Consider the following 57,671-nt stretch of genomic DNA (forward strand, 5'->3'; position numbering starts at 1 on the left):
GGCCGACGAGGCGGAAATCAGCGAGCGATAAAGTCCGTGCTGTTCGGTCGCCTGGATGATCCGGTCCATCATCGCGACCGCCTCCACCGGATAGCGGCCCGTCGCGGACTCGGCCGAGAGCATCACCGCATCGGCGCCGTCATAGATGGCGGTCGCGACGTCCGAGGCCTCGGCCCGGGTGGGCGTCGGGGCATTGATCATCGAATCCAGCATCTGCGTAGCCACGATGACCGGCTTGGCGGCAGCACGGCAGGCGCGCACCAGTTCCTTCTGGCGTCCGGGCACCTGTTCGTGGGGTATCTCGACGCCGAGGTCGCCACGCGCCACCATCACGGCGTCGGACAGGCGGACAATGTCGTCCATATGCTCGAGCGCCGACGGCTTCTCGATCTTCGACATGATGCCGGCCCGGTCGCCGATCAGGGCGCGCGCCTCGATCAGATCGCCGGGGCGCTGCACGAAGGAGAGCGCGACCCAGTCGACGCCGAGCTCGAGACCGAAGGCGAGGTCGGCGCGGTCCTTCGCGGTGAGGGGCGACAGGTTGAGCACCGTGCCCGGGAGATTGACGCCCTTGCGGTTGGAGATGACGCCGCCGATCAGCACCTCGGCTTCGATGAAATCCGACCCGACCCCGCTGACGCGCACGCGCCCGTCGTCGATCGGCAGTTCCTTGCGGGGAGCGATGGCGTCGAAGATCTCGGGATGCGGCAGCGGAATGGCATCGGGACCGCCGTCGGCACCCTGCAGCACGAAGCGCACCTTGTCGCCGGTCGCGATCTCGATCCGGCCGTCGCGTATCGTACCCACGCGGATCTTCGGCCCCTGCAGGTCCTGCAATATGCCGATCGGCCGTCTGACTTCCACCTCCAGAGCGCGGATCGCGGTGTGAACGCGCGCGTGATCCTCCTGTCGGCCGTGGCTGAAGTTCATGCGGAACGTGTCCACGCCCGCGAGGAACAGCGCCTTGAGCATGTCGGGGGCGGCGCTGGCCGGCCCGATGGTTGCGACGATCTTGGCGCGGCGGTTGCGATGCATCGGTGTTCCGGCTCGGCGGAGCCGCCCCTTAGGCCACGAGAATGGCGCGGATGTCGTTGACGTTGGTGAGGGTCGGTCCGGTGCGAACCAGATCGCCGAGCACCTCGAAGTAGCTGTAGCTGTCATGCGAACTTAGATACTGGCGGGCATCGAGGCCCGCCTTGCGCCCGCGTTCGAGCGTGTCGGGAGCGACGACGGCGCCGGCGGCATCTTCCGAGCCGTCAATGCCGTCGCTGTCGCCGGCGAGCGCCCAGATGCCCGGCCGCCCCTGGGCGGCGACCGCGAGGCCCAGCAGGAACTCGGTATTGCGTCCGCCCTTGCCGTGCGTCCCGTTGCCGATGGTGACGGTCGTCTCGCCGCCCGACAGCAGGACGGCGGGAGCGCACACCGGATGACCGTGATCGCCGATCGACCGGGCGATGCCGGCCATGGCAATGCCGAGTTGGTGCGCCTCGCCCTCCAGGGCGTCGCCGAGGATGACGGGCGAGAGCCCATATTCACGGGCCACCCCGGCTGCTGCGTCGAGGGAGAGGGACGGAGCCGCGATCATCCTGATGTCAGCGGCAAGCTCGCTTGGCTTCGGGGTCTCCTCGCCGGCTTCCAGAACCGCGCGGGCGGCCTCCGGCAGGTCGAGGCGCAGGCGGGCGACGATCTCGCGGACCTCGGCATGCGTGCTGGCGTCCGGCACGGTGGGGCCGGAGGCGATCACGGCGGGATTGTCGCCGGGGACGTCGCTGATCACCAGCGTGACCACGCGGGCGGGCCGGGCCGCGAGGGCGAGCCGGCCGCCCTTGACCGCCGAGAGATGCTTGCGCACGGCATTCATCTCCGCGATGGTCGCGCCGCTGAGCAGCAACGCCCTGTTGACCTGCTGCTTGTCGGCGAGCGTCATCTCGCCGGCCGGCAGCGTCATCAGTGCCGACCCGCCGCCCGAGATCAGCGCCAGCACCAGGTCGTCCGCCCCGAGGCCACGCACCGCCGCAAGGCTTTGCTGCGTCGCCTCGACGCTGGCGGTATCCGGAACCGGATGCGCTGCTTCCAAGACAGTGATCCGTCCTGCTGGCACCGCGTGGCCATAGCGCGTCACGATCACTCCAGAGAGCTCCACATCGGGCCAGGCAGCGTCGAGCGCCGCCGCCATGGCCGCGGACGCCTTGCCCGCTCCCACCACCACGCAGCGGCCCTTGGGGCGCTGCGGCAGGTGCCGCGCCAGCACGGAGGCCGGCGCAGCACTGGCGACGGCCGCGTCGAAGATCGCGCGCAGCGCTGTCCGCGCGCGGGTGTCTGTCCAGGGAGCGGATGCCGGAGCGGACATGAGGGCCGCCTCAGGCGTTGGCGCCATGGATGGCGTCGATGACGCCGGCGGTGACGTCCGCGGTGCGCGCAGTGCCGCCGAGATCCGGCGTATGGAATCGCCGGTCGCCGGTCACCCGCTCGATGGCGGTCATCAGCCGGTTCGCGGCCGGCTTCTCGCCGAGATGGTCCAGCATCATCACCGACGACCAGAAGGTGCCGACCGGGTTGGCGATGCCCTTGCCGATAATGTCGAAGGCCGAGCCGTGGATCGGCTCGAACATCGAGGGATAGGTGCCTTCGGGATTGAGGTTGGCGGTCGGCGCGATGCCGAGCGAGCCGGCGAGCGCCGCGGCGAGATCCGACAGGATGTCGGCATGCAGATTGGTGGCGACGATGGTGTCAAGGCTCTCCGGCTTCATCACCATACGGACCGTCATGGCGTCCACCAGGTTCTTGTCCCAGGTCACGTCGGGGAAATCGGCTGCGACCTGGGTGGCCACCTCGTCCCACATCACCATGGCGTGGCGCTGGGCGTTGGACTTGGTCACCACCGTGAGATGCTTGCGCGGACGGGATTGAGCGAGCTTGAAGGCGAAGCGAATGATGCGATCGACGCCCGCGCGGGTGAACATCGCGACATCCGTCGCCACTTCGATCGGGTGGCCCTGGTGCGCCCGCCCGCCGACACCGGCATATTCGCCTTCCGAGTTCTCGCGAACGATGACCCAGTCGAGTTCCTTCCCGTTCACATGGCGCAGCGGCGAGGTGATGCCGGGCAGGATGCGGGTGGGACGGACGTTGGCATATTGATCGAAGGGCTGGCAGATGGCGAGGCGCAGGCCCCACAGGGTGATGTGGTCCGGGATTTCGGGATGGCCGGCCGAGCCGAACAGGATGGCGTCGTGATGGCGGATGAGATCGCGGCCGTTCTCGGGCATCATCCGGCCGTGCTTCTTGTAGTATTCGCCGCCCCAGTCGAATTCGTCGACGGCGAATGAGAAGTTGCCATCGCGGCTCGCCAGGGCGTTGAGCACCTCGACGCCGGCGGAGACGACTTCGCCGCCGATGCCGTCACCGGGAATGGCGGCAATCTTGTAGGTCTTCATGATAGGTCTCCAGATTTCGGTATGAGGTGGCTCAGGGGCGAAGCGCGCCGGCGCTGGCGGGACGCGCGATCGAACGAGACAGGATGAAGGTGAGCGATGCCGACAGGACCAGCAGCGCGCCGACGAAGTAGAGGCCCCCGGCGTAGCTGCCGGTCTCGGTTTTGATCCAGCCGATCATGGTGGGGCCGACGAAGCCCCCGAGATTGCCGATCGAATTGATGGTGGCGATGCCGGCGGCGGCGGCAGGGCCGGAGAGGAACAGTGTGGGCATGCTCCACAGCGGCGGCTTGGCCGAGCTGATGCCGATATTGACGAAGGTCAGCGCGAGCACGACGCTGAAAACCGTCGCGGCGCTGCCGGCGAAGGCAAGGCCGATGGCAGCCACGAGGCAGGCGATGATGACGTGCCAGGTCCGCTCGCGGGTACGGTCGGAGTTCCAGGCCCAGAAGTACATGGCGATGATCGCGAGGGTCGGTGGCACCGCGTTGATGAGGCCGACCTGAAGATTGCCCAGCCCGAAGCTCTTGATAATCTGCGGCGCCCAGATGCCGAGTGTGTAGAGCCCAGCCGACGTCCCGAAATAGATCATGGCGAGCGCCAACACGCGGATATCGGCGAGGCCGCGCCAAATGCTGTGGTGGGCGCTCGCCGCCTTGCTGGCCTGTTCGGCCTGCATGGTCTGAACCAACCAGGCACGCTCGTCATCGGCGAGCCACTTCGCCTTCTCCGGGCGATCCGTCATGTAGAAGAACACGACAAAGCCCAGCAGCACCGCTGGGACGGCTTCGAGGATGAACATCCACTGCCAGCCCGCCAGGCCGGCGAAGCCGTGCATTTCCAGAAGCGCGCTCGAGACCGGCGAACCCAGCACCACCGAGACGGGCGCCGCCGCCATGAACAGCGACGTCACCGCCGCGCGACGGTGCGCTGGAAACCAGTAGCTCAGATAGAGGATGATACCGGGAAAGAAGCCGGCCTCCGCCGCGCCAAGCAGGAACCGCAGCACGTAGAAGCTGGTGGGGCTCCACACGAAGGCCATGGTGCCGGAGACGAGCCCCCAGCTGATCATCACCCGCGCGATCCAGAGGCGCGCGCCGACCTTGCCGAGGACGATGTTGGAGGGCACTTCGAACAGGAAGTAGCCCCAGAAGAAAATCCCGGCGCCGAAGCCGAACACGGCGGGCGAGAAACCAAGATCCGCGTTCATCTCCAGCGCCGCGAAACCGATGTTCACGCGGTCGAGATAGGCGATGAAGTAGAGCAGCATGATAAAGGGAATAATGCGCCACGACACTTTGCGCATGACGCGGCGTTCGAGCTCGCTCGCCATCGGTCGCCTCCTTGGTCCTCGGTAGATTGTTCTTCGCGCTTGTGGCTGCACGATTGGGCAGGACCCTAGGAGGAAGTGCCGGCGACTCCAATCCACACAGGATTGTACAAATATTTGGAATAATGGCAGTGTGGCGGATACCGGATGTTTCGAACCGAAGGCGATGGGAGTGGATCTCCACCAGCTGCGATGTTTTCTCGCCGTCGCCGAGGAGCTGCATTTCGGCCGTGCGGCCCGACGGCTCGAACTGATGCCGTCAGCGCTCGGTCGACATGTGCAACTGCTTGAGGAATCGCTGGGCGGTCACCTGTTCGCCCGGACCACGCGGAGCGTCGCCTTGACGGAGGAAGGCGCAGCACTGGTGCCTGAGGCGCGTGCGCTGCTGGCCTCTTCCGATGAACTGGCTCAGCGCTTCCGCGAGCGGACCCGGACCAAGGCGGCGACGTTGCGGCTCGGTGCGGTTGACACCGCGGCCGCGGGACTGGTCCCGCTCCTGCTACATGATTTCCGCGTCCAGCATCCCGAGGTCACCGTCGAGCTGGTCGAAGACAAGACCATCCGCTTGCTGCCCCGCCTGCTGTCCGGTCGCCTGGATCTTGTCTTCATCCGCCCTCCTGCCCAGCTCGGCCGGCAGATCGAGGTGCAGCCGCTTTTCCATGAAAGCGTGGTGGTCGCGGTGCGAACCGACCATCGCCTTGCACGGCGCAGGGCCGTCACTGTTGAGGATCTGGCGGACGAGCCGCTCATCGTCCCGGACCGGCGATCCCGTCCCCATAGCCACGATCTCACGATCAAGCTGTTCGCACAGGCGGGCCTACGGCCGGCCATCGCGCAGGTGGCCGGCGAGAAGCAGACTATCGTCGGGCTCGTGGCCGCCGGGCTCGGAGTGGCGCTGGTGCCGCGATGGACGTCGCGCATGAACGTTTCAGGAGTGCGCTATATCCCCGTTTCCTTCACCGGCGCCGAAGAGCTGAACATTCTCCCTCTGGCGGCCGCTTGGGTGCGGGGCTCGCGCGACCCTGCTCGAGACGAGATCTTGGGTCTTTTGGAAGAACGGCTACCCGGCTACCGTATGGAGGCGTGACTCACCTAAACTGGCAGCGCCGCGTATCCTTTCGAGAACCCGATGCTCCGTGGCAACTTGCGCGTTGGCGAAAGTCCTTTAGTGGCGCAAAGCCCCTTAATGAACACGCCTTGTCCTGGCCACCGAGGCGCAGGGGATCATCGAGGCTTGGAGGATCGGCTACAACACCGGCAGGCCACACAGGAGCGTCGGTTGCCTGTTGGCGTCGATGTTCGCTGGCTAGTCGCGAAGGCTTAGATCCCGTCATATCTAATTTACGCGCGGCACAAATGCGGCGAGCACGTCAAGCAAGTAGAAAGTATTTCTACGCTCCAAGCACCGCTGACCGAACATGCTCTCGCATGCATTTACTAGCTATTGTCAATGATTCCATTTCTTTGGTGCGGGGCGTGCCCGACAAGAGCTTCGCCCATCTCCAGCCGGCGCAGCTCGGGGCCGGACGCAAGGGCCGGCTGCCAACCCCTTCAGGGTCGGCGCATTCATGACAGACGGGCAGATAAAACGGAAACTTAAGGTATCCCGACCTGCGGCTTTCAATGCGAAAGCGACAGTGTCACTTGGCCCTCGCCGTGTTCAGGGACGTTCCATATCGACAGGGGCGGACGTCGGTCCGCCGGTCACAAAAAACGGCTCCCCCATCCGGCATCAACACCGAGCAACGGGAACTTTTCAGTATCAGCTGATCATGCGCTTATCGGCCGGGCTGACCGTCCGGCCCGCGCGCGGGATGGCCGCGTTCCGGTCTTCCTGCTCGCGGCTGTACTCCTTGAGCCGGGACTTGCGCGCGCACCAGACATTACCGATCTTGAAGAGCGGCAGCCGCGAAGTCCCCATCAGGTGGTAAACCCTGCGGCGTTTCGAGGCGCTGCCCCACATGAAGGCGGCGATCAGGTCGGCGTCTTCAAGAATGTCGTCGGCGAGGGTTTCCTCTTCCTCCGGCGGGGGCAGGAACTGACCGTCCATCACATGGTCTCCTTTTCTCCGGAAAGAAGCGCACCGATGCCGAGGACCGAGCACTCCGAGATGCGGCGATATTGCTCAAGGTCGCGTTTGGGCGACGAACTGCTTCACGGCGCGGATGCGGCCATTGCGCCAGATGCGAAGCTGGTCGGGTGAGAAGTCGCGGACTTCGTCGCGGGTCGCCGCCTCATATTCCTCGAACAGGCGGGACAGCTGGAAGCTCGGCTTCCTCTCGGTGCCGAGTACGGCCGTTCGCGCGCCCGCATCCGCGGCCAGCCCCCGCTGATCAGCGTCTCCAGTCGTTCCGATCTTGGTGATCGGCTGGAGAGCCAGCTCGTCGTTCGGGACGGAGCAAAACCGAGGGCGCGGGCACGGCGGCGGGTATCCGCGTAATTCTGCGGATTGGATGGGGACATGGCGGCAGCCAGCGCCGCCCAATGCCGTTCGAGCTCGTCATGGAGCTTTTTGGCGACGCGCGCGGCCCTGCGGCCGAATCGGTCGTCAGCGACGTGGATTCGTGTCAAATGCCGGATGATTCCCCCGGCGATCGATGGTGCGGAATTCGATGGGAACGCGCTGGACGAAGTGCCAGACGGAGCCGCGTTGGGTCAGGAAATCAGCCATGGGCGGGAGCAGGTGTTGGACGATCTGTTGGACAGTATCGCTACACCCGCGCTCCGATCCCACCGGGAAGTGCGCTAACCCCATGTAATCCCTGGTAAAATCTGGGAAAACAGTGGAGCGGGCGAAGGGAATCGAACCCTCGTATGCAGCTTGGGAAGCTGCCGTTCTACCATTGAACTACGCCCGCCTTGACGCGGCCGCACATTAGGGGCGCCACGCGGCGGGTTCAAGAGCCTTCCCGCAGATCGGCGCGGCCTTTCCCGCGCTTTCTCAACCCCCGTCGCCACCGCCACGCGCCGGCCGGACTTGACCTCGAGCCCGACGTCGGATGCGATCGACCGCATCGGCTTCCACAGCCCGCTTTCGCCATCGAGCCGTGGAAGGCGCGCGCGGCCTCGACAAATAAGACGACACGGATAAGTATATACAAATGAGGCAGGGGCGCCCGGGAAGTGAGCGGCATGAAACGCGCGGACAAGCTGAAGCTCGGCACTTTCGTCTACACGTTCGGCTACAACCCGGCCGGGTGGCTGCATCCGGCGAGCGACGTCAACGGCGCCAATGATTTTCGCCACCTGCTCAAGGTGGCGCAGATCTCCGAAGGCGCGAAGTTCGACTTCATGTTCATGGCGGATTCGCCCGCCGCCGCCATCGGCGACCCCGAGGCGCTCTGCCGCCTGCCGACCAAGATGAACCGCTTCGAGCCCTTGTCGCTGCTGTCGGCGCTGGCGGTCTCCACCTCGCATCTCGGCCTGGTGGCCACCGCCTCGACCTCCTATTACGAGCCGTTCAACCTCGCCCGCATCTTCGCCTCCATCGACCATCTCTCGGGCGGACGGGCCTGCTGGAACGTCGTCACCTCCGACCATGACGAGACCGGCTACAATTTCAACCGCGAGGGGCTGGACCCGCATGCCCTGCGCTACGAGCGCGGCAAGGAATTCGTCGACGTCGCGTTCGGGCTGTGGGATTCCTTCGAGGCCGACGCGCTCAAGCTCGACCGCGCGAGCGGCGTCTATTACGACAAGGACAAGCTCCACACGCTGAACCACAAGGGCAAGCATTTCCAGGTGCGCGGCCCGCTCAACATCGCCGCCAGCCCGCAGGGCCGGCCGGTGATCGCCCAGGCCGGCGGATCCGAAGCCGGCATCGAACTGGCGGCGGAAACGGCGGAAGTGGTGTTCTCGCTCGCCTCCAACCTCAAGCGCAGCCAGGATTTCTACGCGACGCTGAAGCAGCGGATGGCGAAGTTCGGCCGCGCGCCGGACGAATTGAAGGTGATGCCCGGCGTCGTCATCAATGTCGGGCGCACCGAGGCGGAGGCACGTGAGAAGGTCGAGTATCTCGCCGGCCAGCTGCACCCCGATGTCGGCCGGCAGATGCTGGCCGAGTTCCTGGAAGCCGACCTCTCCGGCGTGCCGCTCGACGAGCCCTTCCCCAGGGATCGGCTGCCGGCGGCGCCGAAGGGTTCCAAGGCGCTGTTCGACGAGCTGACCGATTTCGTGATGAAGGGCCACACGGTGGGCGAGCTGATCCGGCTGTTCAGCGAGAAGCACACCGGCAACGGCATCACCGGCACGCCGGCGGTGGTCGCCGACTTCATGGAGGAGTGGTTCGAGGGCCACGCCGCCGACGGCTTCATCGTCATGTGCCCGACGCTGCCCGCCGCGCTGGAGGATTTCACCGAGCTGGTGGTGCCGGAACTGCGCCGGCGCGGGCTGTTCCGCGATGAATATGAAGGCACCACGCTGCGCGCCAATCTCGGGCTTCCGGTGCCGGAAAACCGCTATGCGCGGGCGCGGCGCCAGCGCGGCGCGGCCGCGAACGCATGATGCCGCCGGCGGAGCCTTAGTTGGCGGGCATCTTGCTACGTAGCGTCAGGGACGGCGGTGACGGGTCGGGTAGTCCTCATCGCCCGCGCGTCCCGGCCGTCGCCCGCCTTTGTCCGAGAAACTGAATGTTCGATGTCAACCTGATCGTCAAATCGCTGCCGATGCTGCTGCAGGCGTCGGTCTGGACGGTGATCTATTCGCTGGCCTCGGTGGCGATCGGCTTCTGTATCGGCACGCTTATGTGCGCGGTCGGCCTGTCGACCTCGCGCCTCGGGCGGAGCATCTCGGCCTTCTATGTGAGTTTCTTCCGCGGCGTGCCGCTGCTGGTGCAACTGCTGATCTCCTATTACTGCCTGCCGCTGATCGGCGTGAACGTGCCTTCCTCGGTGGCGGCGGTGGGGACGCTCGCGCTGTGCACCGGCGCCTATATCGCCGAGATCCTGCGCGGCGGCTTCCTCGGCATACCGCCGGGGCTGATCGAGGCGGCGCGCATGGTCGGCCTCAGCCGGGCGCAGATCCTCACCCGCATCGAGGTGCCTCTGGCGGTGCGCTTCACTCTGCCCTCGCTGGTCAATGAGACGACGATGATGGTGAAGGCCTCCTCGCTGATCTCGGTGGTCGGCGTGCTGGAGCTGACGCGGCTAGCCCAGAACATCGCCACCTCGACTTTCCAGCCGCTGGAGATCTACCTGACCGCCGGGGCGATCTATTTCGTCATCAACGGCGTCATCACGCTGGCCGGCGAATTCGCCGAGAGCCGCTTCCGACTGGAGAAGGCGCGATGACCTTCAACCCCGCCATCCTCACCGACAACTGGCGCGAGATCCTCGACGGGATGGTGCTGACCATCCTGATCTGGATCGCCGGCACGGCGATCGGGCTGGTCATCGGGCTCGCGGTGGCGGTGATGCAGCTGTTCACCAATCGCTGGCTGGCGGCGCCGCTGACCTTCTACGTCGCGGTGATGCGCGGCACGCCGTTCCTGATCCAGCTGTTCGTGATCTATTACGGCGGCCCGTTCTTCGGCCTCGACCTGACGCCGCTGGTCGCCGGCATTGCCGGCCTGGCGCTCTATGGCGGAGCCTATTTCTCGGAAATCTTCCGCGCCGGCTTCCTCTCGGTGCCGCCCGGCCAGATCGAGGCAGCGCGGATGATGGGGATCAGCCGGCTCGACATCGTGCGCCATGTGCAGCTGCCGCAGATGCTGGTGATCATCCTGCCGGCGCTGGCCAACATGACGGTGCTGCTCTCCAAGGAGACGGCGGTGCTGTCGGTGATCACCGTGAACGAACTGACCTCGGTGGTGCAGTCGATCGGCTCCACCACGTTCGCCTTCGCCGAGACGCTGCTGTTCCTGGCGCTGGTCTACTGGGCCTTCCTCGAAATCGTCACGGCGGCGGCACGACGGCTGGAAAAGCGGGTCGGCCGCTTCATGCTGCGCAGCCAGAGCTGAAAGGGCGGACATGACCGCACATCCTGTCGCGAATTCCCGCCCGATCATCGACGTGCGCGGCGTGTGGAAGCGCTTCGGCTCGACCGAGGTGCTGAAGGGCATCGACCTCGCCATCCGCAAGTCGGAGGTGACCTGCATCATCGGCCCGTCGGGATCGGGCAAGAGCACGCTCCTGCGCTGCATCGCCTTCCTGGAGGAATATAGCGAGGGCGAAATCTACATAGAAGGCGAGCTGCTCGGCTTCTCGCTGGAGAATGGCAGGCGACGCCGCGTCTCCGACTCGGAGGTGGCGCGGGTGCGGCGCAATGTCGGCTTCGTATTCCAGCAGTTCAATCTGTGGCCGCACATGACGGCGCTGGAGAACGTCGCCATGCCGCTGAAGCTCGCGCGGGGCATCGCGCGGGAGGACGCGGCCAGGCGCGCCCGCGCCATGCTGGAGAAGGTGGGGCTCGGCGCACGGGCCGAGGCCTATCCGAGCCAGCTTTCCGGCGGCCAGCAGCAGCGCGTCGGCATCGCCCGCGCGCTCGCCATGGAACCGCACATCATGCTGTTTGACGAGCCGACCTCGGCGCTCGACCCCGAGCTGGTCGGCGAGGTGCTGCAGGTGATGCGCGACCTGGCATCCGAGGGCATGACCATGGCGGTGGTGACGCATGAGATGGGCTTTGCCGCGCAGGTGGCCGACACGGTGGTGTTCATCGACCGCGGCGTGATCGCCGTCAGCGGATCGCCGGACCATGTGTTCCGCCGGGAGGAGAACCCGCGGCTGCGGCAGTTCCTGCAGAATTACTTCGAGCGTAACGTGTTCTGGCAAGACACCGGAGAACCCAGCGGGGTGCCCACCGGGAATGCCGACGTGCCGTAGCGCCGCAAAGGCCGCATTGCGGTAGCGGAACCCTTATGTCTATACTTTAACGTATAAGGAAGATCGGCGGCATGATGCCGTCCGCAGCTTCCGAGGGGAACAGGAGAGACCGATGAAGCAGCTTACCCGGCGTTCCGCCGTCACACGGGCCCTGCGCCTCGCCGCGCTCGGCGTCGCCGCGTCGATGACGCTGTCGGGCGCCGCCCTGGCGGAAGACCTGCTCGCCAAGGTCAAGGCCAAGGGCGAGCTCACCGTGGGCACCGAGTTGCAGTTCGCGCCGTTCGACTTCATCGAGGACGGCAAGCAGAGCGGCATGAACAAGGAGATCTTTGCCGAGATCGGCAAGGAGCTCGGCGTGAAGATCGCCTTCCTCGACCTGCCCTGGCCCAGCGTGCTGCCGGGTCTCGAAGCCGGCAAGTTCGACATGGTGGCCGGCCCCGCCACCATCACCAAGGCGCGCATGGAGCGCTACCGCTTCACCTCGCCGATCGCCAATGCGACCGTCGCGATCCTGAAGAAGAAGGGCGACGCCTCGATCACCAAGCCGGAGGACATCGCCGGCAAGAAGGTGGGCAGCGCCAAGGCGACCGCCCAGCTGGCGCAGCTGCAGGAATTCGCGAAAACCCTGCCGACGGCGCCGACCATCCAGGAATATGTCGACTTCAGCCAGTCCTATGCCGATCTCGGCGCCGGCCGCATCGTCGCGGTGGCGAACTCGCTGCCGAACATCGCCTTCCTCGCCAAGACAAAGCCCGACGTGTTCGAGGTGGTCGAGCCGCCCTTCGGCAAGCCGGTCTATTTCGGCTTCATCGGCACCAAGGCCGAGGACGCCAAGTCGCTGCTGGACGCCGTCGACGCCGTGCTCATCAAGATGAAGCATGACGGCCGCCTCGCGAGCCTGCAGAAGAAGTGGTTCGGCACCGAGATGGCAACGCCGGACCAGGTGACCGAAGCGAGCTTCTGAGAGAGCGCCGGCATCCTTCCTGCCCTGGACGGGACGGCAGCTTAGCCGCATCCCGGATCGGCCCGTCCGGCCGATCCGGGATTTTCTTTTTCCGGGCCGGCGAGAGCGGGCGCAATGACCGAGGACATGCCTGGGGCCATGCGCATCGCGGCCCTGGCATCCGCCGGGAGGGTCGCCCTCGATCCCGCGCATGGACGCGTATGAGGCATTGCCGGCCCTTGCCGTGATCGCCCACGGAATTGGCACTGTCATTTTTCGGGCAAACGGCGCTTTTCGACCGCGCCACTCCACGACAACTTGGCTGCGCATTGTGACGCAACCGAGCCTGCCTGGAGTGCACGACATGACCGAAGCGACCCCCGATTTCTCGAAAGGCGCGGCCTATATCGACGGCAAATACGTTCCCATCGCCGAGGCCAAGGTGCCGGTCGGCGACTGGGGCTTCACCCATTCCGACGTCACCTATGACGTGGTGCACGTCACCGATGGCGGCTTCTTCCGGCTGGAAGACCATCTCGACCGCTTCCACCGCTCGCTGGAGGGATACCGGCTGGATCCCGGCGTCAGCCGCGAGCAGATGCGCGACATCCTCGGCAAGGTGGTGGCGCTCTCCGGCCTGAAGCAGGCCTTCGTCGCCATGGTCTCGACCCGCGGCATACCCCGCGTCTACGGCTCGCGCGATCCCGCCGACTGCGTCAACACCTTCATCGCCTATGCGGTGCCATGGGTGGACGTGATCAAGCCGGACGTGCAGGAGCGGGGCGCGCATCTGCTCGTCGCCTCGGTGCCGCGCATCTCGCAGAACTCGCTCGACCCGACGTTGAAGAACTACATGTGGCGCGACTTCACCCGCGGCATGTTCGAGGCGAAGGACAAGGGCTTCGACACCGCCATCCTGCTGGATTCCGAGGGCTACCTGACCGAGGGCGCCGGCTTCAACGTCTTCATCGTCAAGGGCGACGAGGTGATCACGCCCGATCGCGGCGCGCTGCGCGGCATCACCCGCCTCGCGGTGCTCGACCTGTGCCCGGAACTCGGCCTCGAGGGCAAGGTCGCGCCGATCAGCTTCGACGACCTGATGGACGCCGACGAGGTGTTCACCACCACCACCGCCGGCGGCGTCATGCCCTGCGCCCGCGTCAACGACCGCATCTACGGCAATGACCGTCCGGGTCCGATCAGCGTGAAGCTGAAGGAGCTCTATTGGCGCAAGCACAAGGAGGGCTGGCACATGACGCCGGTCAACTATGCCGACGCCGACAACCCGTTCGCCGTCGCCGCCTGATCCGCATGCAGAGCGGACCTCCGGGCCGATGCAGCCCGGAGGCCGCACCGAACAGGGAAACGACCAGACGGGGCGGTTCTCGCCAATGGCCACATCCGAGATGACAGAGGGGACAGGACCATGACACCGCACGAACCGACCGCCGACCGCGACGACGACGCCCGACCTTCCGCCGGCCTCGACCGACGCACCCTGCTCAAGGCCACACTCACCGGGGCCGCCGCCGCCATCGCCATGCCCTATGTAAGGCCGGCTTCGGCTGCCCCTTCGGCGCTGCGCGCGCTGATGTGGGAGGGCTATGTGCTGCCGGACGTGATCGCCGGCTTCGAGGAGAAGCACAAGGTCAAGTTCGCGCCGACCTTCTTCGACGGCAATTCCGAGGCCTACAACAAGCTGCGCGTCGGCGGCGCCAAGGATTTCGACCTGGTGCAGGCGGACGGATTCTGGCCCAGCCTGTATTTCCGCGAGAAGCTGATCCGCGCCGTCGACTATGCCAAGATCCCGAGCACGCAGAACCTGTTCCCGGTGTTCCAGCCGGCGCAATACAAGCTGCTGACCGACGAGGCGACCGGCGTGCATTTCGGCGTGCCGTTCTGCTGGGGCAGCTACGGCATCACCTACAACACCGCCGGGGTGCCGGCCGAGAAGGCCGCCAGCATCGAATGCCTGTTCGATCCCGCCTTCGCCGGCCGGCTGTCGACCACCGCCCGCTTCGAGGAGAACATCGCGCTCACCGGCATCCTGGTCGCCACGCGGATGGGCACCAAGGACAAGCCGCGCCCGGACGGGAAGCCGTTCAACCCCTATGTGCTGACCGATGAGGAACTCGACGGCGTCGAGAAGCTGCTGATCGAGCAGAAGGCGCTGCTGCTCACCCGCTACCAGGACAATCCCACGCTGGCGCAGCTGCTGGAGAGCGGCGCGGTGGTGGCGGCGCCGGAATTCGCGCAGGTCTATCGCCAGCTGCTCGCCAGGAAGGCCAAGGGCGAGACCGACACGACCTTCGCCCACACGCTGGTGCCCAAGGAGGGCGGGCTCGGCTGGGTCGACACGTGGCTGGTCTCCTCCGGCGTCGCCGACGGACCGATGCTCGACGTCTGCCAGAGCTTCATCGACACCATGACCACCCAGGAGACGATGAAGAAGATCTCGCTCGCCAGCGGCTGCTCGACCACCATCGACATCCGCGCCCTGTCGACGCCCGAGGAGCAGACGCTCTATCTCATGGACCGCACCGGCGAGCTGTCGAGCATGTACATGTTCGACCAGCCCTCCTCGCCGGAGAAGTGGGAACGCGTGTGGTCGCGGATGCAGGCCGCCTGACGCATGTTGGCGGCCGGGCCCGCCGCCCGACCGCCGGCATCCGCCTTCGTCCTGACAATCCGGGAGCCTGACAACGTGTATATTTCCCTCGAAGGGGTCTCGCGCCAGTATGACAGCGTCTGGGCCGTCGACCGCGTGCAGATGCAGATCGCCCGGAGCGAGTTCGTCTCACTGCTCGGCCCCAGCGGCTCCGGCAAGACGACGCTGCTGCGCATCATCGCCGGCCTCGAAAAGCCGACGCAGGGCCGGGTGCTGATCGACGGCGTCGACGTGACCGACCTGCCGCCGCACAAGCGCGGCGTGGCGATGGTGTTCCAGGAATTCCTGCTGTTCCCGCACCGCACCGTCTTCGAGAACCTCGCCTTCCCGCTGCGCATGCTGAAACTGCCGAAAGCCGAGATCGAGGAGCGCGTCGCCTGGGTGATCGGCATCCTGTCGCTGGCGGGGCTGGAGAAGCGCTATCCCAACCAGCTCTCGGGCGGCCAGCAGCAGCGCGTCGCGCTCGGCCGCGGCCTTGTCGGCCGGCCGAAGGTGCTGCTGCTCGACGAGCCGCTGGCCAATCTCGACCGCGAGCTGCGGCAGGAGATGGAGGTGGAGATCCGCCGCCACCAGATCGCGCTCGGCATCCCCTTCGTCTATGTCACGCATAACCAGGAAGAAGCGCTGTCGATGAGCGACCGCATCGCCGTGGTGCGCAAGGGCCGGATCGAGGATTTCGCCCCGCGCGCGGAAATCTACGACCGGCCGAAGACCGCCTTCATCGCCCAGTTCGTCGGCCGCTCGAACCGCTTCGACGGCGTGGTGGCGGGCGACGGCGCCACGCTGCGCACCGCCGACGGCCTGGTGCTGGCGCTGCCCGCCGGGGCGCCGGCCGGCCGCGAGGCGGCGCTGTTCGTGAAGAACGAGAAGCTGCGCCTCGACGCGCCGGGCGCGGCCACGGCCGGCGCCAATCGCATCGGCTGCACGGTGAAGGACGTGATCCTGCGCGGCGCCTATGCCGACTACATCCTCGCCTGCGGCGCCCGCGAGCTCCACGCCAGCCGCCCGCGGGCGGAACGGGCCATCCATGCCGGCGAGGCGGTGGTGGCGAGCTTCGATCCATCCGACATCGACGCCTTCGACGCCGAGGGGGAGACGACGCCATGAGGGGACGCTGGGCCGGCACGCTGCTTCTCGGCATCCCGACGCTGTTCCTGGCGGCACTGTTCGTGCTGCCGCTCGCCTCGATGGTGGTGCTCAGCTTCTGGCGCACCGAGAACTACCACATCGTCCAGGACTGGAACCTCGGCAATTACTGGACGCTGGCGACCGGCGGCGCCTATGTCACCTTCCTCGTCCGCTCGCTGGTGATGGCGGTGATCGTGTCCGTGGTGTCGCTGGCGATCGCCTGGCCGGTGAGCTACGCCATCATCCTCTATGGCGGGCGCTACCGCCTGCTGCTGACGCTCGCCTTCGCCGTGCCGTTCCTGACCGGCGAGGTGCTGCGGGTGATCGCGCTCCAGGGCCTGCTCGGCCCGCTCGGCCTGATCAACGGCGTGCTGATGGCGATGGGCGCGGCGCCGCTGCGGTTCATCATGTACACCAACACCGCCAGCGCCATCGGCCTCGTCTATCTCTACCTGCCGATCGTGGTGACGGTGATCTACCTGTCGCTGCTGAATTTCGATGCCCGCCTGATCGACGCCGCCAAGATCTTCGGCGCCAGCCCGGTGCGGGCCTTCATCGAGGTCACCTGGCCGCTGAACCTGTTCGGCACGCTGATCGGCTTCGCTCTGTGCTTCATTCCGTGCCTGTCGGTGACGCTGGCGCCGCGCTTCCTCGGCGGGCCCAACGGCACGCTCTACGGCATGGCGATGGCGCAGCAATTCGGCGAATCCGGCACCTGGGCGCTCGGCGCCGCCATGGGAGTGGTGCTGTTCGTCACCTCGATCCTGGTGGTGCTCGCCATCGCGGCGAAGGTCGATCTGCGCCGCACCGGCTTTACCGGCTTCGGGAGGGGCTGATCATGGGCAAGCTGCCGCGACGCCTTGCTAAATATGCCCTCCTGCTCACGCTGGCGCTGTCCTATCTCTTCCTCTACCTGCCCATCGTGCATATCGGGCTGGCGGCGTTCTCGAAGAACTTCGCCTTTCCCTATCCGCCGCGCTGGACGCTGGAGACCTTCGGGCGGCTGTTCAGCAACTCGCTCTATCAGGGCGCGCTCGCCAACAGCCTGGTGCTCGGCATCGGCTCGGGCGCGCTCGCGACCCTGCTCGCCGCCGCCGCCACGCTCGGGCTCATCCGCCATGCCGGCGGGAAGGCGAAATTCCTGCTCGCCCTGTTCGTCGCGCCGCTCTTCGTGGCCGAGGTGCTGATCGGCATCTCGTCGCTGATCTTCAACGGGCTGTTCCTCGAACTGCAGGGCAACCTCGTCTCCGCCGTGCTCGCCAATGCGGTGCACGGCTTCAGCTATGCGCTGCTGATCATCGCGACGCAGCTCTACCGCTACGACTGGCGGCTGGACGATGCCGCCATGGTGTTCGGCGCCTCGCCGATGCGGACCTTCTTCGAGGTGACGCTGCCGCTGATCTGGCCCGGCCTCCTGGGCGCCTTCATCGTCACCTTCATCATGGCCTTCAACAACCTGGAGATTTCCTTCTATCTCCTCGGCGCCACCCCGACGCTGCCCTCCGTCGCCTGGGGCGCGCTGCGCTACGGGATCAAGCCGGAGCTCTATGCGCTGGCGACCGCGGTGAACCTCGTGGTGGTGATCGGCCTCGCGGTGATGTTCGTGCTGATGCTGACCGGCAAGGTCACGTTCGGCCACCGCCCCGAACGCGAACGGGCGGTGTGAGCCCACGAGCCCATGAGCCCACGAGGCCGGCAAGCCGCATGGCATGCGGTTTGCTATAACATCGGCAGACCGGTCAATCGCGGAGGGCCCGACATGCTGCTCGATGCGCTGGCTCTCACACTCGAACGCAGGCCGGATGCGCCGCTCTACCGGCAGATCTATGATGGGCTGGCGGCGGGCATTGTCGGCGGCTCGATCAAGCCCGGCCAGCGCCTGCCCTCGACGCGCGATCTCGCCCAGATATTGGGCGTCTCGCGCAACACCATCATGCTCGCCTTCGAGCAGCTCGCCGCCGAGGGCTATCTCGAAGGACTGTCCGGCTCCGGCACCTATGTGTCGCGCGAGCCGCCGGCGGAGGTCGTCGAGCCGGAGGCGCCGCGGCTCAATCCGGCGATCCGCGCCGCCGGCAGCCTCGATCGCACGCCGGAGCTCACCGTCGCGCTCGCCCATGCGCCGGAAACGCTGCGCCACATGCGCCGCCCGGTGCCGTTCCGCTGCAATTTCCCGGCGCTCGACGCCTTTCCGGTGCAGCTCTGGGCCAAGCTGGCGGCCGAACTCTACCGCAAGCTCGACGCCGACACCGCCAACCACCTCATGGGCGAAGGCGACCCGCAGGGATACGGACCGCTGCGCGAGGCGATCGCCGAGCACGTCTCGCTCGGGCGCGGCATCGAGTGCAGCCCGGCCAATGTCATCATCTTCGCCGGCGCGCAGCAGGCGGTCGACCTCGCCTGCCGGCTGCTGCTCATGCCCGGCGACGAGGTGATCTGCGAGGATCCCGGCTATGACGGCATCTACGCCTCCAGCATCGCCACCGGGGCGGTGCCGGTGCCGGTCGCCGTGGACGAGGACGGTCTCGACGTCGAGGAGGCGATGCGCCGCGCACCGGCCGCCCGCATGATGTATGTCTCGCCCTCCAAGCAGTTCCCGCTGGGGATGTCGCTGGCGCTGGCGCGCCGCCACCAGCTGGTCGAATGGGCGAACCGCACCGGCAGCTGGATCATCGAGGACGATTACGACAGCGAGTTCCGCTATTCCGGGCGACCGCTGCCGGCGCTCTACGGCATAGATGGCGGGACGCGCGTCATCTATCTCGGCACCTTCAGCAAGACGCTGTTCCCGGCGCTACGGCTCGGCTTCGCCGTGGTGCCGACACCGCTCGTCGAAGCCTTCGTCTCCGCCCGCACGATCGTCGGACGCTATTCGCCGATCCTGGAGCAGGTGCTGGTGGCGCGCTTCATGAGCAAGGGTCATTTCGCCAGCCATGTCCGCAAGATGCGCAAGCTCTACGCCCAGCGGCAGGATTATCTCCTCGATGCCGTCAACCGGCGGCTGGGCGCCTTCATGACCGCCGCCCCGACCGATACCGGCATGGAAGTGGTCGCCCGGCTTGCTCCCGGCCTCAGCGCCAAGGCGCTGGCGCGGGCGGCGGCGCAGAACGGGCTGGAGATCATGCCGATGTCGCTGCTGGCCCGGCAGGCCGATGTCGACGACCGTATCGCCCTCGGCTTCAGCCCGTTCAACGCACGGCAGATCGACGAGGCGGTCGAGCGGCTGCACGCCGTGCTGACGGAAGTCGGGACCGGCTCGCTGCGCAATTGATGCGAGGACATGGGCGCCGGCGAGACGGCGTTTTTTCCGCACGGAACTGAACCAATCGGCCGAGGCGGCGTTGTAGATCGCATTGGCCGGTCCCGTGCTCGATCCGAGCCCGCCGGCAGCGGTGCGCAGGTCTGGCCAAAGGGTTTATCGTGCCGCAGATAGAGCAAGATGCGCGCTTCATGCTGAGCGTCCTTGCCGCGTCCGACGACTGCATCAAGGTCCTCGACCTCGACGGCAAACTCACCTTCATGAGCGAGGGCGGGATGCGGGTCATGGAGGTGCAGGACTTTTCAGCCGTCGAGGGCTGCGTCTGGCCGGAATTCTGGCAAGGGGCGGGCAACGAGGCCGCGAAGGCCGCCGTCGCCACGGCGCGGGGCGGCGGAACGGCGCAGTTCCGCGGCATGGCGCGCACCTTCGCCGGCACGCCGAAATGGTGGGACGTCAAGGTCCAGCCCATCCTCGGCGTCGACGGAAGGCCCGAGAAGATCCTGGCGCTCTCGCGCGACATCACCGAATACCGACGCGCCAGCGATGCGCTCGCCAAGAGCGAGGAGCGCTACCGCACGCTGTTCGACAGCATCGACGAAGGCTTCTGCATCATCGAGTTCATCGACGGGCCGCACGGACCGCTGAGCGACTATGTGCATGTCGAGGCCAATCCGGCCTACGCGCATCATGCCGGCATCCCCGACGTGGTCGGGCAGAAGCTGCGCGAGATGGTTTCCGGCGAGGCCGACGGCTGGGTGGAGCTCTATGGCGAGGTGCTGCGCACCGGCCGGCCGATCCGCTTCCAGCGCGAGCTGGAGGCGACCGGCCGCTATCTCGAGCTCGCCGCCTTCCGCATCGAGCCGCCGGAGATGCGGCAGGTGGCCGTGCTGTTCCAGGACGTCACCGCCCGCAAGCAGGCTGAGGTCACGCTGCAGCGCCTCAACGAAACGCTGGAGACCCGCATCGCCGAGGCGATAGTCGAGCGCAAGGTGCTGGCCGACATTGTCGACGGCACCAGCGCCCTCGTGCAGGTCGTGGCCCCCGACTATCGCTGGCTCGCCGTCAACGGCGCCGCTTCCCGCGAGTTCCGGCGGGTGTTCGGCAAGGAGCCGAAGGTCGGCGACAGCCTGCTCGACATATTGAGCGACGACGCCGGACAGCTGGCGACGGCACGGGCCCTGTGGGACCGCGCGCTCGGCGGCGAGGAATTCGTCGAGATCGCCGCCTTCGCCGATCCCCAGGGCGTCAGCCGTCACTACGAGATGCATTTCAATCCGCTGCGCGACACCGGCGGGCGGCTGATCGGGGCGTTCCAGTTCGTCTACGACGTCACCGACCGCATCGAGGCCCAGGCCCGCCTGAAGGAGGCCGAGGAGGCGCTGCGCCAGGCACAGAAGATGGAAGCGGTCGGCCAGCTCACCGGCGGCATCGCGCACGACTTCAACAACCTGCTCACCGGCGTCACCGGCTCGCTGGAAATGCTGCAGGCGCGCATCGGCCAGGGGCGGCTGTCGGAGATCGACAAATACATCTCCGCCGCGCAGAGCGCCTCGCGCCGGGCCGCCTCGCTGACGCACCGGCTGCTCGCCTTTTCGCGCCGGCAGACGCTCGCTCCCAAGCCGACCGACGTCAACCGCCTCGTCATCGGCATGGAGGAGATGATCCGGCGCACGGTCGGCCCGGAGATCGCGCTGGAAGTGGTGACGGCGGCCGGGCTGTGGCCGGCGCTCATCGACCCGCCGCAGCTGGAGAACGCGCTGCTCAACCTGTGCATCAACGCCCGCGACGCGATGCCGGATGGCGGGCGCATCACCATCGAGACCGGCAATAAATGGCTCGATGCGCGCGCCGCCAACGAGCGCAACCTGCCGCCGGGGCAATATCTGTCGATCTGCGTCAGCGACACCGGAACCGGCATGGCGCCGGAGGTGATCTCGCGCGCCTTCGATCCCTTCTTCACCACCAAGCCGATCGGCCAGGGCACCGGGCTCGGCCTGTCGATGGTCTATGGTTTCGTGCGCCAGTCCGGCGGGCAGGTGCGCATCTATTCGGAGGTCGGGCACGGCACCAATATGTGCCTCTATCTGCCGCGCCACTATGGGGCGGCGGAAGCGCCGGCCGATGCCCCCGCGAGCGAAGACACGCAGCAGGCGCATGCCGGCGAGACGGTGATGGTGGTCGACGACGAGCCGATGATCCGCATGCTAGCGGTCGATGTGCTGGAGGAGCTCGGCTACACCGTGCTCGAAGCCGGAGACGGCCCCTCCGGGCTGAGGTTGCTGCAATCGGACGCGCGGATCGACCTGCTGGTCACCGATGTCGGCCTGCCCGGCGGCATGAACGGACGCCAGCTCGCCGACGCGGCGCGGCAGACGCGGCCGAACCTCAAGGTGCTGTTCATCACCGGCTATGCGGAGAACGCCATTATCGGCAACGGCCAGGTCGCGCCGGGCATGCAGGTGATCACCAAGCCCTTCGCGGTGGACGACCTCGCCAACCGGGTGCGGCAGATGATCGAGCAGTCGGGCTGACGCCGCGCGCGCCTCCACCTGCCCGCGTCGCTGGTCGAGGACTTGCTCGGTCGGACGCTGAATTTCTACATTGTGATAATATTATGATATGAAATTTCTCGATGTGGGAAATTATTGACGCCACTGCCTGCTGCATGGTCCGGTACGGAAATTAGGCACCCTCCGATGCCCACATCCGGCAGCACTAACGATGAGCAAATTCTCCCCCTTCGACGCGACGCTTTGGTACGCCACCGCCCGTCCCGCTCCCCTCACCCACCCGCTTGAGGAACGCATCGCCGCCGATGTCTGCGTGGTCGGCGCCGGCTATACCGGCCTCACCACCGCGCTCGAACTGGCACGGCAGGGCGTGAAGGTGGTGCTGCTGGAGGCGGAGGAGGCCGGCTTCGGCGGCTCGGGCCGCAATGCCGGGCATTGCACGCCGACCTTCAGCTATTACAGCCTGCCCTCGCTGCGCAAGGTGCTCGGCGAACCGTGGGCGGAGCGGCTGATCCACCGCCAGACCCGTGCCAATGACCGCGTCGGCGCGATGATCCGCGACTACCAGATCGACTGCGAATGGCAGCAGAACGGCTATGTCATGGGCGCGCTGCGCCCCGGCGCCATCGAAACGCTGAAGGCCAAGGTCGACCAGTACAATGCGGTGGGCGCCCGCACCCGCCTGATCGACCGCGACGAGGTCGAGGCGATCACCGGCAGCCCGCGCTTCCACGGCGGCTGGCTGCATTCCGAGGCCGGGCACATGAACCCGCTCGGCTATGCCCGCGGCCTCGCCCGCGCGGTGATGCAGGAGGGCGCCAAGCTCTATACCGGCTCGCGGGTCGAGGGTGTCGAGAAGGAAGGCGGGCGCTGGAAGGTGAAGACCGCCAGGGGCGAGGTGCTCGCCGACAAGGTGGTGTTCGCAACCGGCGCCTACACGGTGGCCGGCTGGCCGAAGCTCGACGAGAGCTTCAAGATCCTGCGGGTCTTCGTCTGCGCCACCCAGCCGCTCGACCCGGAAACCCGCAAGGCCGTGCTGCCGCGGAACACCACCATGCATGACGGGCGCGGCGACATCTATGTCTACAAATACAATGCCGAGGGCCGCATCGTCGCCTCGATGTTCCCGATGGGCGCGCGCGGCAGCGATCTCGACTATACCCGGCAGGTGATGACCGACCGGCTGAAATGGCTGCACCCGCAGATCAGGGAACCGATCCGCTGGGAATATTTCTGGTATGGCGAGCTCGACATGCAGGTGAAGACGGTGCCGCGGCTCTACGGCCTGGCGCCGGGTGTCGCCGCGCTCACCGGCCTGTCCGGGCGCGGGGTGCCAACCGGCTCGATGCTCGGCGGCATCCTCGCCGAATGGGCGCTCGGCGTGCCGGAGGCGGAACTGGCGCTGAAAGTCGAGCCGCTCAAGGCCGCGCCGTTCTACATGAACTATGCGCCGAAGCTGCGGCTGCGCTATTTCCGCTACCAGGACACCCGCGCGGCGCGGCGCGAAGGCGTCGAAGTGCCGCCGCACGCATGAGGAGACACGCATGAGCACACGCACGGTTCTCATTTCCGGCGGCGGGCGCGGCATCGGCGCGGCGACCGCCCGCGTCATGGCGCAGGCCGGCTGGAACGTCTCGCTCGGCATGCGCAATCCGGCGCTGCCGGACTGGGCCGGCGAGGTGCCGGGCGCGGTCGCGGCGCACGCCTATGACGCCAAGGACCCGCAATCGGCCATCGACTGGGTGGCGGCGGCGCGCGAGCGCTTCGGCGGCATCGACGCCGTGGTCGCCAATGCCGGGATCATGACCCGCGGCAATGTGATCGACGCCAGCGACGCCGAGCTCGACGAACTGATGGAAGTCAATGTCGCCGCCCCTCGCCGGCTGGTGAAGGCGGCATGGGACGATCTCGCCGCCAGCGGGCGCGGACGGGTGATCGTCGTCTCGTCGCTGTCGGGCAAGCGGGTGAAATCGGCGATCTCCGGGCTCTACTCGGTGTCGAAATTCGCCGCCACCGGGCTCGCCCATGCCATCCGCCATGCCGGCTTCGACCTCGGCATCCGGGCAACCGCGGTATGCCCCGGCTTCGTCGCCACCGACATGGGCCTGCCGCTCGCCAATGTCGCGGCGGAGGAACTGACCGCACCGGAGGACGTGGCGCGCGCCATCGCCTTCCTCATCGACCAGCCGAACACGTCGAGCGTCGCCGAATTCGCGGTGAATTGCCGGCTGGAGGAGTCGTTCTGAGGCGACGCAGGGCGCCCCGCTAGCGCGGTGCCTCAGCTTCGGCTCTCGATCAGGTCGATCTCGGTGCGCAGGAGGGTGGCGTAGCCCTCGACCAACCCCGGCACGATCTTGGCGTACAGGAAGGTGAAGCCCAGCGAGGCCACCGGCACGCCGGTTTCGTCGAGGATCGGCATGGCGACGCCGGCAATGCCGGGGATGAGCTCGCCGAGATCCACCGCATAGCCGCGCTCCCGCGTCTCCCCGATCAGCCGCCAGACCTTCTCCACCGGCAGGTCGCGGAAGGCGGCGAGCCGGCCGGCATTGGCGCGCAGGATGAATTCCTGCTCCTCGCGGTCGAGGAAGGCCAGCACCGAGACGCTGCCTGGCCCGGCGCCGAGCGGCACCGAGCCGCCGATCGAGCCGGTGAGCGTCTGCACCACGCATTCGCCGTCACGCCGGTCGAGGCAGATGGAATCGTGATTGTGCCGGGCCATGAGATGGGTGGTCTCGCCGGTCTTCTTGCGCAGGCGTGCGAGGCTCATCTCGCAGCGGCTGATCAGCCCCGGCCCGCGCGCGGCGCGGGCGCCATAGATGAACATCTTGGCGCCCAGCCGGTAGCGCTTGCGCTTGTCGTCGCGCGCCAGCAGCCGATGGCCCACCAGCGTGTTGAGAATGCGGTGGCAGGTGGCGGTATTGAGCCCTGACAGGTCGACCAGCTCCTTCAGCGATGCACCCTCGGCGCTGCCGTCGGCGATGAGGTCCAGCAGCAATGCCGCACGATCCAACAGCTGCGACCCGCCGGCGCTGGAAACTGTCATCGTCATTTTCCACATCGTGATAAAATTAGAGATGCACGCTTGTACTGTGAGAAATTCTGATAATCAATGTCCAAAATTCAAGCACATGGCGTGCGGACCAAAATTTAGTCATTCGCAACCGCGCAAGCGGCCGCGACACGGCCATGAATGACGATCGCAACCAGGACAGACGGGGACTACCGTGAAGACATCCATTCTGACGATTGCTTCCTCCCTGCTGCTGGCGCTCGGGCTGAGCGCGGCAAGCGCCGACACGCTGTCGGACGTCAAGGCGAAGGGCACGCTCACCATCGGCGTTAAGAACGACTACCCGCCCTACGGCTTCCTCAACGACAAGGGGGAGATCGTCGGCTTCGAGGTCGATCTCGGCAAATACATCGCCAAGGACATCCTCGGCCCCGAAGGCAAGGTCGAGCTGGTGCCGGTCGTCGCCTCGAACCGCATCGAGTTCCTGAATTCCGGCCGCATCGACCTGATCCTGGCGACGCTGGGCGTCACCGCCGAGCGCGGCAAGGTGATCGACTTCTCGGAATATTACGTCTCGGCGCCCGGCCCCTCGGTGATCGCCCCGGCGAGCGCCAAGTTTTCCAAGTGGGAAGAGCTCAAGGGCCTGACCCTGTGCGGCATCCAGGGGTCCTATTACAACAAGCACCTGACCGAGGACCTCGGCATCACGCTGACCGCGTTCAAGACCCAGCCGGAAGCCTATCGCGCGCTGAAGGACAATCGTTGCGTCGGCTTCGTGTTCGACGACATGACCCTGCGCAAGAAGGCCGAGGAAGCCGACTGGGCCGGCTACAAGGTCGTCGTCGATCCCTACGAGTACATCCCGCAGGCCGCCGGCATCCGCAAGGACGACGTCGCCTTCCGCGACGCGGTGAATGCCGCCATCACCAAGGCCGAGGCCGAAGGCAAGCTGATCGAGTGGGAGACCACCTACGGCATGCCGCACGCCAAATATATCGCCGAGCGGGCCCAGGCCGCCGCGACGAAGCTGAAGAAGTGACGTAGACGTCCCGCGAGGCGCCAGCCATGTTCAATCTCGACTATTCATGGCTGGCCGACCCGGTCTACCAGGGCTGGCTGCTGCGCGGGACGCTCACCACCATCGAGCTGGCGCTCACCTCCTCGGCGATCGCCTCCGTCATCGGCCTGTTCGGCGCGCTGGCGCTGACGCTGCGCATCGCCTGGCTGGACGCCGTCATCGAGCTGTTCGTGGAAGTGTTCCGCAACACGCCGCCGCTGCTGCAGATGCTGTTCTTCTACTTCACCCTCAGCACCATCGGCCTCAGGGTGATCGACCCGGCGACCGGCACCAGCGTGCCGCTGCTCTCGGCCTTTGCCTGCGCGTTGATCTCGCTGAGCCTGTTCGGCGGCGCGCTGTGCATCGAGGCCTTCCGTTCCGGGCTCGACAGCATGCCCAAGGCGGTGACAGAGGCGGCGCGCGCGCTCGGCTACAGCCGCTGGGGCCGTTTTCGCCGCATCGAGGCGCCGATCGCCAGCCGCATCTGCCTGCCGGCGCTCACCAATGTCATGACCAACCTGTTCAAGACCACCTCGCAGGCCTCGGTGATCACCGTACCCGAGCTGATGTACTATGCCGGCCAGATATACAACGACACGTTCCGCACCGCCGAGGTGATGATCCTGGTGCTGCTGATCTATGTGTCGCTGGTCAGCCTGCTTTCCATCGGCATGTCGCGCATCGAGCAGGCGCTGGCCTTCCCCGGCTACGGCAAGGGGAACTGACGCATGGCCCTCGTCGTCACCTACACCCAGAAGAAGCGCTGCGTTCAGCTCGGCATCGTCGTCGCCATCGCTGGCTGGATCGCCGTCGATGCGCTCAGCGGCGGCGCGCAATACTGGAGCCGCGTGTGGATGCGCCTGCCGCTGCTGCTCACCGGCAGCGGCACTGGCTGGCCGCTGAGCGGTGGCTTCGCGCTCAACATCTTCCTCAGCCTGTGCTCCATGGCGCTGGCGGCCGTGCTCGGCACCGTGCTCGGCTTCGGCATGATGGCGAGGAACCGCCTCATCCGCCTGCCCTGCTACTTCGTGATGAACTTCCTGCGCAACTCGCCCTGGCTCGTGCTGCTGTTCGCGATGCTCTACATCATCCCGTTCAACGTGCGGCTGTTCGGGATGAGCATCGCCATCCCGGCCTTCTTCAAGGCGGTCATCGGCCTCGCCTTGCCGACGGCGGCCAACTTCGCCGAGATCATCCGCGGCGCCGTGCAGTCGGTCCATTCCGGCCAGTGGGAGGCGGCGCGCGCGCTCGGTTACATGCCGATGGCGATCTATTGGCGGATCATCCTGCCGCAGGCGCTGCGCCGGATGATTCCCGGCTGGATGAACCTCTATGCGCTGCTGATGATCGCCACCCCGCTCGCCATCGTAACCGGCATCCAGGATGTATTGAACACGCTCAATACGTTGCTGGCGATGGAGAACGAACGGGTCATCGTCTATTTCTACATCACCACGCTCTTTCTGTTCTTCGCCTACTGCTATCCGATCGCGCTGCTGGCGCGGCGCATGGAGCAGTCGGTCAAGGGAGACGCCCTATGAACCGCTCCGACGCCCTCATCGAACTCGACGCGGTCACCAAGAGCTTCGGCTCCTTCCAGGTGCTGAAGGGCATCTCGCTCAGCGTGAAGGACGGCGAGGCGGTGTGCATCATCGGCCCGTCCGGCTCGGGCAAGTCGACCATCCTGCGCTGCATCAACGGCCTCATCCCGGTCGACGGCGGCTCGATCCGCGTCGGCACGCACGAGGTGCACAAGATGCGCTCGGAGAAGGAGATGCGGCCGCTGCGGCACCAGGTGTCGATGGTGTTCCAGCAGTACAACCTGTTCCCGCACCGCACGGCGCTGCAGAACATCATGATGGCGCCGATCCAGGTGCTCGGCCACGACCGCAGGGAGGTCGAGGACCGCGCCCACAGGCTGCTCGCCAAGGTGCGGCTGTCCAACAAGGCCGATGCCTATCCCGGCCAGCTTTCCGGCGGCCAGCAGCAGCGCGTCGCCATCGCCCGCGCGCTCGCCATGGAGCCACAGGTGATCCTGTTCGACGAGGTCACCGCCGCGCTCGACCCGGAGACGGTGAAGGAAGTGCTGACCGCCATCCGCGAACTGGTCGACGAGGGGCTCACCTGCATCCTCGTCACCCATGAGATGAAATTCGCCCGCGAGGTCGCCGACCGCGTCTGCTTCACCGACCACGGCCGCATCGTCGAGAGCGGTCCGCCGGCGGCGATCTTCGACGCACCGCAGGACCCGCGGACGCGGGAATTCCTCGGGCAGGTGCTCTAGCACCGCGCCACACCTGTCGAACCTATCGAGGCCCGGCCTGCCGCAACGATCCGCGGCAGCCTGCCGGCGCCTCCCCCACAGAAGGCACACGCCATGGCGGCCAGAACGGACATCTTCGCAGAGGGCTTCAAGGACCAGCCCTATTGGTGGGAGGCGGCCGAGCCGGAGACCGATCTCGACCCGCTCCCCGCGCGCGTCGACGTGGCGGTGATCGGCTCGGGCTATACCGGGCTCAATGCCGCCACCGAGCTCGCCCGCGCCGGCATGGACGTGGTGGTGATCGATGCCGGGCGCATCGGCGAGGGCGGCTCCACCCGCTCCGGCGGCATGGTGTCGAGCGGCCAGAAGCTGGTGGTCGGCGGCGCCATCAAGGGCACCGATCCCGAACTGTTCGCGCGCATGATCGGCGACAGCATCTCGTCCTTCGACTATCTGCAGACGCTGATCAACGGCGAAGGGCTCGACGCCGACCTGAAGATCACCGGCCGCTTCTTCGGCGCCCATGCGCCGAACCAGATGGAGGCCATCCATCGCAACGGCCGCATCCTCGCCGAGAAGACCGGCGTGACCGTCAGCTTCTACGACCGCAGCAACCAGCGCGCGGCGATCGGTTCGGACTATTATTTCGGCGGCATGGTCGTCGACGAATATGGCGGCCTGCATCCCGGCAAGTATCACCGGGCGCTGCGCCAGCGGGCGCGGGCGAGCGGGGTGATGCTGCGCTCCAACGCCAAGGCCGGGCCGGTGAAGGACGGCCCCGCCGGCATGAAGATCGTGCCGACGGCGCGCGGCGACATCCTCGCCCGGCATGTCGTCACCTCCACCAACGGCTATACCCGCAACGACGCCGCGCCCGACCTGTCGCGCCGGGTGGTGGGGGTGAAGAGCTACCAGATCGCCACCGAGCCGCTGCCGGCCGACCTCATCGAGAAGCTGATTCCACGCGGGCGGATGATCTCCGATACCCGGCGCGACGTGATCTATACCCGCCCGTCGCCGGATGGCAGCCGCATCCTGTTCGGCTCGCGTCCCGGCCTCGCCGAGACCACGGACCGCGAGGCGGCGCCGGCGATCTATGCGCGGATGACCGAGATCTGGCCGGAGATGAACGACTACAGGATCTCGCACGCCTGGAGCGGCTTCGTCGCCATGACGATGGACAAGGTGGCGCATATGGGCAAGCGCGACAATTCCGACTTCGCGGTCGGCTGCAACGGCAACGGCGTCGCGCTGATGAGCTATCTCGGCTACCAGACGGCGCAGAAGATCCTCGGCCGACAGAACCGGCCGACCGCCTTCGACCGCGAGAAATTCAGCGCCATCCCGCTCTATTCCGGCAATCCGTGGTTCGTGCCGATCGTCGCGGCCTGGTATCGCCTGCAGGACTGGTACGACCGGCGCTGAACCGGCATCCTGCCGGCAGGGACACGGGGGGTGGGGGACGGGCATGGATCTGACACTGACGGCGAAGTTGTTCGCGGCGCTGTTCGCCATCATGAACCCGCTCAGCACCATCCCGGTATTCCTGGCGCTGACCGCCGACCTCTCGCCCGCCGGGAAGCGCGGGGCGCTGGTCGCCATGATCGTCACGGTGACGGTCGGCGCGGTGATCTGCGCGCTCGCCGGGCAGGCGCTGCTGTCGATGTTCGGCATCGATGTGCCGCATTTCCGGCTCGCCGGCGGGCTGATCGTGCTGATGATCGCGCTCTCCATGCTCAGCGGCGACGAACATTCCTCGCACCAGGGCACGCAGGCCGAGCAGCAGCATTTCGAGACGGTGTCGAATGTCGGCATCTACCCGCTCGGCCTGCCGATCGCCTTCGGCCCCGGCACCATGGCGACGATCATCGTGTTCGCGCAGGAAGCGCGCGGCACGGCGGGGCTGGCCGGCTATTGGGCCGGGCTGACCGGCTACCTCATCTTCTTCGCCGCGGCGATGGCGCTGGCGCCGATCATCGGCTCCCGGCTGTCGCCGACCGCGCTCAGCATCTCCAAGCGGCTGATGGGCATCATCCTCGCCGCCATCGCCATGGAGATGATCACCGGCGCGCTGGGCGGCCTGTTCCCCAACTGGCGCGGCTGACCGCTCACTCCGCCGGCGCGGGCGCGGAAGGAGCGTGGACCGGGGTCGGCGTCACCTCGGCGGCGGGGTGGACGTGGATGCGGCCAATCAGCGAATACACCGTCGGCACCACGAACAGCGTCAGCAGCGTGCCGAGCGACATGCCGCCGACGATCACCCAGCCGATCTGCTGGCGGCTCTCCGCCCCGGCGCCGGTGGCCAGCGCCAGCGGCACCGCTCCGAGCACCATCGCGCCGGTGGTCATCAGGATCGGGCGCAGGCGCAGCACCGCTGCCTCCACCACCGCCGCACGCCGGTCCAGCCCGGTCTCCTGCTGCTGGTTGGCGAATTCGACGATCAGGATGCCATGCTTGGTGATCAGGCCGACCAGCGTCACCAGACCGATCTGCGAATAGACGTTCAGCGTGCCGCCGGCATAGTAGAGCGCGGCGAGCGCGCCGGTCATCGAGAGCGGCACGGTGAGCATGATGATCACCGGATCGCGGAAGCTCTCGAACTGCGCCGCCAGCACCAGATAGATGAAGCCCAGCGCCAGCACGAAGACCAGGACCAGGCTCTGGCCGGCGGCGCGGAACTCGCGGCTCTGGCCGGAGACGTCGGTCTGCACCGTGTCCGGCAGCACCTCGCGCGCCGTCCGGTCGAGGAAGGCGAGCGCCTCGCCCTGCGAGAAGCCGGGAGCGAGATTGGCGGAAAGGGTCGCCGAACGCAGCTGGTTGAAGCGCTTGAGCTCCTGCGGCGCCACGCTCTCGCGCACGTTGACGAGGTTGGAGAGCTGCACCATCTGCCCGCCCGCGGAGCGCAGATAGATGGTGTCGAGCGTGGTCGGCGATGCCCGCTCGCGGGCGTCGAGCTGGACATAGACGTCATATTGCTCGCCGCCGACCTCGAAGCGGGTCACCTGCCGTCCGCCGAGCAGGCTCTCCAGGGTGCGACCGAGCACCGCGACATCGATGCCGAGATCGGCGGCCTTGGAGCGGTCGATGGTGATCGATATCTCCGGCTTGTTGAGCTTGAGGTCGCTGTCGAGGCTCACCAGCCCGGGATAGTCGCCGATGCGGGCGAGGAACTGGTCGACATAGGTGTTGAGCTCCTCATAGGTGCCGGAGGTCTGCAGCACGAATTCGATCGGCCGGGAATTGTTGGAAGCGCCGAGCGAGGCCGGATTGTTGGCATAGGCGTTGACGCCGGCGATGCGCCGCAATTGCGGCGTGGTGCTGGCGACGATCTCCTGCTGGCGGCGGCCGCGCTCATCCCAGTCCTTCAGCCGGCCCATGACCAGGAAGCGGTTCACCTCCGGCATGCCGTTGATGATCAGCACCGAATCCATCTCGGGGATCTTCTCGAGGATGCCGTCGATCTGGGCGGTGTAGCGGGAGGTGTAGGCGAGGGTCGAGCCCTCCGGCCCGTTGCCGGTGACGCGCACCGTGCCGCGATCCTCCACCGGCGACAGTTCCGAAGGCAGGATGGTGATGAACCAGGCGCTCGCCCCGGCGACCACGAGCGCCACGAGGAGCACCAGCGCCCGCACCCGCAGCACGCCGCCGAGCGTGCGGCGGTAGCCGTTCTCCAGCCCGCGCAGGCCGCGCTCGACGAAGGCGGAAACCCGGCCGGGATTGGCCTCGTGCTTCAGCAGCCGCGAGCACATCATCGGGGTGAGCGTCAGCGCCACGAAGCCGGAAACCAGCACCGCGCCGGCCAGCGTCAGCGCGAATTCGAGGAACAGCCGCCCGGTGCGGCCGGGCGCGAAGGCGACCGGCGCATAGACCGCGGCCAGCGTCAGCGTCATCGCCACCACCGCGAAGCCGATTTCCCTGGAGCCGCGGATGGCGGCGGGAATCGGCTTCATGCCGTGCTCGATATGGCGGAAGATGTTCTCCAGCACCACGATGGCGTCGTCGACCACGAGGCCGATGGCCAGCACCATGGCGAGCAGGGTCAGCGTATTGACGCTGAAGCCGAGCGCATACATCAGCGCGAAGGTGGTGATCAGCGAGATCGGAATGGTGATCACCGGGATCAGCGATGCCCGCCAGGAACGCAGGAACAGCACGATCACCAGAACCACCAGCACCACCGCCTCGAGGATGGTGTGGAACACGGCGCGGATCGAGCGGTCGATGAACACCGAATTGTCGTTGCCGATGGCGGCGCTCATGCCCTCCGGCAGGCTGGAATTGACCTCGGGCAATACCGAGCGCACCCCCGCGGAGACGTCCAGCGGATTGGCCACCGCCTGCTTGATGACGCCGACGATGATCGCCTGCCCGCCCTGGAAGCGGCTGGAGCGCCGCTCGTCCGCCGCGCCCAGCTCGACGCGGGCGATGTCGGCCAGCCGCACCTGCGCCCCGCCCGTGCGCTTGACGACGATATCCTCGAACTGGTCGACGGTGGCGAGCGCGGTGCGCGAGAGCACGGTGAACTCGCGGTCGGCGCTCTCGATGCGGCCGGAGGGAATCTCGACATTCTGGGCGCGCAGCGCGTCCTCGACGTCCTGGACGGTGAGGTTGTAGGCGGCAAGGCGCTCGCGGTCGATCCACACCCGCATCGAATAGCGGCGCTCGCCGAAGATCTGCACGTCGGCGACGCCGGTGAGGTTCTTGAAGCGGTCGACGACGTAGCGGTCGATATAGTCGGAAAGCTCCAGCGCGTTCATGCGGTCGGAGCGGAAGACGATGAACACCACCGGCTGGGCGTCGGCCTCCACCTTGGAGATCACCGGTTCGTCGATCTCGTCGGGCAGGCGCTGGCGCACCCGGCTGACGCGGTCGCGCACGTCGCTCGCCGCCACGTCCGGGTTCACTTCCAGCCGGAAACGCACGGTGATGCGGCTCGATTCCGAGCGGCTGGTGGATTCGAGGACGTCGATGCCCTCGATGCCGGCGATGGAGCCTTCCAGCACCTGCGTCACCTGGCTCTCGACGATGCTCGCCGAGGCACCGGGATAGCGGGTGACCACCGAGACCACCGGCTCGTCGATATTGGGATATTCGCGCACGGTGAGCCGGGTGTAGGAGACGATGCCGACCAGCACCATCAACAGGCTGAGAACCGTGGCGAAGACCGGGCGGCGGATGCAGAGCTCGGAAATGCCCATCGCCCCCGCCTCACCCCTGCGAGGCGGGCGGCGTCGGCACCACCTCCACCGCGGCGCCGGCGCGCAGCCTGGCTTGCCCGGCAACCACGACGCTGGCGCCGGCGGGCACGCCGGCGACGATCTCGACCTCGCCCGACCGGCGCTGGCCGAGCTGCACCTTGGTCTCCACCGCCTTGCCGTCGGCCACCAGCCAGACGAAGCGCTCCTGACCGCGCGGGACGATGGCGCTTTCCGGCACGAAGACCGTGGAACGGCTCTCCAGCCCCTTCACCACCACCCGCACGAACAGGCCGGGGCGCAGCACGAGGTCGGTATTGGGCAGGCGCGCGCGCACGCTGAGCGAGCGGCCATTGACGTCGATCATCGGGTCAATGGCGTAGACGGTTCCGGTGAAGGCCCGGCCGGGCATGGCGTCGACGACGATCTCGACGCTTTGGCCGACGGCGATGGCGCCGAGGAACACCTCCGGCACCTTGAAGTCGACCTTCAGCACGTCGATCTTCTCAAGGTTCACCAGCGCGGTGCCGACCGGGATATAGGCGCCGACCGAAATCGCGCGCAGGCCCACCACCCCGTCGAACGGGGCGGCGATGGTGTGCTTGGAGAGCTGGACCTGCTGCAGGTCGAGCAGCGCGGTGGCGGTGTTGAGCTCCGCCAGCGCCTCGTCGAGGGTGCGCGCGGTGCCGGAGCCGCTCTCGCGCAGGCGCTGGGCGCGCTCGAAATTGGATTTGGCGAGGTTGAGACGCGCCTCCATCTCGGCCTGCGAGGCGGCGACGAGGGCGGTGTCGAGCTTCACCAGCACCTGGCCGGCCCATACCTGCTCGCCTTCCCTGAAGCGGATATCCTCGATCCGCCCGGCGACCTCGGAGGCGACCTTCACGGATTCGTCCGATTGCAGGCTGCCGATCGAGCGGATGTCGGCCGTGACCTGCTCGGCCCGCGCAACGGCTACCTCAACAGGAATGCGCGGCGCGGCGGGGCGTGCTTCCGGTGCGGCGCGCGCCTCGCCCTGCACCAGCTTCATGCCGTCGGCGACCCAGCCCTTCTGATAGCCGAGGGCCGCGACGGCTCCCAGCACGGCCAGTCCGACGATCACAAAGGTCAGTCGCCGCATGCACCCTCCCTCATCCGTACCGCTCCCGAAGCACGGAACCGTCCTAACGTTTAGTCAACAGATGGCAAGGCGGGTGCCAACTTAAAACTTCGTCATGTTGGGCCGCAGGCGATCACAACAATGCGTTTGCCATCTAGCCGCGCGACGCGCCGCCTCAATCCCGCAGCGCCCTGAGGAACGTGCGCATCACCGCCACCGAATTATTGGCCGCCAGTTCCTCGAAAATGCGGATCTCGTTCTCGCCCGGCCCGCCGCCGGCAAGGTCCGACAGCGCCCTGAAGACGATGAACGGCACGCCATTGGTGGTCGCGACATGGGCGATGGCGGCGCTTTCCATGTCCAGCACCTGCGCCTTGAACGTGTCGAAGGTGTAGGTTCGGAACGCGGCATTGTCGACGAAGGCCGCGCCGGACACTCCGTTGCCGCCCACCCGCACGCGCGGCGCCTTCAGCAGGCACACAGTCTCGGCGCTGCAACGCCGGAGCTCGCCGTCGGCTTGCGCCTCGGTCCGGCGCGCGACGTCGAGCAGGACGGGATCGACATCGAACCAGAACTGCCGGGGCGAGGCATCGCTGCCCTCGCGAAACACGCGCACGCCGCGCGGAAAGATCATGCCGTAATTCGGCAGGTCGGTCCTGGAACCGGGCGGCAGGCGGAAGCCGTCCGGCGTCTCGCGCGCGAAGATGGCCTCGAGATACTGTCCCCAGCGCTCGGGAACCGCGATGTCGCCGATATTCAGCGAAGGGTCCACGCCGCCGGCAATGCCCGAGACCACGATGCGGGTCACATTATAGCGGTCCAGCGTCATCTGGGTGGTCATGGCGGCGTTCACCATGCTGACCCCGGTCATCACCAGCACCACCGGCTTGCCCTCGATCTCGCCGGTGACGATGGGGACGCCCTTGACGTTGCGTTCCTCCATATGGGTCGCGACCGCCCGCAGCGCCTTCCATTCCGGCTCGAAGGCGCACAGCACGGCCGTGCGGGGAGTGGCGTCGACCGGCTCAGCGGCAGCGGGCAGGAATCCGACCAGGAGGACGAGCGCGGCAAGCAACAGGCGAGCCGGCAAAACGGCGGACGGCATGGACACCCCCGAGGGATAGATCGGTGCTTGGCGACAGGCGCCGAGGAACCTCGATCCTACAGGCCGTCGGCACCCGCGCACCAGTGTGCAGGCGTCGCATCCTCAGCCGTTCTTCACCATGACATGGCGCACCACGGTGTAGTCCTCCAGCGCATAGGTCGACAGGTCCTTGCCATAGCCGGACTGCTTGAGGCCGCCATGCGGCATCTCGCTGACCAGCATGAAATGGCAGTTCACCCAGGTGCAGCCGTACTGGAGGCGGGCGGCGGTGGCGAGGCCTCTCGACACGTCCCTGGTCCAGACCGAGGAGGCGAGGCCGTAGTCGCTGTCATTGGCCCAGGCCACCGCATCGTCGACATCGGAAAAGCGCGTCACCGAGACCACCGGCCCGAACACCTCGCGCCGGACGATCTCGTCCGATTGCAGCGCCCCGGCGACCACGGTCGGCTCATAGAAGAAACCCTTGCCGGTCGCGGGGTCCCCCGAGACCTTGCCGCCGGTGGCGATCTCGATGTGGTCGAGCTCGCTCGCCCGCTCGACGAAGGAGGCGACACGCGCCCGCTGCCGCGCCGAGATCAGCGGGCCGATATCGTTCTCCTCGTCCCGCGGCGAGGCGAATTTGAGGGTCGACACCGCGGAGGCGAGGTCGGCCACCAGCTTCTCGTAGATCGCGTCCGCCGCATAGATGCGGCAGGCCGCGGTGCAGTCCTGTCCGGCATTGTAGTAGCCGAACCCCCTCACCCCCTCGACCACCTCGGCAAGGTCGGCATCGTCGAACACGATCACCGGCGCCTTGCCGCCGAGTTCGAGATGGGTGCGCTTCACCGACCGGGCGGCGGCGGTGAGCACCTTCTTGCCGGTGGCGATATCGCCGGTCAGCGAGACCATCGCCACTTTCGGGTGGTTGATCAGCGTGTTGCCGACGCTCTCGCCGCGCCCGACCACGACATTGACCACGCCGGCGGGGAAGATGTCGGCGATGATCCTCGCCAGCTTCAGAAGCGTCAGCGGCGTCTGCTCGGACGGCTTGATCACCACCGTGTTGCCGCCGGCCAGCGCCGGGGCGAGCTTCCATGCCGCCATCATCAGCGGATAGTTCCACGGCGCGATGGAGGCGACGACGCCGATGGGATCGCGGCGGATCATCGAGGTGTGGCCGGACAGATATTCGCCGGCCACCATGCCGTGCTGGGTGCGCACCGCGCCGGCGAAGAAGCGGAAGCAGTCCACCACGCCGGGAATCTCGTCGCGCAGCACCGCATGGCGCGGCTTGCCGCAATTGAGCGCCTCCAGCGTCGCGAAGCCCTCGGCCTCCGCCTCAATGCGGTCGGCGAGCTTGAGCAGCAGGTAGGAACGCTCGGCCGGGGTGGTGCGCGCCCATGTCGTGAACGCCTTCGCCGCCGCGTTCACCGCCGCGTCGATCTGGTCGGCGGAGGCCTCCGGCAGCTCGATCAGCGTTTCCTCGGTGCGCGGGTTGAGCACGGTTTCCGGCGTCTCGGTACCGCCGACGAAGGCGGAGCCGATCAGCATGCCGGTGTCGAAGGATGCGGGTGCCTGGGAAATGGTCATGGGGCTTCTCCCTGTTTGCCGCCGTTATTTGCCGCCGGCCCTGGCCGGCCCGCCCTCGCGGGTGAGGTAGTAGGCGGCGAGGATCGGCAGGAAGGTGACGACGATGACGAGGACGGCGACGACATTGGTGACCGGCCGCTGGCGCGGGCGGATCAGTTCGGACAGCATCCAGATCGGCAGGGTGGATTGCTGGCCGGCGGTGAAGGTGGTGACGATGACCTCGTCGAAGGAGAGCGCGAAGGCCAGCATGCCGCCGGCGAGCAGCGCGGTGCCGATATTGGGCAGCACGACAAGGCGGAAGGTCTGGAAGGCGTCGGCGCCGAGGTCCATCGAGGCTTCGATCAGCGACGGCGACAGCCGGCGCAGGCGCGCCACGGCGTTGTTGTAGACCACGACGATGCAGAAGGTCGCGTGGCCGAGCACGATGGTCCAGAACGAGAAGGGTATCTCCATCAGGCCAAAGGCCTGGCGTAGCGCGATGCCGGTGACGATGCCCGGCAGGGCGATGGGCAGCACGAACAGCAGCGAGACCGGCTCGCGGCCGAAGAACTTCGCCCGCGCCAGCGCTCCGGCGGCCAGCGTGCCGAGCACCAGCGCGATCAGCGTCGCGATGGCCGCGACCCGCAGCGACAGGCCGACCGCCGCCCAGATGTCGGCGCGTCCCCACACCACGCCGAACCATTTCAGCGTGAAGCCGGGTGGCGGGAAGGCGTAGCTCCTCTCCTCGGTGGTGAAGGCATAGAGCAGGATGAACAGCAGCGGGATGTGCAGGAAGGCGAGCCCGCCGAGCGCCGCGATCTTGAGGGAGAGTGATGGGCGGTTCATCGATGCGCCTCCCCGACTTCACCTCTTCCCGTGGGGGAGAGGCCGGATGAGGGGCGACAGCGCTCCACCCCCCGGTGCGGGCCCCCCTCACCCCACCCCTCTCCCCGTCGGGGAGAGGGGGCCGGGTCGTTGGCGCGGAAACGCACTCCCTCACATCGCATCGAACGCCCCCGTGCGCTTGGCGAGCGTCAGGAACAGCGCCATGACCAGGATCGGCACCAGCGAGAAGGCGGCGGCGAGCGGGATGTTCCCCGCCGTGCCCTGCAGCGTGTAGACCGCCTGCCCCAGCACCAGCGCCGAGGTGCCGATGATCTGCGGAACGATGTAGTCGCCCAGCGTCAGCGAGAAGGTGAACACCGCGCCCGCCACCACGCCGGGCATGGCCAGCGGCAGGATCACCGTGCGGAACGTGGTGCCGGGACTGGCGCCGAGATCGCCGGCCGCCTCGATCAGGCTTCCCGGCACCCGCTCCAGCGCCGCCTGTACCGGCAGGATCATGAAGGGCAGCCAGAGATAGGTGAAGGTCAGCACCATGCCGGTATAGGAGACCGACAGCGACGGCCCGCCGACCAGCGGCAGCGCCAGCCAGGCGTCGAGCGCGCCGTCGAGGCCGAGCCGGGAGGCGAACCAGGAAATGGCGCCCTCGCGGGCGAGCAGCAGCTTCCAGCCATAGACCTTGACCAGATAGCTCGACCAGAGCGGCATCATCACCGCGAGATAGAACGCCGCCTTGGCGCGGGGGCCGGCATAGCGCGCGGCGTAATAGGCGATGGGAAACGCGATCAGCGCGCAGAGCAGCGTCACCGCCGTGGCGATGCCGACCGTGCGCATCAAGATGTCGAAATTGGCCGGGCGGAACAGTTCGAGCAGCGTCGCCGTGGTCGGCTCGTAGACGATGGTGCCGGCGAACTCGTCGATGGAGAAGACCGACTGGCCGAGGAAGACCAGCAAGCTGCCGAGATAGACCACACCGAGCCACAGAAGCGGCGGCAGCAGGAGCAGCAGCACGATGAGATGGCCGCGCCGCATCAGCGCGTCGGAAAGGCGGCGCAGCATGCCCTCGCGCGGGGCCGGCAGGTCGAGCGAGACCAGGCTCATCCCTCGCCCTCCATCGGCTGCAGCGCCGCGCGCGGAATGGCGAGCCGCACCGTCTCGCCCGGTGCGGCGACGGCCAGCCCGGCCGGCACCGCGGCGGTGAGCGGCGCGCCGGCGGCCATGCGGGTGGCGATGCGGCGCACGGGGCCCTGATAGGACACGTCGACGACGCTCGCCTCGACAAGCGCGCAGCCCTCCGGCAGCGGCGCTCCGTCGGGCAGCAGCGCGATCTTCTCCGGCCGCAGGCTGGCGAGGCGGCGCGGGGCACCCAGTGCGGCCGCCATCTCCGCCTCGATCACATTGGCGGCGCCGACAAAGGCGGCGACGAAGCGCGTCGCCGGGCGCTCATAGACGTCTTCCGGCGGACCGACCTGCACGATGCGGCCCTCGTTGAACACCGCCACCCGGTCGGCCATGGAGAGCGCCTCGCCCTGGTCATGGGTGACGAAGACGAAGGAGAGGCCGAGCGCCCGCTGCAGCCCCTTCAGCTCGACCTGCATCTCCTCGCGCAGCTTCAGGTCGAGCGCGCCGAGCGGCTCGTCGAGCAGCAGCACCTTGGGCCGCACCACCAGCGCGCGGGCGAGCGCGACGCGCTGGCGCTGGCCGCCGGAGAGCTGGGCGGGACGGCGGGCCTCCAGGCCCGCGAGCTTCACCAGCGCAAGCGCTTCCCGCGCCAGCCTCTCGCGCTCGGCGCGGGCGACGCCACGCACCTTGAGGCCATAGGCGACGTTCTCGCCGACCGAGAGATGCGGGAACAGCGCGTAGTCCTGGAACACGGTGTTCACCGGCCGGCGATAAGGCGGCAGGCCCTCCACCGTCTCGCCGAAGATCTCGATATGGCCGGCATCCGGCTGCTCGAAGCCGGCGATCAGCCGCAGGCAGGTGGTCTTGCCGGAGCCCGAGGGGCCGAGCATGGCGAAGAACTCGCCCGGCGCGATGGAGAGATCGACCCCGTCCACCGCCTTCACGGCACCGAAATGCCGCGCCACACCGGCGAAGCGGACGGCGGGAGTGGCGGGCGGAGAAGCGGGAGCGGGCATCGAGGTCTCGAATGGGTTGTCGTCAGGTCGCAGGCCGCCGTGGCCGGGCGGACCCCGGCCATTCACGAGCGCATCGACGGCGTGGATGCCCGGCCCGTCTCCGACTGGAAAAGGGCCGGGCAGGTCAGGGGCGGCGGGGTCGGCCTCAGCGGCCGCCGAGCACCGCGATGTAGTCCGACACCCAGCGGTAGTAAGGCACGCAGCCTTCCGCCTGGGTCGGGCACTTGGCGACCGGGGTGCGCCAGAAGTGGATCTTCTCGAAATCCTCCGCGCCGTTGGTCTTGCAGCCCTCGGCGCCGAGCAGTTCGTTGCCCTTGCAGGCAGCGGGCACGGCCGGAACCGAGCCGAACCAGGCGGCAAGGTCGCCCTGCACCTTCGGGCTGATCGAGTGCTCCATCCACATATAGGCGCAGTTCGGGTGCTTGGCGTCGGCGTGCAGCATGGTGGTATCGGCCCAGCCGGTGGCGCCCTCGCTGGGAAGGGTCGAGGCGACCGGCTTCTTCTGGCTGACCAGCAGGTTGACCTGGAACGGCCAGGACGAGGAGGCGACGACGCCCTCATTGGTGAAATCGTCGACCTGGATCATCGCGTCGTGCCAGTAGCGCTGCACGATCTTGCGCTGCGCCCGCAACAGGTCGAGCGCCGCCTTGTACTGCGCCTCGGTCAGCTCATAGGGGTCCTTGATGCCGAGCTCGGGCTTGTGCGCCATCAGATAGAGCGCGGCATCGGCGATGTAGATCGGGCCGTCGAAGGCCTGCACGCGGCCCTTGTTGGACTTGCCGTCCGGCAGGGTCTGCTCCTCGAACACCACGTTCCAGCTCTTGGGCGCCTCGCCCTTGAAGGCTTCCGTGTTGTACATCAGCACGTTGGAGCCCCACTGATAGGGCACGCCGTAATGCACGCCGTTCACCGTGTGCCACGGCGCGCTCTGCAGGCGCTCGTCGACGGTGCCCCAGCTCGGGATCAGCTTGGCGTTGATCGGGGCGACCTTCTTGCCGGCAATGAGCCGCAGCGAGGCGTCGCCGGAGGCGGTGACGAGGTCGAAGCCGCCCTCGTTCATCAGCGCCACCATCTCGTCCGAGGTGCCGGCGGTCTTCACGTTGACCTTGCAGCCGGACTTCTTCTCGAAATCGGTGACCCAGTCATAGCCCTTGTCGGTCTCGCCGCGCTCGATATAGCCGGCCCAGGCGACGATATCGACCTGGCCCTCGCCCTTGCCGAGCTGCTTTAACTCAGCAGCGACAATGGGTTGCACGGTGAGGGCGGTGCAGGCGACGAGCGCCGGCAGATGCAGATAACGGGTGGGCATGTATCGCGTGCGCATGTCGGTTCCCTCTGTTCTGCGGGCATCATCGGCCCTTTGAGGGAAGTGTGCCGCTGCGTCGTCGAGGCCGCCACACCAAAGAAAAGAACGCAGGCATCGGAAAAACCGATGAGTGATATTCAGGCGATGGCGCCGCCATGGCGTACCCGGCCGGCCTGGCGGGTGCCGGCGATGGACAGGAAGCCGCCGGCGGCCGGCGAAAGCGGCGAGCCGCGCCGCCACGCGGTCGCCACCTCGATGGCCGGCAATTCCTCGGCGAGAAGCCGCGCCTCGATCTTGTCGCCTTCCAGCGACCAGGGGCGATAGGTGAGATCCGGCATCACCGCGACGCCGGCGCCGGTCGCCACCAGCGAGCGCACCGCCTCCACCGAGCGGGTGCGGAACGCCACCGGCGGGCGGATGCCGAGCCTGCGCCAGACGATCTCGGAGGCCTCGGCGATCTCGTCGATGGTAAGCAGCACATGCGGCTCGGCGGCAAGATCGCGCAGGCTGACCCGCTCCTCCGCCAGCGCCGGATGGCCGAGCGGCATCCACACCCGATAGGGCGAGACCTCCACCGGCTCGGTCTGCAAGGCGGCGGAACGCCTTCCGGGCGGCAGCACCATCACCGCGACGTCGAGCTCGCCGCCGACCAGCAGGTGCTCGAGATAGTCGCCGGCATCCTCCACCGCCTCCACCGCCACGCCGGGAAAGGCGCGGCGGAAGCGGGCGAGCAGGTCGGAGAACACATAGCCGGCGACCAGCGGCGTCACCCCGACCGAGAGGCGTCCCTCAAGGGTCGCGCCCTCCGAGCCGGAAAGCGCGCGGCGGGCATCGGCGACGTCGCCGAGGATTTTTCGCGCATGGCGCAGGAAATGGTGGCCCTTGAGGGTGAGGTCGGCACCGCGGGCGTGACGGTCGAGCAGCTTGAAGCCGAGATCGAGCTCCAGCTCGCGCAGCGCCTCGGTCACCGTCGATTGCGAGATCGACAGGATATGCGCCGCCGAGGACACCGAGCCGTTCTCGGCCACGGCGACGAAATATTGCAGCTGGCGCAGTGAAAATGCCATCGGAAATCCCGATATGCGTGAGGATTGCCGATGGTAGCACCGTATTGCGGCGGCTGAACAGGGCCGTCCGGTGCCACGGATGACCCGTGCAGTGAGGTGTACGATCAGGCCGAAAACGGAACGAGGCGGCGATGGCGAGCCGTCGGGGCTGCATCCGCCGTCATCCCAGCGGCCGGCAGCCGATCCGGGATCGAAGCCGCGCTTCGGCCGGGATGACGGAAGCGGGGGACGATGGGCATCGCTGGCGGGGCATCGCCGCTGAGCTGGTGGCCGCCCCGAGGCGTGCGTAGCCGGTACGGTTCTGCGTCCTTCGAGGCCCGGCTGGGCCGGGCACCTCAGAGTCTGGCTCGTAATTCATGAGTGGTGTTTGGCGCGGGCGATCTTTCGGATGGCGAGCTTTGCGTTGGCGATGAAGATCCATGCGGTCTGGCTTTCGGTGGACGCTTCATAATCCTTGGCGAGGCGGCGGTTGCGGCCGAGCCAGGCGAAGGTGCGCTCGATCACCCAGCGCTTGGGTTCCGGCACGAAGTGGCCGAGGCTCTGGTCGCGGGTGACGATGTCGATGGTCCATGGACCGGTGCCGGCCAGCGCGGCGTGGAGCTTTTGGCCGCGGTAGACGCGGTCGGCGAAGACATGGCGCAAGGTCGGGAAGCTGGCGCCCAGGCTGCGCAGCAGCGGGACCGCGCCGTGGCTGTCCTGGATGTTCGCGGCATGGACGTGCACCGCCAGCAGCCGGGCGGAGGTATCGGTGACGATGTGGCGCTTGCGGCCCTTGACCCGTTTGGCGGCATCGAAGCCGCGCGGGCCGCCGCTTTCCGTGGTCTTGACGCTCTGGCTGTCGATCACCGCAGCCTGCGGCACCTCCGGCCGACCGGCGGCGCGGCGCAGGCGGGCCGTCAGTTCGGCGTTCAGCCGCCCCCAGAAGGCCTGGTCGCGCCAGCGGTAGAAATAGCGCTGCACCGTGGAGCGGGGCGGGAAGTCGCGCGGCAGCCCGCGCCAGGGGCAACCCGTCCAGACCATATAGAGCAAGGCCTCGAGCACCGCACGCAGGCTGGTCCTCGGTCGTCGTCCGCGCCGCGCCGGGGCCGGCAGCAGCGGCGCGATCAACTCCCACTCCCGATCCGTCAGGTCGCTTGCGTAGTGTTCGTCGCTGCGCTGATAGTCCGGTCGGGTGGTCTCGGTCCAGGCCATGATGATCTCCATCGTTGCTTCGCAACCACGACGGAATCACCCAGGGCCGGGATCACCTACTCACATTTACGGGTCAGACACTCAGGATGACGGACGTGGTGAAAACCACCTCAGGATGACGGGCGTGGCGAAAACCACCTCGGGGTAACGGGCGTGGTGAAAGCCACCTCAGGATGACGGGCGTGGTGAAAGCCACCTCGGGATGGCGGGCGTGGTGAAAGCCACCTCGGGATGGCGGGCGTGGTGAAAGCCACCTCGGAGCCTGACTCACAATTCAGTTGGCCGATCGAACGCCGCCTTTTCCACCCTCATGCCCGGGCTTGACCCGGCGCACCCAGACTGTCCTGCCCGTACCTGCGTATGGGCTGGATGCCCGGGTCAAGCCCGGGCATGAGGGTGCATCTGAATTTTCAGGAAGGCTCCCAGCATAGCGGACGCGGTGAAAGAATTCGGTCACCCGCCATGCCGGGGAGCGGGGCGCGGCCCCGCTCTCGAAGCACGCAGGCCCGCGCCGCCCTCACCGCCCCAGCAGGCTCTTCAGCTCGAAGCCCTCGTCGCCGGCCTGCTCGGGGGTGAGCGTTGGCGTGCCGGCGAGCAGGCGGCGGCCGAGCATGTGGTCGGCCGGGCGGTTGACGCTCTCGATGGCGGTGAGCCGCCCGTCGCGGAAGCGGAACACCGAGAAGCGACGCGAGCCCGGATCGCCGCGCCGCACCTCGTCGTCGCCGGGATGCGCGAGGCCGACCATCTGCAGCTTCAGGTCGGCCTGATCGCTCCAGAACCACGGCACCGCCTCATAGGGCTGCACCCGGCCGGTGAGCCGGGCGGCGAGGCAGCGGGCCTGGTCGGCGCCGTTCTGCACCGATTCGAGCCGTACCGACGCGCCGTCCCAATGCCGGCTCGGATAGAAGGCGACGTCGCCGATGGCGGAGATCTCGGGGTCGGAGGTCGCCAGATGCGCATCGACGACGATGCCGTTCGCCACGTCCAGTCCGGCGGCGGCGGCCAGCTCGACATTCGGCACCACCCCGATGCCGACCACCACGAGATCGGCGGGCACCGGCTCGCCGTCGGCGGTCTCCACCGCGACGACGCGCCCGCCCGCCCCGACGAGCCGGACGACGCCGGCGCCGAGACGCAGGTCCGTGCCCATGGCGCGATGCTCGGCGGCGAAGAAATCCGACATGGTCCGCCCCAGCGCGCGGCCGAGCACGCGCGCAGCCGCCTCGATCACCGTGACCTCGTGACCGAGCTTGCGGGCGACGGCGGCGAATTCCAGCCCGATGAAGCCGGCGCCGATCACCGCCACCCGCCCCGCCGCCGGCAGCCGGGCCTTGATGGCCTGGGCATCCGCCAGCGTGCGCAGGTAGTACACGCCGTCGAGCTCCGCGCCCGGCACCGGCAGCACGCGGTTGCGGGCGCCGGTGGCGAAGACGAGATGGCCGTAGGGCAGCTTGGCCCCGTCCTCCAGCATCACCCGCCGCGCCGCGCGGTCGACCGCGACCACCCGGCCATGGGCGAGGCCGATGCGGTGGTCGGCGAAGAAGGCGGCCGGGCGCAATTCGAGATGCTCCTCGTCCGCCTCGCCCTTGAGATAGGCTTTCGAGAGCGGCGGGCGCTGATAGGGCAGGCCCGGCTCGTCGCCGACCAGCGTGACGGGCTCGTCATAGCCGGCCTCGCGCAGGCTGGCGGCGAGCTGGAAGCCGGCCTGCCCGGCGCCGATGACGACGACGCTCATGATGCGTTCTCCATGCCGAGCTCCACATGCGCCACCAGCCGGTCGCGCTCCTCATAGATGGCCTCAGCCGCGCGCTGCATGAACACGGCGTCCGGCAGGCCGGGTGGCAGCGCCGGCAGGTAGCTGACGCGGATGGTGCCCCGGTTCAGCTTGAAGCTGCGCCCCGGCCAGAACAGGCCGGCATTGTGGGCGACCGGCACCGCCGGCACGCCGAGCGCCTTGTAGAGCAGCACCATGCCGCGCTGGAACTCGGCGCGCTCATGCGGCCCGCGCCTTGTGCCTTCCGGGAAGATCAGCAGGCTGCGCCCCTGCGCCACCGCCTCGCGGCCCTCGCGCAGCATCTTCTTCAGCGAGGAGGCGCCGCCGTTGCGGTCGATGGCGATCATCGGCGAGCGGCGCAGGAACCAGCCGAAGACCGGGATGCGGCCGAGCTCCTCCTTCATCACGATGGCGATGTCCGGCACCAGCACGGCGAAGGCGATGGTCTCCCAGGCCGACTGGTGGTTGACGACATAGAGCGCCGGCCCGGCCGGGCGGTTGGCGCGGCCGATCTCGACATGCGAGACGCCGCCGACCCCGCGCAGCAGGGCGAGCACGCCCCGCGCCCAGAAGCGCGAATAGGCGCGCACCCGCACCGGGCTGTTCATCAGCCCCAGCACGGGGGCGCCGAGCGCCAGAAGCAGCGTCCACAGGACGAGAAGCGGCAGGAACAGGAAGGACATCGGGCTTCCGGCGGCAGGACGTGAGGATCGGGCGAGCTAGTAGCAGAAGCCGTGCGGGCGGGCGACCGTCCAGACCGGACTTCCCGGTTCCTCAGCCCTCGATCAGTTCGAAGCGGCCGACGTCGAACATGCCGAAATCGGTGATCTTCAGATGCGGGATCACCGGCAGCGGCAGGAAGGCGACCTGCAGGAACGGCTCGGGCAGCGTCACGCCCAGCGCCTTGGCCGCGGCGCGCAGCTCGATTAGCGCGTCGTGCACCTGCTCGAACGGGCGCTCCGACATCAGCCCCGCCACCGGCAGGGCGAGCTCGGCGCGCACCTGCCCGCCCTGCGCCACCGTGAAGCCGCCCTTCAGCTCGATGAGCCGGTTCACCGCCGCCGCCATGTCGGCATCGTCGACGCCGACGACGCAGATATTGTGGCTGTCATGGCCGACCGAGGAGGCGATGGCGCCGCGCTTCATGCCGAAGCCGTGCACGAAGCCGCGGCCGATATTGCCGTTGCGCCCGTGCCGCTCGACCACGCAGACCTTCACCGCGTCCTGCGCCAGATCGACCTGCTTGGCGCCGCCTTCGATGGGCAGCTCCAGGACCAGGTCCTCGGTGATGATGCGGCCGGGCACCACGCCGATCACCCGCGTGGCGGTGCGGTTGGCCGGCAGGCGGAAGGCTTCCGCCGTCACCGGCGCCGCCTTCATCGAATCGAGGCCGACGGCGGGCACGGCGCCCCGCGTGGCGAACAGTTCCGGCGTCACCGGCCGCCCGGCGGAGATGACCTGGCGCACCGAGCATTGCGCGAGATCCTCGACCAGCACGATGTCGGCGCGCCGGCCCGGCGCGATCAACCCGCGGTCGGTGAGGCCGAAGGCGGTGGCCGCCGACAGGCTGGCGACGCGGTAGACGTGATGCAGCGGCGCGCCATGGGCGATCGCGGTGCGGATCATGTAGTCGAGATGGCCTTCCTCGGCGATGTCGAGCGGGTTGCGGTCGTCGGTGCAGAAGGCGAGATAGGCGGAGGTGTCGGGCGTGATCAGCGGGATCAGCGCGTGGAGGTCCTTGGAGACCGAGCCCTCGCGGATGAGGACGGTCATGCCCTTCATCAGCTTCTCGCGCGCCTCCTCCAGCGAGGTCGCCTCGTGCTCGGTGCGGATGCCGGCGGCGATGTAGCCGTTGAGGTCGCGGCCGGAGAGCAGCGGCGCGTGGCCGTCGATATGGCCGCCGGAAAAGGCGGCGAGCTTGTCGAGCACGCCGGCGTCCTTGAACAGCACGCCGGGGAAATTCATGAACTCGGCGAGGCCGATGCCGGAGGGGTCGCCGCGCAGGGCGACGAGATCGGCGGCATTGAGCTCGGCGCCGGCGGTCTCGAACCGGGTGGCCGGCACGCAGGAGGAGAGCTGCACCCGCAGGTCCATGATCGTGTGGCGCGCGCAGGCCTGGAAATAGGCGATGCCCTCGGCGCCGAGCACGTTGGCGATCTCGTGCGGGTCGCAGATCGCCGTGGTCACCCCGTGCGGCAGCACGCAGCGGTCGAATTCCAGCGGCGTCACCAGCGAGGATTCGACGTGCAGATGGGTGTCGATGAAGCCCGGCACCGCGAACAGGCCGCGCCCGTCGATCTCGGCGACGCCCTCATAGGTGTCGTAGGTGCCGACGATGCGGTCGCCGGCTATCGCGATGTCGGTCGGGGTGACGGCGCCGGTGATCACGTCGAGCATCCCGACATTCTTGATCACCAGGTCCGCCGGAACCACCCCGCGCCCCTGGTCGATGAAGCGGGCGATGGCGTCGCGGCCGGCGGGGGTCATGTGCGTCTCTCCGTGGAGCCTGTCAGGCGCTCGCCGCATTGAGCCGTTCGATGTCGCCCGCCGTCAATCGCAGCTCGGCGGCGGCGATCAGGTCGGCGAGTTGCGCGCTCGTCGTGGCGCTGGCGATGGCGGCGGTGACCGAGGGGCGCGCCATCACCCAGGCGAGCGCCACCTGCGTCGGGCTGGCGCCGTGCCCGGCGGCCGCGGCATCGAGCGCGGCGAGGATGCGCAGCCCGCGCTCGTTCAGATATTTGTCGACATTGGCCTGCCCGCGCGGGCTTTTGCCGGCATCGGCGGCGGTGCGGTACTTGCCGGTCAGGAAGCCGGCGGCGAGCGAGAAATAGGTGATGACGCCGAGCCCGTTCGCCCGGCAGACCGGCTCCAGCTCGGTCTCGAACAGGGTGCGCTCGCACAGATTGTATTCCGGCTGGAAGGTCTCGTAGCGCGGCAGCTTCGCGCGCGCGCTCACCGCCAGCGCGTCGAACAGCCGCGAGGCGGAGAGGTTGGAGGCGCCGATGAGCCGGACCTTGCCGGCCCCGACCAGCGCGTCATAGGCGCCGAGCACCTCCTCGAACGGGGTATCGGGGTCGTCCCAATGCGACTGGTAGAGGTCGATATAGTCGGTCTGCAGCCGCTTCAGCGACGCCTCGACCGCCTCGGCGATATAGGCCGGGTCGAGGCATATCTTGCCGCGCCCCATGTCGCTGCCGACCTTGGTGGCGAGCACGATGCGCTCGCGATTGCCGCGCGCCTTCATCCACTTGCCGAGAATGGTCTCGGATTCGCCGCCGACATGGCCGGGCACCCAGCGCGAATAGGCGTCGGCGGTGTCGATGAAGTTGAAGCCGGCGCCGACGAGTTCGTCGAGCAGGCGGAAACTCGTGGCCTCGTCGGCGGTCCAGCCGAGCACGTTGCCACCGAAGCAGAGCGGCGGAACCAGGATGTCCGAGCGACCGAGACGACGAAGTTCCATGGGGCGTTCTCCTACGGGCACGGTAGCGGATATGGCAGAGGCTGGCGGCAGAATCTCCGCCGCAGTTTAAACAAGACGGGCGGGCGGGCGAACCACCCGCCAATTGTTCTTTGGCCGGCGGACGTCACAGCAGGATCGTATCCACCGGCTGCGGCAGGTCGGGAAGATCCGTCTCGCCGCGCGCCGCGCGCAGATTGAGCTCGATGGTGCTGGCGAGGGCGGCGATCGGCACCGCGTTGGGGCGGGTGCCGAACGGCTCCTCCATCTCGCCGCTGAGCGAATCGAGCCCGAAGAAGGTGTAGGCGACGAGGCCGGTGACGAAGGGCGTGCCCCAGCCGAGCACGTCGGCGAAGCCGAAGGGCAGCAGCAGGCAGAAGAGATAGGCGGTGCGGTGCAGCAGCAGCGTGTAGCCGAAGGGCACCGGCGTGGTGCGCAGGCGCTCGCAGGCCGTGGCGGCGCGGTTCAGCTCGGTCAGGCCGGCATCGAGCAGCGAGAACTCGATGTCGGACAGCAGGCCGCCGGCGCGCGCGCCGGCCAGCCCGGCGCCGGCCTCCCGCAGCACCGCATCGGCCGGGAAGCACCCGGTGGCCCCGGACGCGGCCGGCACGGGAGGGCGCAGTTCGCCCTCCAGCGTGCGCGTGAAGGCGATGAGCTGGCCGAGCAGGGCCTGGCGCGCCGCGGCGCCGGGCGCCCCACGCGCCTCCAGCAGCAGGCTGCGGCGGGCAAGGTCGCGAGCGGTCGCCAGCATCGCGCCCCATTGCTTGCGGGCCTCCCACCAGCGGTCGTAGCAGGCGCTGTTGCGGAAGCCGAGGAACACCGACAGCGCGATGCCGATCAGCGCGAAGGGCATGCCGTCGAGCGTCGGCACCAGGCCCGGCCGCAGCGCATGGCCGATGACGATGGCGCTCGACAGCCCCATGACGAACAGCAGCTGCGGCCAGATGCGCTGCAGCACCGAGCCCCGCAGGATGAAGAACAGCTCCAGCAGGCTGGGACGGTTGCGGACGATCATGCTGGCTTCCAGATCTTGCGCGCCACACCGGGGACGGCCCGGAGCGCCACGCGCAGGCAGGGCGGAACCTACCGCACCGCAGCATCGGGCGAAAGTGCCGGCGGCGTCCCCGCCGCTCCTCCGCGCGGGAGCGGAACGCGGCAAGCGGAACGCGCCGTCAGAACACCTCGTCCTCGGCGCCGCCGACCTCGATCAGCTCGACCTGGTCGCGCGCGCACACTTCCCGCAATTCCGGCGAGGACACGGCATCGGTGACGAACGTGTCGATCTCGTTCATCTGGCCGATGCGCACCGGCGCCGAGCGCTCCAGCTTGGAACGGTCGGCGACCAGGATCACCTGCCTGGCATTGTCGATGATGGCGCGCGCCACCTGCACCTCGCGATAGTCGAAATCGAGCAGCGTGCCGTCCTCCTCGATCGCCGAGGCGCCGATCACCGCATAGTCGACGCGGAACTGGCGGACGAAATCCACCGCCGAGGAGCCGATCACCGCGCCGTCGGCATGGCGCACCGGGCCGCCGGCCATGATCAGCTCGATCTTGGGATGGCGATAGAGCTGCGTCGCCACGTTGAGGTTGTTGGTGATGACCAGCAGGTCCTCGTGGTCGCCGAGCGCGCGCGCCACCTCCTCGGTGGTGGTGCCGATATTGATGAACAGCGAGGCGCGGTTGGGCACGATGCTGGCCGCCGCCTCGGCGATGGCGCGCTTGGCGCCCTGCGCCATCACCCGGCGCGCCTCGTAGGCGAGGTTCTCGACGCCGGAGGCCACCACCGCGCCGCCATGCACGCGCGACATCAGCCGGCGCACGCACAGGTCGTTCAAGTCCTTGCGGATGGTCTGCGGCGATACGTCGAAACGGCCCGAGAGGTCCTCGACGCTGACCCGTCCCTGGGCGCGGGCGAGCAGCAAGATGTCCTGCTGGCGGGAGGATATGGCGTTCATCGTCGTTGCCCCGCGGACCACCCGAGCGCGACCGGCACGCTCGGCGAGGATTCGCGGCGATCCTGCACCATCGGGCGCGTCGGTCGCAAACAAACCCTTAGCTGCGCTGCAACAATAGCGCGCTGCCGAGCCCGCCCGCCGCGGCGATGGCGGCGAGGCCGAGGGGGTTCCGGGGCATCGGGACGGCAGGTCCGGCGGTCGTCCCGACCAGTTCGTGGAACAGCCGGACGGCGAGGATCGCGCCCGAGGCGCCGATCGGATGCCCCCGCGCGAGCGCGCCGCCGCCGCGGTTCACCCGCCCCGCATCGAGGCCGAGGTCGCGCAGATTGGCCGCGAACTGCACGGCCGACGATTCCATCATCTCGACGACGGCAAGGTCTGAGAGGGATCGCTCCCGCACGTCCTCCATCGCCCGCGCCACCGCCGGCAGCACGGCCGCGAAGGGCTGCTCCGGCGGCCCGCCGGCCGAGGCTCCGGCGACGACGCGGCAGGCGGGGCGCCCGAGCGCCTTGCACAGGTCCTCGCCGACCACCAGCACCGCCGCCGCCGCATCCGCCTCGACCGCCAGCCCGGTGGCGTCGAGGGCATGGCCGCCCTGCCCGGCGACCACCGGCGCGCGCAGCGACAGGCGGAGCGTCAGCTCGCGGGTGAAAGCGTCATGGTCGAGGCCGGCGAGCGGCACGATCTCGCTCCGCATCCGCTCGCGCGCGGCGAGCGCCTTGCGGTGGCTGCCGGCCGAAATGACGCTTTGGTCATGACGACTGAAACCCATCCGCGCCGCCAGCGCCGCCATCGCCTCCACCGGGTCCGGGTCGCGTTCCGGCCACGGCGCGAAGGCCGGGCGCCGGTAGAAGGCCGGCGCCTCGCCCGGCTCGCGCGGGCGGCGGGCGCGCAGCGGCGCGCGGCTGAAGCTCTCGACGCCGCCGGCCAGCACCGCCTGCGCCGCCCCGGCCTCGACGAGGCGCGCGGCGAGGAGGATGGCGTCGAGCCCCGAGCAGCATTGCGTATCGAGGCTCAGCGCCGGCACGCGCTCGGGAATGCCGGCGGCCAGCGCGGCGAGGCGGGCGACATTGCCGCCGCCGGACAGCGCGTTGCCGAGGATGACCTGATCGAGCCTCGCGGCACCGAGCCCCGCCGCTTCGAGGCAGGCGGCGAGCACCGGCGCGGCGAGGTCATGCGCCTCGATCCGCGCGAAGGCGCCGCCGCGCGGGGCGACGGCGGTGCGCCGGGCGGCGACGAGGAAGGCGCCGCTCATCGCCCGCCGCCCTCGCCGCTCTCGTCGACGAGGCGCTGCAGCGCCAGCAGGTCGACTTTGCCGCCGGAGGTGCGCGGCCAGTCCTCCAGCCACAGGAACCGGCGCGGCAGCTTGGCGGCGGGCAGGAAGCGCCGGCAATGGGCGCGCAGGGCCGCCTCGTCCGCCCTCCCCGGCCCGCGCAGCACCGCCACCAGCTCGACGCCGCGCAGCGGGTCGGGAAGGCCGAACACCGCCGCCTCCTCCACCCCCGGCGCGGCAACCAGCACCGCCTCGACCTCCTCCGGGTAGACGTTGAGGCCGGATGTCACCAGCATCCGCTTCTCGCGCCCGGCAAGGGTGAGGAAGCCCGCGTCGTCGAGCCTCCCGTGATCGCCGATGCTGAGGAAGGCGCCGTCGCGCCGCGTCTCCTCGCCGCCGCCGCAGGCATAGCCGTCGAACAGCATGGTGCTCGCCACCCAGATGGTGCCGGTGTCGCCCGCCGGCAGGTCGCGGCCGGCCGGGTCGCGGATGCGCAGGTCGACGCCCGGCGCGGCGCGGCCGACCGAGCCCGGCGGCACCGCCTCGCCCGGCCGGGTCAAGGTGATGAAGCTCATCTCCGAGGCGCCGTAGAACTCGGCGAGGCCGGCATGGGGGAAGCAGGCGGCCACCGCCGCGCGGGTCTCGGCACGCCATTTGGCGCCGCTGACCAGGATCAGCCGCAGGCCGGGACAGACCGCCCCGGCGTCGGTGGCGGCGTCGGTGAGCATCTGCAGCTGCGTCGGCGTCGCGTAGAGCGCGGTGACGCCATGGCGCGCGATCGCCTCCAGCGCCCGGCGCGGATGGAAATGCCGCATCATCACCGCGGTGGCGCCGATATGCAGCGCGTGGACGATTCCATAGAGATGCAGCGAGGCCGCCAGGCCGCCGGGCGCCAGGATCACGTCGTCGGGCGACAGGCCGAATGCCGCCTCGCTGACGGCGAAGCTGTCGATCCAGGAGCGGTGCGCGCGGCGATAGCCCTTGGGCAGGCCGGTCGAGCCGGAGGTGAAGCCGACATAGAAGGGCGCGTCCGGGCTCGGCAGCGGCGGGGCATCGGCCGTCTCATCCGCCGGCTCCGCCTCGTCCGCGACGGTGAGGTCGGGGCGCAGCGCCGCGTCGATGGCGGCGTGATAGGGCGCCGGCCAGCCGGCATCGTAGACCAGCGCCTGCCGGCCGCTCACCGCGCAGCCGAAGAAAGCCGCGACCAGTGCCGGCGCGTTGCCCATGGCGAGCGCCACTCCCGCGCCCGGCGGGGTGCGCCGGGCGATGTCGCGGGCGCGGCGGGAGACGGCGTCGGCGAAGGCCGCGCGGGACACATTCTCGCCGCCGCACACCAGCGCGAGGCGCCCCGGCGCCTGCCGCGCCAGCGCCGCGAGCCCGCCGCCGACGATGCCCGTCGCGTTCGGCGCGGGCGCGAGAGCAGCGCCCGCTACCGCTTCATCCGAGACGCCGCGAGCGGCGGCCACGCTCAGCGGGTGCGCGAGAGCAGCGCCCGCCGCCGCTTCATCCGAGGCGCCGGGAGCGGCGGCCACGTTCAGCGGGTGCGCGAGAGCAGCGCCTCGGGCATGCCGCGCGCCACCGTCTGCGCGACCAGCGCGGTCAGCACCGCCTTGATGGCGTCGCCGGGAATGAAGATCAGGCACGCCTTGGCGGCATCGATGAGCGACAGGTTGGTCTTCAGCGCCATGCCGACGATGCCGAAGGCATAGAGCACCACGATGCCGCCGATCACCGAGGCGATCAGCGCCGAGGCGAACACCGCGTGGTTGCGCAGCACGCCCATCAGCCAGCCGGCGACGAAGGCCGCCGCCACCCAGCCGAAGATGAAGCCGGCCGAGGGGGTGAAGAACACGCCGAGGCCGCCGCGCCCGCCGGCGAGCAAGGGCGCGCCGAGCGCCACCACGAACAGCACCAGCAGCATGGCGAGCGCCCCGCGCCGGGCGCCGAGCATCACGCCCGCCAGCATCGCGCCCATGCTCTGCGCGGTGATCGGCACGCCGCCGGCGACGGGCAGGTCGAATTTGGGCAACAGCCCCAGCACGGCGAAGATCGCGGCATAGAGCGCGATCTGCACGAGCGAGCGATCCTTCATCGGCGGTTTCCTTTCGGGGCGCCGCCGCGCGCGCTGAGCGCCTCGGCGGTATGGTGGGACAGTCGCAGCGTCTGAATACAGAAGGGCGCGAGCAGGCGCCAGCCGCCGCGCTTGCCGGAACGCGCCCGATGGCTTTCGTTCAGCGCCTCCCACAGCGCGAACAGCAGCGGCACGAAGCGCAGCATCATCGCCACCATCAGCGCCAGCGCCCGCGGCGAGAGGCCGAACAGGGCGAGCGGCTTCAGGATCGGCTCGACCGCGTCCATCATGTCGTCCATGCGGGTGGTCATGGTCACCGCATTGGCGAGCAGGATCATCGCCAGCAGCCGCAGGCACATCGCGACGCCGATCGCGACGCTGCCGCTCCAGGCGTGCAGGGCGAGCAGGATCACGAGCAGCGGCACCAGCGGGCGCAGCAGCGCGATCTGCCGCAGCGCCGCCCGGCCGAGGCTGGCATAGAGCGCCAGCACCGCCGCCAGCAGGCCGGCCATCAGCGCCATGCTGTCGAACGGGGTGACGAGCAGGCTGACCAGCGCCAGCACCGCGAGCTTCCAGCCTGCCGACACGCCATGCGCCCAGCTGCGCTCGGGCAGGTAGAGCGAGATCACGGCGCATCCCCGGCGATGGCGTCCCCGGCGATGGCGGTCTGCGCCGCCGCCTCGGCGAAGGCGCGATAGGCGCCGACCACCTGCGCCGGCGGCCCGTCCTGGCGCACCCGGCCCTCATGCAGCCAGACCACCCGGTCGTAGCCCTCGAAGGCATCGAGCTCGTGGGCGACGAGGATCACCTGCTGCGGCAGGGCCGCGACCATCGCCTCCAGCCGCCGCCGCGTGGTGAGGTCGAGGCTGGAGAACGGCTCGTCGAGCACCAGCACCTGCGGCTGCATCACCAGCACGGCGATGATGCACAGGAGCTGCTTCTCGCCCTCCGACAGCGCATGCACCGGCCGATCCGCCCAGTCCGCGCGCCGGTAGCGGGCGAGCACCGCCCTCGCCTCCTCCCGCGCGACGCGGCGGGGATGCCCGGCCTGTTCGAGGCTGAAGGCGATCTCCTCGGCGACGGTCGGGAAGATGATCTGGTGATCCGGGTTCTGGAAGATGAAGCCGACCGTGCGCGGCAGGTCGGCCGCGTGCTCGCGCGCATCGAGCCCGCGCACCTCCACCCGCCCCTCGTCGGGCAGCAGCAGCCCGTTCAGCAGCCGCACCAGCGAGCTCTTGCCGGAGCCGTTGGCGCCGATGAGGCCGATGCGCCGCTCGGGCAGCGTCAGCGACACGTCCGCCAGCACCGTGCGCCCACCGCGGGCGAGGGTGACGCGATCGAGGACGATGGAGGCGCGCGCCTCCCGCCTCGTCACGCCGTCATGGCCGGGCCGGGCCCCGGCATCCACGCCTGCATCGGCCAAAGCCGGGGATGGCCGGGCCGGGCCCGGAGAGGACGGTCCTCCGGGCGGCAGGCGGTCCATGGTCGTCACAGCATTTCCAGCGAGCGCCGGCGGCTCGGCGGCGGGAAGGCGGCATCGAGCGCGGCGAGGTCGTCGGCGTCGAGGGCGATGTCGCGCGCGGCGGCGTTCTCGCGCATATGCGCCGGCTTCGACGCCTTGGGGATGACGATGTTGCCGGGGTCGCGCAGCGCCCAGGCCAGCGCGACCTGGAAGGGCTTCGCCCCGTGCTTCGCGGCGATCCCGGCGAGAGCGCCGCCGGTCTTGATGCGCCCCTGCTCGATCGGGCTATAGGCCATCAGCGGCAGCTCGTGCTCCTGCAGCCAGGGCAGCAGGTCCCATTCCGGCCCGCGGCGGGTGAGGTTGTAGAGCACCTGGTTGACCACGCAGCTCTCGCCGCCGGGCGTGCCCCACAATTCGTTCATGTCGTCGGTATCGAAATTGGAGACGCCCCAATGGCGGATCTTGCCCGCCGTCTTCAGGTGCTCGAAGCCGATGATGGTCTCGGCCAGCGGCACGCCGCCGCGCCAGTGCAGCAGGTAGAGGTCGAGCCGGTCGGTGTTCAGCCGCTTGAGGCTGCGCTCGCAGGCGGCGATGACGCCGGCGCGGCTGGCATTGTGCGGATAGACCTTGCTGACCAGGAACACCTTTTCGCGCAACCCCGCCAGCGCCTCGCCGAGGAAGCTCTCGCAGGCGCCCTCGCCATACATTTCGGCGGTATCGACCAGCTTCATGCCGAGCTCGACGCCGAGGCGCACCGATTCGATCTCCTCGCGGCGGGCGGCGGCCCGCTCGCCCATCATCCAGGTGCCGATGCCGAGCGCCGAAACGCGCTCTCCGCCGGGAAGCTGCACGGTCTTCATCATCGCTTTCCTCACCTTTTGCGTGGGAACGGGCATGCCATCGCCGCCGCCGGGGCGCAAGCATGCTATTCATAAGGGAGCGTCCGCCCCGCACGGAGTCCCATGTCCAGCGCCATGCCCAGCGCCACGCCCAGCGCCTCCTCCCAGATCATCGCCCCGCCCGCCGCCGAGCAGGACAACGAGCTCGGCATCGAGCTGAGCGCGGTGATCTTCGCCGTCACCGGCGAGGATCCCAAGGTGCTTGCCATCCGCCACGGCGATGCGCGCGAAGGCGATACGCGTGAAGGCCTGCCCTCCGGCCCGCTGGAGCGCGGCCACCGCACGCTGGAAACCGGCCTGCGCAGCTGGGTGGAGCGCCAGACGCTGCAGCATCTCGGCCATGTCGAGCAGCTCTACACGTTCGGCGACCGCGACCGCGGCGAAAATGCCCGCCGCTCGCTCTCGCTCGCCTATCTCGCCCTGGTGCGCGAGGCGCGCCCGGCCGGCGACGCCGATGCCTCCTGGCAGAGCTGGTACCGCTATTTCCCCTGGGAGGACTGGCGCGACGGCCGCCCGGCGGTGCTCGACACGCTGCTGCACGGGCTGCGCGCCTGGGCGGCGGCGGCCGAGCCGCGGCTCGCCGACATGCGGGCCGAGCGCATCGCCCTGAGCTTCGGCGGCCCGCAGGGCGCCGGCTGGAACGAGGAGCGGGTGCTGGAGCGCTACGAGCTGCTCTACGAGGCCGGGCTGGTGGCGGAAGCGCTGCGCGAGCACGGCTCCGAGCGCGGCGCCCCGCCGGCGGCCGGCGTCGAGATGACGGTCGACCATCGGCGCATGCTGGCGCTCGCCATCGCCCGGCTGCGCGGCAAGATCAAGTACCGCCCGGTGGTGTTCGAGCTGATGCCGCCGAGCTTCACCCTGCTGCAGC

General features: G+C 68.4%; 51 protein-coding genes and 1 tRNA gene (2 of these 52 cut by a window edge). 23 read left to right on the forward strand and 29 right to left on the reverse strand.

Going from position 1 to position 57,671, the window contains the following annotated elements; genetic code table 11:
* The 4 genes in view from pyk to AC1RU4_RS04790 are tightly spaced (at most 31 nt apart) and all read right to left on the reverse strand, a layout consistent with a single transcriptional unit that may run on beyond the window.
* A protein-coding gene (gene pyk, locus AC1RU4_RS04775; protein ID WP_492889883.1) for a pyruvate kinase crosses the window boundary here: on the reverse strand, positions 1–1,035 show its 5' portion. It extends 372 nt beyond the left edge of the window; only the first 1,035 of its 1,407 coding nucleotides appear in the window; it begins with the start codon at positions 1,033–1,035; its stop codon lies beyond the left edge, outside the window.
* A 28-nt stretch (positions 1,036–1,063) separates the two neighbouring features.
* Complete coding sequence (locus tag AC1RU4_RS04780; RefSeq protein WP_492889884.1) at positions 1,064–2,350, reverse strand: glycerate kinase type-2 family protein; 1,287 nt, start codon at positions 2,348–2,350, stop codon at positions 1,064–1,066.
* Between the two features lie 10 nt (positions 2,351–2,360).
* Positions 2,361–3,437, reverse strand: coding sequence for a tartrate dehydrogenase (locus AC1RU4_RS04785; RefSeq protein ID WP_492889885.1), 1,077 nt, complete (start codon positions 3,435–3,437; stop codon positions 2,361–2,363).
* A gap of 31 nt (positions 3,438–3,468) precedes the next feature.
* Positions 3,469–4,767, reverse strand: a complete 1,299-nt coding sequence (locus tag AC1RU4_RS04790) for an MFS transporter (RefSeq protein WP_492889886.1) — start codon at positions 4,765–4,767, stop codon at positions 3,469–3,471.
* A gap of 169 nt (positions 4,768–4,936) precedes the next feature.
* Here AC1RU4_RS04790 and AC1RU4_RS04795 point away from each other — a divergent pair, with 169 nt between their 5' ends.
* Together AC1RU4_RS04795 and AC1RU4_RS04800 are read left to right on the forward strand one after the other, a co-directional pair.
* A complete protein-coding gene (locus tag AC1RU4_RS04795) occupies positions 4,937–5,851 on the forward strand; it encodes a LysR family transcriptional regulator (RefSeq protein WP_492889887.1) in 915 nt (304 codons plus the stop codon).
* 115 nt (positions 5,852–5,966) lie between these two features.
* Positions 5,967–6,074 carry an integrase core domain-containing protein gene (locus AC1RU4_RS04800; RefSeq protein ID WP_492890116.1) on the forward strand — a complete coding sequence of 36 codons (108 nt, stop codon included), beginning with the start codon at positions 5,967–5,969 and terminating at the stop codon, positions 6,072–6,074.
* 452 nt (positions 6,075–6,526) lie between these two features.
* Here the strand turns inward: AC1RU4_RS04800 and AC1RU4_RS04805 are convergent, their stop codons facing one another.
* Together AC1RU4_RS04805 and AC1RU4_RS04810 are read right to left on the reverse strand one after the other, a co-directional pair.
* Complete coding sequence (locus AC1RU4_RS04805; RefSeq protein ID WP_492889888.1) at positions 6,527–6,814, reverse strand: hypothetical protein; 288 nt, start codon at positions 6,812–6,814, stop codon at positions 6,527–6,529.
* A 734-nt stretch (positions 6,815–7,548) separates the two neighbouring features.
* Positions 7,549–7,622, reverse strand: a tRNA-Gly gene (locus tag AC1RU4_RS04810).
* A gap of 274 nt (positions 7,623–7,896) precedes the next feature.
* On the opposite strand from AC1RU4_RS04810, the gene AC1RU4_RS04815 reads away from it, so the two are divergent.
* The 14 genes from AC1RU4_RS04815 to AC1RU4_RS04880 all read left to right on the forward strand — a co-directional run bounded on the left by AC1RU4_RS04815 (position 7,897) and on the right by AC1RU4_RS04880 (position 24,336).
* A complete protein-coding gene (locus AC1RU4_RS04815) occupies positions 7,897–9,267 on the forward strand; it encodes an LLM class flavin-dependent oxidoreductase (protein WP_492889889.1) in 1,371 nt (456 codons plus the stop codon).
* A gap of 140 nt (positions 9,268–9,407) precedes the next feature.
* Entirely contained in the window at positions 9,408–10,052 is a 645-nt protein-coding gene (locus AC1RU4_RS04820) for an amino acid ABC transporter permease (protein WP_492890117.1), read from the forward strand.
* A complete protein-coding gene (locus tag AC1RU4_RS04825) occupies positions 10,049–10,720 on the forward strand; it encodes an amino acid ABC transporter permease (RefSeq protein ID WP_492889890.1) in 672 nt (223 codons plus the stop codon). The genes AC1RU4_RS04820 and AC1RU4_RS04825 overlap by 4 nt, the downstream gene beginning before the upstream one ends.
* Before the next feature lie 10 nt (positions 10,721–10,730).
* Positions 10,731–11,585 (forward strand): amino acid ABC transporter ATP-binding protein, encoded by an 855-nt coding sequence (locus AC1RU4_RS04830; RefSeq protein WP_492889891.1) that lies wholly within the window; start codon positions 10,731–10,733, stop codon positions 11,583–11,585.
* 112 nt (positions 11,586–11,697) lie between these two features.
* The gene (locus tag AC1RU4_RS04835) at positions 11,698–12,549 is read left to right on the forward strand and encodes a transporter substrate-binding domain-containing protein (RefSeq protein WP_492889892.1); all 852 of its coding nucleotides are present in this window, start codon (positions 11,698–11,700) and stop codon (positions 12,547–12,549) included.
* Positions 12,550–12,892: 343 nt separating this feature from the next.
* Entirely contained in the window at positions 12,893–13,834 is a 942-nt protein-coding gene (locus AC1RU4_RS04840; RefSeq protein ID WP_492889893.1) for an aminotransferase class IV, read from the forward strand.
* Between the two features lie 120 nt (positions 13,835–13,954).
* Positions 13,955–15,157 (forward strand): ABC transporter substrate-binding protein, encoded by a 1,203-nt coding sequence (locus AC1RU4_RS04845; RefSeq protein ID WP_492889894.1) that lies wholly within the window; start codon positions 13,955–13,957, stop codon positions 15,155–15,157.
* 75 nt (positions 15,158–15,232) lie between these two features.
* Complete coding sequence (locus tag AC1RU4_RS04850; protein ID WP_492889895.1) at positions 15,233–16,303, forward strand: ABC transporter ATP-binding protein; 1,071 nt, start codon at positions 15,233–15,235, stop codon at positions 16,301–16,303.
* Complete coding sequence (locus AC1RU4_RS04855; protein ID WP_492889896.1) at positions 16,300–17,160, forward strand: ABC transporter permease; 861 nt, start codon at positions 16,300–16,302, stop codon at positions 17,158–17,160. The genes AC1RU4_RS04850 and AC1RU4_RS04855 overlap by 4 nt, the downstream gene beginning before the upstream one ends.
* Before the next feature lie 2 nt (positions 17,161–17,162).
* Complete coding sequence (locus AC1RU4_RS04860) at positions 17,163–17,990, forward strand: ABC transporter permease (RefSeq protein WP_492889897.1); 828 nt, start codon at positions 17,163–17,165, stop codon at positions 17,988–17,990.
* Between the two features lie 93 nt (positions 17,991–18,083).
* Positions 18,084–19,592 carry a MocR-like pyridoxine biosynthesis transcription factor PdxR gene (gene pdxR / locus AC1RU4_RS04865; protein ID WP_492889898.1) on the forward strand — a complete coding sequence of 503 codons (1,509 nt, stop codon included), beginning with the start codon at positions 18,084–18,086 and terminating at the stop codon, positions 19,590–19,592.
* Positions 19,593–19,771: 179 nt separating this feature from the next.
* The gene (locus AC1RU4_RS04870) at positions 19,772–22,111 is read left to right on the forward strand and encodes a PAS domain-containing protein (protein ID WP_492889899.1); all 2,340 of its coding nucleotides are present in this window, start codon (positions 19,772–19,774) and stop codon (positions 22,109–22,111) included.
* Between the two features lie 190 nt (positions 22,112–22,301).
* The gene (locus tag AC1RU4_RS04875) at positions 22,302–23,624 is read left to right on the forward strand and encodes an NAD(P)/FAD-dependent oxidoreductase (protein WP_492889900.1); all 1,323 of its coding nucleotides are present in this window, start codon (positions 22,302–22,304) and stop codon (positions 23,622–23,624) included.
* A gap of 10 nt (positions 23,625–23,634) precedes the next feature.
* Positions 23,635–24,336, forward strand: coding sequence for an SDR family NAD(P)-dependent oxidoreductase (locus AC1RU4_RS04880; protein WP_492889901.1), 702 nt, complete (start codon positions 23,635–23,637; stop codon positions 24,334–24,336).
* A 32-nt stretch (positions 24,337–24,368) separates the two neighbouring features.
* Here AC1RU4_RS04880 and AC1RU4_RS04885 read toward each other — a convergent pair whose 3' ends face one another.
* Positions 24,369–25,133, reverse strand: coding sequence for an IclR family transcriptional regulator (locus AC1RU4_RS04885; RefSeq protein WP_492889902.1), 765 nt, complete (start codon positions 25,131–25,133; stop codon positions 24,369–24,371).
* Positions 25,134–25,314: 181 nt separating this feature from the next.
* On the opposite strand from AC1RU4_RS04885, the gene AC1RU4_RS04890 reads away from it, so the two are divergent.
* The 6 genes from AC1RU4_RS04890 to AC1RU4_RS04915 all read left to right on the forward strand — a co-directional run bounded on the left by AC1RU4_RS04890 (position 25,315) and on the right by AC1RU4_RS04915 (position 30,524).
* Positions 25,315–26,139 (forward strand): transporter substrate-binding domain-containing protein, encoded by an 825-nt coding sequence (locus AC1RU4_RS04890; RefSeq protein WP_492889903.1) that lies wholly within the window; start codon positions 25,315–25,317, stop codon positions 26,137–26,139.
* 26 nt (positions 26,140–26,165) lie between these two features.
* Positions 26,166–26,882, forward strand: coding sequence for an amino acid ABC transporter permease (locus tag AC1RU4_RS04895; RefSeq protein ID WP_492889904.1), 717 nt, complete (start codon positions 26,166–26,168; stop codon positions 26,880–26,882).
* Positions 26,883–26,885: 3 nt separating this feature from the next.
* A complete protein-coding gene (locus AC1RU4_RS04900; RefSeq protein ID WP_492889905.1) occupies positions 26,886–27,698 on the forward strand; it encodes an amino acid ABC transporter permease in 813 nt (270 codons plus the stop codon).
* Positions 27,695–28,441 carry an amino acid ABC transporter ATP-binding protein gene (locus AC1RU4_RS04905; protein ID WP_492889906.1) on the forward strand — a complete coding sequence of 249 codons (747 nt, stop codon included), beginning with the start codon at positions 27,695–27,697 and terminating at the stop codon, positions 28,439–28,441. The genes AC1RU4_RS04900 and AC1RU4_RS04905 overlap by 4 nt, the downstream gene beginning before the upstream one ends.
* A 93-nt stretch (positions 28,442–28,534) precedes the next feature.
* Complete coding sequence (locus AC1RU4_RS04910) at positions 28,535–29,845, forward strand: NAD(P)/FAD-dependent oxidoreductase (protein ID WP_492889907.1); 1,311 nt, start codon at positions 28,535–28,537, stop codon at positions 29,843–29,845.
* Positions 29,846–29,888: 43 nt separating this feature from the next.
* Entirely contained in the window at positions 29,889–30,524 is a 636-nt protein-coding gene (locus AC1RU4_RS04915) for a MarC family protein (protein WP_492889908.1), read from the forward strand.
* 4 nt (positions 30,525–30,528) lie between these two features.
* Here the strand turns inward: AC1RU4_RS04915 and AC1RU4_RS04920 are convergent, their stop codons facing one another.
* The 22 genes from AC1RU4_RS04920 to AC1RU4_RS05025 all read right to left on the reverse strand — a co-directional run bounded on the left by AC1RU4_RS04920 (position 30,529) and on the right by AC1RU4_RS05025 (position 56,764).
* Positions 30,529–33,618, reverse strand: coding sequence for an efflux RND transporter permease subunit (locus tag AC1RU4_RS04920; protein ID WP_492889909.1), 3,090 nt, complete (start codon positions 33,616–33,618; stop codon positions 30,529–30,531).
* A gap of 10 nt (positions 33,619–33,628) precedes the next feature.
* On the reverse strand, positions 33,629–34,732 hold the full coding sequence (locus AC1RU4_RS04925; protein WP_492889910.1) for an efflux RND transporter periplasmic adaptor subunit: 1,104 nt from the start codon (positions 34,730–34,732) through the stop codon (positions 33,629–33,631).
* Between the two features lie 154 nt (positions 34,733–34,886).
* Positions 34,887–35,816, reverse strand: a complete 930-nt coding sequence (locus AC1RU4_RS04930; protein ID WP_492889911.1) for a 5'-methylthioadenosine/S-adenosylhomocysteine nucleosidase — start codon at positions 35,814–35,816, stop codon at positions 34,887–34,889.
* A 102-nt stretch (positions 35,817–35,918) separates the two neighbouring features.
* Positions 35,919–37,385 (reverse strand): gamma-aminobutyraldehyde dehydrogenase, encoded by a 1,467-nt coding sequence (locus tag AC1RU4_RS04935; RefSeq protein WP_492889912.1) that lies wholly within the window; start codon positions 37,383–37,385, stop codon positions 35,919–35,921.
* 24 nt (positions 37,386–37,409) lie between these two features.
* Entirely contained in the window at positions 37,410–38,210 is an 801-nt protein-coding gene (locus AC1RU4_RS04940; protein ID WP_492889913.1) for an ABC transporter permease, read from the reverse strand.
* 150 nt (positions 38,211–38,360) lie between these two features.
* A complete protein-coding gene (locus tag AC1RU4_RS04945; RefSeq protein WP_492889914.1) occupies positions 38,361–39,308 on the reverse strand; it encodes an ABC transporter permease in 948 nt (315 codons plus the stop codon).
* Entirely contained in the window at positions 39,305–40,345 is a 1,041-nt protein-coding gene (locus tag AC1RU4_RS04950; RefSeq protein ID WP_492889915.1) for an ABC transporter ATP-binding protein, read from the reverse strand. The genes AC1RU4_RS04945 and AC1RU4_RS04950 overlap by 4 nt, the downstream gene beginning before the upstream one ends.
* Before the next feature lie 145 nt (positions 40,346–40,490).
* Complete coding sequence (locus AC1RU4_RS04955; RefSeq protein ID WP_492890118.1) at positions 40,491–41,654, reverse strand: ABC transporter substrate-binding protein; 1,164 nt, start codon at positions 41,652–41,654, stop codon at positions 40,491–40,493.
* 134 nt (positions 41,655–41,788) lie between these two features.
* A complete protein-coding gene (locus AC1RU4_RS04960; protein ID WP_492889916.1) occupies positions 41,789–42,718 on the reverse strand; it encodes a LysR family transcriptional regulator in 930 nt (309 codons plus the stop codon).
* Positions 42,719–43,072: 354 nt separating this feature from the next.
* Positions 43,073–43,909: an IS5 family transposase gene (locus AC1RU4_RS04965; protein WP_492889917.1), complete on the reverse strand. Its 837-nt coding sequence runs from the start codon at positions 43,907–43,909 to the stop codon at positions 43,073–43,075.
* Between the two features lie 517 nt (positions 43,910–44,426).
* Entirely contained in the window at positions 44,427–45,644 is a 1,218-nt protein-coding gene (locus AC1RU4_RS04970) for an NAD(P)/FAD-dependent oxidoreductase (RefSeq protein ID WP_492889918.1), read from the reverse strand.
* Positions 45,641–46,366 (reverse strand): lysophospholipid acyltransferase family protein, encoded by a 726-nt coding sequence (locus AC1RU4_RS04975; protein WP_492889919.1) that lies wholly within the window; start codon positions 46,364–46,366, stop codon positions 45,641–45,643. Before AC1RU4_RS04975 ends, AC1RU4_RS04970 begins: the two co-directional genes overlap by 4 nt.
* A 91-nt stretch (positions 46,367–46,457) precedes the next feature.
* Entirely contained in the window at positions 46,458–48,170 is a 1,713-nt protein-coding gene (gene ade, locus AC1RU4_RS04980; RefSeq protein WP_492889920.1) for an adenine deaminase, read from the reverse strand.
* Positions 48,171–48,192: 22 nt separating this feature from the next.
* Positions 48,193–49,143, reverse strand: coding sequence for an aldo/keto reductase (locus AC1RU4_RS04985; protein WP_492889921.1), 951 nt, complete (start codon positions 49,141–49,143; stop codon positions 48,193–48,195).
* Positions 49,144–49,267: 124 nt separating this feature from the next.
* Positions 49,268–50,155: a bestrophin family protein gene (locus tag AC1RU4_RS04990; protein ID WP_492889922.1), complete on the reverse strand. Its 888-nt coding sequence runs from the start codon at positions 50,153–50,155 to the stop codon at positions 49,268–49,270.
* A gap of 157 nt (positions 50,156–50,312) precedes the next feature.
* Positions 50,313–51,098, reverse strand: coding sequence for a DeoR/GlpR family DNA-binding transcription regulator (locus AC1RU4_RS04995; RefSeq protein ID WP_492889923.1), 786 nt, complete (start codon positions 51,096–51,098; stop codon positions 50,313–50,315).
* Between the two features lie 97 nt (positions 51,099–51,195).
* Positions 51,196–52,353, reverse strand: coding sequence for a thiolase family protein (locus AC1RU4_RS05000; protein ID WP_492889924.1), 1,158 nt, complete (start codon positions 52,351–52,353; stop codon positions 51,196–51,198).
* Positions 52,350–53,903: an AMP-binding protein gene (locus tag AC1RU4_RS05005; protein WP_492889925.1), complete on the reverse strand. Its 1,554-nt coding sequence runs from the start codon at positions 53,901–53,903 to the stop codon at positions 52,350–52,352. The genes AC1RU4_RS05000 and AC1RU4_RS05005 overlap by 4 nt, the downstream gene beginning before the upstream one ends.
* Before the next feature lie 2 nt (positions 53,904–53,905).
* Positions 53,906–54,463 carry a biotin transporter BioY gene (locus AC1RU4_RS05010; RefSeq protein WP_492889926.1) on the reverse strand — a complete coding sequence of 186 codons (558 nt, stop codon included), beginning with the start codon at positions 54,461–54,463 and terminating at the stop codon, positions 53,906–53,908.
* Complete coding sequence (locus AC1RU4_RS05015; RefSeq protein WP_492889927.1) at positions 54,460–55,071, reverse strand: energy-coupling factor transporter transmembrane component T family protein; 612 nt, start codon at positions 55,069–55,071, stop codon at positions 54,460–54,462. The genes AC1RU4_RS05010 and AC1RU4_RS05015 overlap by 4 nt, the downstream gene beginning before the upstream one ends.
* Positions 55,068–55,850, reverse strand: coding sequence for an energy-coupling factor ABC transporter ATP-binding protein (locus AC1RU4_RS05020; RefSeq protein WP_492889928.1), 783 nt, complete (start codon positions 55,848–55,850; stop codon positions 55,068–55,070). Before AC1RU4_RS05020 ends, AC1RU4_RS05015 begins: the two co-directional genes overlap by 4 nt.
* A gap of 80 nt (positions 55,851–55,930) precedes the next feature.
* Positions 55,931–56,764, reverse strand: a complete 834-nt coding sequence (locus AC1RU4_RS05025) for an aldo/keto reductase (protein ID WP_492889929.1) — start codon at positions 56,762–56,764, stop codon at positions 55,931–55,933.
* Positions 56,765–56,866: 102 nt separating this feature from the next.
* Here AC1RU4_RS05025 and AC1RU4_RS05030 point away from each other — a divergent pair, with 102 nt between their 5' ends.
* On the forward strand, positions 56,867–57,671 hold the 5' portion of the coding sequence (locus AC1RU4_RS05030; RefSeq protein WP_492889930.1) for an NUDIX hydrolase. It continues 212 nt past the right edge of the window; 805 of the gene's 1,017 nt are visible here — the first part of the coding sequence; its start codon is at positions 56,867–56,869; its stop codon lies off the right edge, out of view.

It is taken from the genome of Ancylobacter sp. GW821-FHT10E12, assembly GCF_058809335.1.

Coding starts and splice junctions, on each gene's coding strand:
- AC1RU4_RS04780 (WP_492889884.1), bottom strand. CDS start 2,350: ATGTCCGCTCCGGCATCCGCTCCCTGGACAGACACCCGCGCGCGGACA.
- AC1RU4_RS04785 (WP_492889885.1), bottom strand. CDS start 3,437: ATGAAGACCTACAAGATTGCCGCCATTCCCGGTGACGGCATCGGCGGC.
- AC1RU4_RS04790 (WP_492889886.1), bottom strand. CDS start 4,767: ATGGCGAGCGAGCTCGAACGCCGCGTCATGCGCAAAGTGTCGTGGCGC.
- AC1RU4_RS04805 (WP_492889888.1), bottom strand. CDS start 6,814: ATGGACGGTCAGTTCCTGCCCCCGCCGGAGGAAGAGGAAACCCTCGCC.
- AC1RU4_RS04815 (WP_492889889.1), top strand. CDS start 7,897: ATGAAACGCGCGGACAAGCTGAAGCTCGGCACTTTCGTCTACACGTTC.
- AC1RU4_RS04825 (WP_492889890.1), top strand. CDS start 10,049: ATGACCTTCAACCCCGCCATCCTCACCGACAACTGGCGCGAGATCCTC.
- AC1RU4_RS04830 (WP_492889891.1), top strand. CDS start 10,731: ATGACCGCACATCCTGTCGCGAATTCCCGCCCGATCATCGACGTGCGC.
- AC1RU4_RS04835 (WP_492889892.1), top strand. CDS start 11,698: ATGAAGCAGCTTACCCGGCGTTCCGCCGTCACACGGGCCCTGCGCCTC.
- AC1RU4_RS04840 (WP_492889893.1), top strand. CDS start 12,893: ATGACCGAAGCGACCCCCGATTTCTCGAAAGGCGCGGCCTATATCGAC.
- AC1RU4_RS04845 (WP_492889894.1), top strand. CDS start 13,955: ATGACACCGCACGAACCGACCGCCGACCGCGACGACGACGCCCGACCT.
- AC1RU4_RS04855 (WP_492889896.1), top strand. CDS start 16,300: ATGAGGGGACGCTGGGCCGGCACGCTGCTTCTCGGCATCCCGACGCTG.
- AC1RU4_RS04860 (WP_492889897.1), top strand. CDS start 17,163: ATGGGCAAGCTGCCGCGACGCCTTGCTAAATATGCCCTCCTGCTCACG.
- pdxR (WP_492889898.1), top strand. CDS start 18,084: ATGCTGCTCGATGCGCTGGCTCTCACACTCGAACGCAGGCCGGATGCG.
- AC1RU4_RS04870 (WP_492889899.1), top strand. CDS start 19,772: ATGCTGAGCGTCCTTGCCGCGTCCGACGACTGCATCAAGGTCCTCGAC.
- AC1RU4_RS04875 (WP_492889900.1), top strand. CDS start 22,302: ATGAGCAAATTCTCCCCCTTCGACGCGACGCTTTGGTACGCCACCGCC.
- AC1RU4_RS04880 (WP_492889901.1), top strand. CDS start 23,635: ATGAGCACACGCACGGTTCTCATTTCCGGCGGCGGGCGCGGCATCGGC.
- AC1RU4_RS04885 (WP_492889902.1), bottom strand. CDS start 25,133: ATGACAGTTTCCAGCGCCGGCGGGTCGCAGCTGTTGGATCGTGCGGCA.
- AC1RU4_RS04895 (WP_492889904.1), top strand. CDS start 26,166: ATGTTCAATCTCGACTATTCATGGCTGGCCGACCCGGTCTACCAGGGC.
- AC1RU4_RS04900 (WP_492889905.1), top strand. CDS start 26,886: ATGGCCCTCGTCGTCACCTACACCCAGAAGAAGCGCTGCGTTCAGCTC.
- AC1RU4_RS04905 (WP_492889906.1), top strand. CDS start 27,695: ATGAACCGCTCCGACGCCCTCATCGAACTCGACGCGGTCACCAAGAGC.
- AC1RU4_RS04910 (WP_492889907.1), top strand. CDS start 28,535: ATGGCGGCCAGAACGGACATCTTCGCAGAGGGCTTCAAGGACCAGCCC.
- AC1RU4_RS04915 (WP_492889908.1), top strand. CDS start 29,889: ATGGATCTGACACTGACGGCGAAGTTGTTCGCGGCGCTGTTCGCCATC.
- AC1RU4_RS04920 (WP_492889909.1), bottom strand. CDS start 33,618: ATGGGCATTTCCGAGCTCTGCATCCGCCGCCCGGTCTTCGCCACGGTT.
- AC1RU4_RS04925 (WP_492889910.1), bottom strand. CDS start 34,732: ATGCGGCGACTGACCTTTGTGATCGTCGGACTGGCCGTGCTGGGAGCC.
- AC1RU4_RS04930 (WP_492889911.1), bottom strand. CDS start 35,816: ATGCCGTCCGCCGTTTTGCCGGCTCGCCTGTTGCTTGCCGCGCTCGTC.
- AC1RU4_RS04935 (WP_492889912.1), bottom strand. CDS start 37,385: ATGACCATTTCCCAGGCACCCGCATCCTTCGACACCGGCATGCTGATC.
- AC1RU4_RS04940 (WP_492889913.1), bottom strand. CDS start 38,210: ATGAACCGCCCATCACTCTCCCTCAAGATCGCGGCGCTCGGCGGGCTC.
- AC1RU4_RS04945 (WP_492889914.1), bottom strand. CDS start 39,308: ATGAGCCTGGTCTCGCTCGACCTGCCGGCCCCGCGCGAGGGCATGCTG.
- AC1RU4_RS04950 (WP_492889915.1), bottom strand. CDS start 40,345: ATGCCCGCTCCCGCTTCTCCGCCCGCCACTCCCGCCGTCCGCTTCGCC.
- AC1RU4_RS04955 (WP_492890118.1), bottom strand. CDS start 41,654: ATGCCCACCCGTTATCTGCATCTGCCGGCGCTCGTCGCCTGCACCGCC.
- AC1RU4_RS04960 (WP_492889916.1), bottom strand. CDS start 42,718: ATGGCATTTTCACTGCGCCAGCTGCAATATTTCGTCGCCGTGGCCGAG.
- AC1RU4_RS04965 (WP_492889917.1), bottom strand. CDS start 43,909: ATGGCCTGGACCGAGACCACCCGACCGGACTATCAGCGCAGCGACGAA.
- AC1RU4_RS04970 (WP_492889918.1), bottom strand. CDS start 45,644: ATGAGCGTCGTCGTCATCGGCGCCGGGCAGGCCGGCTTCCAGCTCGCC.
- AC1RU4_RS04975 (WP_492889919.1), bottom strand. CDS start 46,366: ATGTCCTTCCTGTTCCTGCCGCTTCTCGTCCTGTGGACGCTGCTTCTG.
- ade (WP_492889920.1), bottom strand. CDS start 48,170: ATGACCCCCGCCGGCCGCGACGCCATCGCCCGCTTCATCGACCAGGGG.
- AC1RU4_RS04985 (WP_492889921.1), bottom strand. CDS start 49,143: ATGGAACTTCGTCGTCTCGGTCGCTCGGACATCCTGGTTCCGCCGCTC.
- AC1RU4_RS04990 (WP_492889922.1), bottom strand. CDS start 50,155: ATGATCGTCCGCAACCGTCCCAGCCTGCTGGAGCTGTTCTTCATCCTG.
- AC1RU4_RS04995 (WP_492889923.1), bottom strand. CDS start 51,098: ATGAACGCCATATCCTCCCGCCAGCAGGACATCTTGCTGCTCGCCCGC.
- AC1RU4_RS05000 (WP_492889924.1), bottom strand. CDS start 52,353: ATGAGCGGCGCCTTCCTCGTCGCCGCCCGGCGCACCGCCGTCGCCCCG.
- AC1RU4_RS05010 (WP_492889926.1), bottom strand. CDS start 54,463: ATGAAGGATCGCTCGCTCGTGCAGATCGCGCTCTATGCCGCGATCTTC.
- AC1RU4_RS05025 (WP_492889929.1), bottom strand. CDS start 56,764: ATGAAGACCGTGCAGCTTCCCGGCGGAGAGCGCGTTTCGGCGCTCGGC.